Annotated in this window: 44 protein-coding genes, 1 tRNA gene and 1 pseudogene; 16 read left to right on the top strand and 30 right to left on the bottom strand. The window is 73.8% G+C overall.

The window, feature by feature from the left end; translation table 11 throughout:
* The coding region (locus ACI79T_RS18940; RefSeq protein ID WP_456611648.1) for a pectinesterase family protein at nucleotides 1-5,132 on the top strand (5,132 nt) is incomplete at its 5' end.
* The gene (locus tag ACI79T_RS18935; protein ID WP_456611647.1) at nucleotides 5,132-5,980 is read left to right on the top strand and encodes a WecB/TagA/CpsF family glycosyltransferase; all 849 of its coding nucleotides are present in this window, start codon (nucleotides 5,132-5,134) and stop codon (nucleotides 5,978-5,980) included. The genes ACI79T_RS18940 and ACI79T_RS18935, both read left to right, overlap by 1 nt.
* Before the next feature lie 34 nt (nucleotides 5,981-6,014).
* On the opposite strand, the gene nrfD is transcribed toward ACI79T_RS18935, so the two are convergent.
* The 7 genes and pseudogenes from nrfD to ACI79T_RS18900 all read right to left on the bottom strand — a co-directional run bounded on the left by nrfD (nucleotide 6,015) and on the right by ACI79T_RS18900 (nucleotide 13,792).
* Nucleotides 6,015-7,076: an NrfD/PsrC family molybdoenzyme membrane anchor subunit gene (gene nrfD, locus ACI79T_RS18930; protein ID WP_456611646.1), complete on the bottom strand. Its 1,062-nt coding sequence runs from the start codon at nucleotides 7,074-7,076 to the stop codon at nucleotides 6,015-6,017.
* Nucleotides 7,077-7,078: 2 nt separating this feature from the next.
* A complete protein-coding gene (locus ACI79T_RS18925; protein WP_456611645.1) occupies nucleotides 7,079-8,146 on the bottom strand; it encodes a 4Fe-4S dicluster domain-containing protein in 1,068 nt (355 codons plus the stop codon).
* A 127-nt stretch (nucleotides 8,147-8,273) separates the two neighbouring features.
* A pseudogene (gene fdh / locus ACI79T_RS18920) lies at nucleotides 8,274-11,564 on the bottom strand (formate dehydrogenase).
* Between the two features lie 147 nt (nucleotides 11,565-11,711).
* Nucleotides 11,712-12,329, bottom strand: a complete 618-nt coding sequence (locus ACI79T_RS18915) for a hypothetical protein (protein ID WP_456611644.1) — start codon at nucleotides 12,327-12,329, stop codon at nucleotides 11,712-11,714.
* A 130-nt stretch (nucleotides 12,330-12,459) separates the two neighbouring features.
* Complete coding sequence (locus tag ACI79T_RS18910; RefSeq protein ID WP_456611643.1) at nucleotides 12,460-12,699, bottom strand: hypothetical protein; 240 nt, start codon at nucleotides 12,697-12,699, stop codon at nucleotides 12,460-12,462.
* A 40-nt stretch (nucleotides 12,700-12,739) separates the two neighbouring features.
* Nucleotides 12,740-13,471 (bottom strand): hypothetical protein, encoded by a 732-nt coding sequence (locus tag ACI79T_RS18905; RefSeq protein ID WP_456611642.1) that lies wholly within the window; start codon nucleotides 13,469-13,471, stop codon nucleotides 12,740-12,742.
* Nucleotides 13,472-13,513: 42 nt separating this feature from the next.
* Nucleotides 13,514-13,792, bottom strand: coding sequence for a hypothetical protein (locus ACI79T_RS18900; RefSeq protein WP_456611641.1), 279 nt, complete (start codon nucleotides 13,790-13,792; stop codon nucleotides 13,514-13,516).
* Nucleotides 13,793-13,984: 192 nt separating this feature from the next.
* Between ACI79T_RS18900 and ACI79T_RS18895 the strand changes: the two genes are divergently transcribed.
* Together ACI79T_RS18895 and ACI79T_RS18890 are read left to right on the top strand one after the other, a co-directional pair.
* The gene (locus tag ACI79T_RS18895) at nucleotides 13,985-14,950 is read left to right on the top strand and encodes a glucosyl-3-phosphoglycerate synthase (RefSeq protein ID WP_456611640.1); all 966 of its coding nucleotides are present in this window, start codon (nucleotides 13,985-13,987) and stop codon (nucleotides 14,948-14,950) included.
* A gap of 94 nt (nucleotides 14,951-15,044) precedes the next feature.
* Nucleotides 15,045-15,872: a glycerophosphodiester phosphodiesterase gene (locus ACI79T_RS18890; RefSeq protein ID WP_456611639.1), complete on the top strand. Its 828-nt coding sequence runs from the start codon at nucleotides 15,045-15,047 to the stop codon at nucleotides 15,870-15,872.
* 25 nt (nucleotides 15,873-15,897) lie between these two features.
* On the opposite strand, the gene ACI79T_RS18885 is transcribed toward ACI79T_RS18890, so the two are convergent.
* Complete coding sequence (locus ACI79T_RS18885; RefSeq protein ID WP_456611638.1) at nucleotides 15,898-16,566, bottom strand: HAD family hydrolase; 669 nt, start codon at nucleotides 16,564-16,566, stop codon at nucleotides 15,898-15,900.
* 140 nt (nucleotides 16,567-16,706) lie between these two features.
* Complete coding sequence (locus ACI79T_RS18880) at nucleotides 16,707-17,822, bottom strand: NDMA-dependent alcohol dehydrogenase (RefSeq protein WP_456611637.1); 1,116 nt, start codon at nucleotides 17,820-17,822, stop codon at nucleotides 16,707-16,709.
* Nucleotides 17,823-18,007: 185 nt separating this feature from the next.
* Here ACI79T_RS18880 and ACI79T_RS18875 point away from each other — a divergent pair, with 185 nt between their 5' ends.
* The gene (locus tag ACI79T_RS18875; protein WP_456611636.1) at nucleotides 18,008-18,727 is read left to right on the top strand and encodes a TetR/AcrR family transcriptional regulator; all 720 of its coding nucleotides are present in this window, start codon (nucleotides 18,008-18,010) and stop codon (nucleotides 18,725-18,727) included.
* A gap of 60 nt (nucleotides 18,728-18,787) precedes the next feature.
* Here the strand turns inward: ACI79T_RS18875 and ACI79T_RS18870 are convergent, their stop codons facing one another.
* The 4 genes from ACI79T_RS18870 to ACI79T_RS18855 all read right to left on the bottom strand — a co-directional run bounded on the left by ACI79T_RS18870 (nucleotide 18,788) and on the right by ACI79T_RS18855 (nucleotide 21,266).
* The gene (locus tag ACI79T_RS18870; RefSeq protein ID WP_456611635.1) at nucleotides 18,788-19,381 is read right to left on the bottom strand and encodes a TetR-like C-terminal domain-containing protein; all 594 of its coding nucleotides are present in this window, start codon (nucleotides 19,379-19,381) and stop codon (nucleotides 18,788-18,790) included.
* Between the two features lie 126 nt (nucleotides 19,382-19,507).
* Complete coding sequence (locus ACI79T_RS18865) at nucleotides 19,508-19,840, bottom strand: hypothetical protein (protein ID WP_456611634.1); 333 nt, start codon at nucleotides 19,838-19,840, stop codon at nucleotides 19,508-19,510.
* Between the two features lie 31 nt (nucleotides 19,841-19,871).
* Nucleotides 19,872-20,759, bottom strand: a complete 888-nt coding sequence (locus tag ACI79T_RS18860; protein WP_456611633.1) for a 1,4-dihydroxy-2-naphthoyl-CoA synthase — start codon at nucleotides 20,757-20,759, stop codon at nucleotides 19,872-19,874.
* Between the two features lie 9 nt (nucleotides 20,760-20,768).
* The gene (locus ACI79T_RS18855; RefSeq protein ID WP_456611632.1) at nucleotides 20,769-21,266 is read right to left on the bottom strand and encodes an NUDIX domain-containing protein; all 498 of its coding nucleotides are present in this window, start codon (nucleotides 21,264-21,266) and stop codon (nucleotides 20,769-20,771) included.
* A 155-nt stretch (nucleotides 21,267-21,421) separates the two neighbouring features.
* Here ACI79T_RS18855 and ACI79T_RS18850 point away from each other — a divergent pair, with 155 nt between their 5' ends.
* From ACI79T_RS18850 to ACI79T_RS18835, 4 genes are read left to right on the top strand one after another with little or no spacing between them, the layout of a single operon-like run.
* Nucleotides 21,422-21,880, top strand: coding sequence for a MaoC family dehydratase (locus ACI79T_RS18850; protein WP_456611631.1), 459 nt, complete (start codon nucleotides 21,422-21,424; stop codon nucleotides 21,878-21,880).
* Nucleotides 21,881-21,888: 8 nt separating this feature from the next.
* Nucleotides 21,889-22,464, top strand: a complete 576-nt coding sequence (locus tag ACI79T_RS18845; protein WP_456611630.1) for an LOG family protein — start codon at nucleotides 21,889-21,891, stop codon at nucleotides 22,462-22,464.
* A 51-nt stretch (nucleotides 22,465-22,515) separates the two neighbouring features.
* Nucleotides 22,516-23,451: an alpha/beta fold hydrolase gene (locus ACI79T_RS18840; protein WP_456611629.1), complete on the top strand. Its 936-nt coding sequence runs from the start codon at nucleotides 22,516-22,518 to the stop codon at nucleotides 23,449-23,451.
* Nucleotides 23,452-23,496: 45 nt separating this feature from the next.
* Entirely contained in the window at nucleotides 23,497-24,690 is a 1,194-nt protein-coding gene (locus ACI79T_RS18835) for an NAD(P)/FAD-dependent oxidoreductase (RefSeq protein WP_456611628.1), read from the top strand.
* Here the strand turns inward: ACI79T_RS18835 and ACI79T_RS18830 are convergent.
* From ACI79T_RS18830 to ACI79T_RS18810, 5 genes are all read right to left on the bottom strand, one after another.
* A complete protein-coding gene (locus ACI79T_RS18830; protein WP_456611627.1) occupies nucleotides 24,687-25,724 on the bottom strand; it encodes a GGDEF domain-containing protein in 1,038 nt (345 codons plus the stop codon). The genes ACI79T_RS18835 and ACI79T_RS18830 overlap by 4 nt on opposite strands.
* 82 nt (nucleotides 25,725-25,806) lie before the next feature.
* A complete protein-coding gene (locus ACI79T_RS18825) occupies nucleotides 25,807-27,069 on the bottom strand; it encodes an alkaline phosphatase family protein (RefSeq protein ID WP_456611626.1) in 1,263 nt (420 codons plus the stop codon).
* A gap of 17 nt (nucleotides 27,070-27,086) precedes the next feature.
* Entirely contained in the window at nucleotides 27,087-28,748 is a 1,662-nt protein-coding gene (locus ACI79T_RS18820) for an alkaline phosphatase D family protein (RefSeq protein ID WP_456611625.1), read from the bottom strand.
* Nucleotides 28,749-28,881: 133 nt separating this feature from the next.
* A complete protein-coding gene (locus ACI79T_RS18815; RefSeq protein ID WP_456611650.1) occupies nucleotides 28,882-29,727 on the bottom strand; it encodes a hypothetical protein in 846 nt (281 codons plus the stop codon).
* A gap of 368 nt (nucleotides 29,728-30,095) precedes the next feature.
* Entirely contained in the window at nucleotides 30,096-32,360 is a 2,265-nt protein-coding gene (locus tag ACI79T_RS18810; RefSeq protein WP_456611624.1) for an immune inhibitor A domain-containing protein, read from the bottom strand.
* A 417-nt stretch (nucleotides 32,361-32,777) separates the two neighbouring features.
* Between ACI79T_RS18810 and ACI79T_RS18805 the strand changes: the two genes are divergently transcribed.
* Complete coding sequence (locus ACI79T_RS18805) at nucleotides 32,778-32,903, top strand: hypothetical protein (protein WP_456611623.1); 126 nt, start codon at nucleotides 32,778-32,780, stop codon at nucleotides 32,901-32,903.
* A gap of 67 nt (nucleotides 32,904-32,970) precedes the next feature.
* On the opposite strand, the gene ACI79T_RS18800 is transcribed toward ACI79T_RS18805, so the two are convergent.
* Nucleotides 32,971-33,058, bottom strand: a tRNA-Ser gene (locus tag ACI79T_RS18800).
* Between the two features lie 168 nt (nucleotides 33,059-33,226).
* On the opposite strand from ACI79T_RS18800, the gene ACI79T_RS18795 reads away from it, so the two are divergent.
* Nucleotides 33,227-34,306, top strand: a complete 1,080-nt coding sequence (locus ACI79T_RS18795; RefSeq protein ID WP_456611622.1) for an alpha/beta hydrolase fold domain-containing protein — start codon at nucleotides 33,227-33,229, stop codon at nucleotides 34,304-34,306.
* A 90-nt stretch (nucleotides 34,307-34,396) separates the two neighbouring features.
* Here ACI79T_RS18795 and ACI79T_RS18790 read toward each other — a convergent pair whose 3' ends face one another.
* The 4 genes from ACI79T_RS18790 to ACI79T_RS18775 form a co-directional block, all read right to left on the bottom strand.
* On the bottom strand, nucleotides 34,397-35,239 hold the full coding sequence (locus tag ACI79T_RS18790; RefSeq protein WP_456611621.1) for an ABC transporter ATP-binding protein: 843 nt from the start codon (nucleotides 35,237-35,239) through the stop codon (nucleotides 34,397-34,399).
* Nucleotides 35,240-35,267: 28 nt separating this feature from the next.
* The gene (locus ACI79T_RS18785; protein ID WP_456611620.1) at nucleotides 35,268-36,041 is read right to left on the bottom strand and encodes an ABC transporter permease; all 774 of its coding nucleotides are present in this window, start codon (nucleotides 36,039-36,041) and stop codon (nucleotides 35,268-35,270) included.
* Nucleotides 36,038-36,805: an ABC transporter permease gene (locus ACI79T_RS18780; protein ID WP_456611619.1), complete on the bottom strand. Its 768-nt coding sequence runs from the start codon at nucleotides 36,803-36,805 to the stop codon at nucleotides 36,038-36,040. The genes ACI79T_RS18785 and ACI79T_RS18780 overlap by 4 nt, the downstream gene beginning before the upstream one ends.
* A 77-nt stretch (nucleotides 36,806-36,882) precedes the next feature.
* Entirely contained in the window at nucleotides 36,883-37,854 is a 972-nt protein-coding gene (locus tag ACI79T_RS18775; protein ID WP_456611618.1) for an ABC transporter substrate-binding protein, read from the bottom strand.
* 199 nt (nucleotides 37,855-38,053) lie between these two features.
* Between ACI79T_RS18775 and ACI79T_RS18770 the strand changes: the two genes are divergently transcribed.
* Both ACI79T_RS18770 and ACI79T_RS18765 read left to right on the top strand, forming a co-directional pair.
* Nucleotides 38,054-38,857, top strand: a complete 804-nt coding sequence (locus ACI79T_RS18770) for an IclR family transcriptional regulator domain-containing protein (protein ID WP_456611617.1) — start codon at nucleotides 38,054-38,056, stop codon at nucleotides 38,855-38,857.
* On the top strand, nucleotides 38,854-40,056 hold the full coding sequence (locus tag ACI79T_RS18765) for an MFS transporter (protein ID WP_456611616.1): 1,203 nt from the start codon (nucleotides 38,854-38,856) through the stop codon (nucleotides 40,054-40,056). Before ACI79T_RS18770 ends, ACI79T_RS18765 begins: the two co-directional genes overlap by 4 nt.
* Nucleotides 40,057-40,107: 51 nt before the next feature.
* On the opposite strand, the gene ACI79T_RS18760 is transcribed toward ACI79T_RS18765, so the two are convergent.
* The 5 genes from ACI79T_RS18760 to ACI79T_RS18740 are packed head-to-tail and all read right to left on the bottom strand — an operon-like array spanning nucleotide 40,108 to nucleotide 45,712.
* On the bottom strand, nucleotides 40,108-41,145 hold the full coding sequence (locus ACI79T_RS18760) for an ABC transporter ATP-binding protein (protein WP_456611615.1): 1,038 nt from the start codon (nucleotides 41,143-41,145) through the stop codon (nucleotides 40,108-40,110).
* On the bottom strand, nucleotides 41,142-42,209 hold the full coding sequence (locus ACI79T_RS18755) for an ABC transporter ATP-binding protein (RefSeq protein ID WP_456611614.1): 1,068 nt from the start codon (nucleotides 42,207-42,209) through the stop codon (nucleotides 41,142-41,144). The genes ACI79T_RS18760 and ACI79T_RS18755 overlap by 4 nt, the downstream gene beginning before the upstream one ends.
* Nucleotides 42,206-43,195 (bottom strand): ABC transporter permease, encoded by a 990-nt coding sequence (locus ACI79T_RS18750; RefSeq protein ID WP_456611613.1) that lies wholly within the window; start codon nucleotides 43,193-43,195, stop codon nucleotides 42,206-42,208. Before ACI79T_RS18750 ends, ACI79T_RS18755 begins: the two co-directional genes overlap by 4 nt.
* Before the next feature lie 49 nt (nucleotides 43,196-43,244).
* Nucleotides 43,245-44,174 (bottom strand): ABC transporter permease, encoded by a 930-nt coding sequence (locus ACI79T_RS18745; RefSeq protein ID WP_456611649.1) that lies wholly within the window; start codon nucleotides 44,172-44,174, stop codon nucleotides 43,245-43,247.
* Nucleotides 44,175-44,182: 8 nt separating this feature from the next.
* Entirely contained in the window at nucleotides 44,183-45,712 is a 1,530-nt protein-coding gene (locus ACI79T_RS18740; protein ID WP_456611612.1) for an ABC transporter substrate-binding protein, read from the bottom strand.
* Nucleotides 45,713-45,884: 172 nt separating this feature from the next.
* On the opposite strand from ACI79T_RS18740, the gene ACI79T_RS18735 reads away from it, so the two are divergent.
* The 3 genes from ACI79T_RS18735 to ACI79T_RS18725 are packed head-to-tail and all read left to right on the top strand — an operon-like array spanning nucleotide 45,885 to nucleotide 49,175.
* On the top strand, nucleotides 45,885-47,072 hold the full coding sequence (locus tag ACI79T_RS18735; protein WP_456611611.1) for a hydroxymethylglutaryl-CoA reductase: 1,188 nt from the start codon (nucleotides 45,885-45,887) through the stop codon (nucleotides 47,070-47,072).
* A gap of 46 nt (nucleotides 47,073-47,118) precedes the next feature.
* Nucleotides 47,119-48,138 (top strand): dipeptide epimerase, encoded by a 1,020-nt coding sequence (locus ACI79T_RS18730; protein WP_456611610.1) that lies wholly within the window; start codon nucleotides 47,119-47,121, stop codon nucleotides 48,136-48,138.
* Nucleotides 48,135-49,175: a DUF1611 domain-containing protein gene (locus ACI79T_RS18725; protein ID WP_456611609.1), complete on the top strand. Its 1,041-nt coding sequence runs from the start codon at nucleotides 48,135-48,137 to the stop codon at nucleotides 49,173-49,175. Before ACI79T_RS18730 ends, ACI79T_RS18725 begins: the two co-directional genes overlap by 4 nt.
* A gap of 10 nt (nucleotides 49,176-49,185) precedes the next feature.
* Here the strand turns inward: ACI79T_RS18725 and ACI79T_RS18720 are convergent, their stop codons facing one another.
* Nucleotides 49,186-49,341 (bottom strand): hypothetical protein, encoded by a 156-nt coding sequence (locus tag ACI79T_RS18720; protein ID WP_456611608.1) that lies wholly within the window; start codon nucleotides 49,339-49,341, stop codon nucleotides 49,186-49,188.
* 21 nt (nucleotides 49,342-49,362) lie between these two features.
* The gene (locus ACI79T_RS18715; protein ID WP_456611607.1) at nucleotides 49,363-50,442 is read right to left on the bottom strand and encodes a class E sortase; all 1,080 of its coding nucleotides are present in this window, start codon (nucleotides 50,440-50,442) and stop codon (nucleotides 49,363-49,365) included.
* Between the last annotated feature and the right edge of the window lie 221 nt (nucleotides 50,443-50,663).

Here is a 50,663-nt window from a genome sequence, read left to right as displayed (position 1 = left end):
GCGACGGCACGGCCGACATCGCGGTCTTCCGCCCCTCCACCGGCCAGTGGTTCGTCGAAGGCGGCGCCACCACCTACTGGGGCGGCACCGGCGACATCGCCGTCCCGGCCGACTACGACGGCGACGGTGCGGCCGACATCGCGGTCTTCCGCCCCTCCACCGGCCAGTGGTTCGTCGAAGGCGGCGCCACCACCTACTGGGGCGGCGAGGAGGACCTCGCGCTGACCCGCAGCCTGGGCGCCCGGCAGGCGACCAGGTCCGCCCCGGTCGGCGACACCGAGGCCCCGGCCGCGCCGGCCGACGTCAGCACCGTGCTGGGCGACAGCTCGGTCACGGTCACCTGGGCGCCCTCCGCCGAGGGCGACCTCGCCGGCTACGACGTCCAGCGCACCGCCGACGGCGGCGAGCCGGTCGAGCTGACCGACGCGCTGGTCGAGGGCACCTCCTTCACCGACGACACCGCGACGATCGGGACCCGGTACTCCTACACGGTCACCGCGACCGACACCGCGGACAACACCTCGGCCGCCTCGGCCGCCGCCGTCGCCACCCCGGTGGACGCCGACGTCGTCGTGGCCGCCGACGGCTCCGCGGACGCCACGACCGTGCAGGCCGGCGTCGACCTGGTGCCGAACAACGCCGACCACCGCGCCGACCCGAGGCTGGTGCTGGTCCAGCCGGGCACCTACGAGGGCCTGGTGACCTCGGGCAACCGCTACGGCGTCACGATCATGGGTGCGACGACCGACCCCGCCGACACGGTCCTCACCGCCGCCGACGCGGCGAACCCGACCGTCTCGCTGTCCGGCCACGAGTGGTCGCTGCTGAACCTGACGGTGGCCAACACGAACGGCACCGGGGTCACCGGCGCCCAGGCCACCGCGCTGAAGGTGAACTCCGGCGACAAGGACGTGTTCGACAACGTCGCCTTCCTCGGCAACAAGCAGACCCTGCAGCTGCAGACGGCGAACACCACGACCTACAGCCGGCTCTACTTCTCCAACGCCTACGTCGAGGGTGGGCAGGACATCATCCTGGGCCGCGCCGTCGCGGTGTTCGAGGACAGCACCGTCCACGTGCTCGACCAGCCCGGCGCGAGCATCACCGACTCGTCGATCAGCTCGGAGCACCCCTACGGCTTCCTGATCACCGACAGCGAGATCGTCACCGACGGCAGCGGCATCTACCTCGGCCGCCCCTACCCGGCGAGCACCGCCTCCCAGGCGCAGGTGACGATCCGCGGCACCGAGCTCGGTGCGGGGATCAACACCACCCAGCCCTGGAAGGACTGGAACGCGACTACCCCGTGGACCGCCGCCCGGTTCTCCGAGTACCAGAACACCGGGCCCGGCGCGACGATCAACGCCAACCGCCCGCAGCTGACCGACGAGCAGGCGCCGCAGTACACGAAGGCGGCCTACCTCGCGGGCAGCGACGGCTGGAACCCGACCGGGCAGACCCTGCCGGGCGACCCGGTGGACGTCACCCCGCCGGCCACCCCCGCGGGCGTCACCGCCACCGGTACCGACGGCGCGGTCGAGCTGACCTGGACGGAGAACGGCGAGGCCGACCTGGCCGGCTACGACCTGTACCGCTCGACCACCTCGCCGGTCGCGCTGACCGCCGAGAACCTGGTCGGCGAGGGCTTCGTCGGCGCCGGTTACACCGACCGCGGCGTGATCAGCGGTACCGAGTACCACTACGTCCTCGTCGCGGTCGACCAGGCCGGTAACGCCTCGCCCGCCTCTGCCGAGGTCACGGCGACGCCGACCGGTGAGGTCCTGCCGCCGCACGACGTGCTGGTGGCCCAGGACGGCACCGGCGACTACGCCACCGTGCAGGCCGCGATCGACGCCGCCGGCGCGGCCGGCTCGGCCGCCGACCCGGTGGTCATCGCCATCAAGCCCGGCACCTACCGCGAGCTGGTGCGCATCGAGCAGGACTGGATCAGCCTGCTCGGCACCACCGGGACCGCCACCGACGTCGTCCTCACCTACGACAACGCGGCCGGCACCACCAACCCGGCCACCGGCTCCGCCTACGGGACGGGCAACAGCCAGAGCGTGCTGATCAAGGGCGACGACGTCACCGTCAGCGACCTGACCATCGAGAACGCCTTCGACGAGGCGGCCGCGACCTTCACCAACAAGCAGGCGGTCGCGCTGCACACCACCGGTGACCGGCTGGTCTTCACCGACGTGCGGGTGCTGGGCAACCAGGACACCCTGCTGGTCAACTCCCCCGACGCCGGCGACGTCTCCCGGTCCTACTTCGTGGACAGCTACATCGAGGGCGACGTCGACTTCATCTTCGGTCGCGGGACGGCGGTGTTCGACCAGAGCACCATCCACGCCCTGTCGCGGGGCAGCAGCTCCAACAACGGCTACCTCACCGCGGCCAGCACCGCCGACACCAACCCCTACGGCATCCTGATCACCGACAGCACGGTGACCAGCGACGCCCCCGCCGGCACCTTCCACCTGGGCCGTCCGTGGCGCGGGTGGAGCGACGGCTACGTCGACAACGGCCAGGTGCACAACTCGCGCGGCCAGGTGACCATCCGGGACACCGAGCTGCCGGCCGCGATCGACACCGTGCAGCCGTGGGTGGACATGTCCCCCAACGCCTGGACCGACGGCCGCTTCTCCGAGTACGAGAACACCGGCGCCGGCGCCACGGTCAACGCCAACCGGCCGCAGCTGACCGCCGCCGAGGCCGCCGACCGCACCGCGTGGGACTACCTGGCCGGCTCCGACGGCTGGAACCCCATCGGCGAGCCGGAGCCCGACCACGGCGACGTCACCGCCCCGGCCGCTCCGGCCGGGCTGACCGCCACCGCCGGGACCGACGCCACCACGCTGTCCTGGACAGCGAGCGGCGAGGCCGACGTGGCCGGCTACCGGGTCTACCGGGCCACCGGTGACACGGTCGAGGCCACCGCGGCGAACCTGCTCACCACCGAGCTGCTGACCACGCCGGGCTACACCGACGGCGCGGTCGCGCCGGGTGTCGGCTACGCCTACGCGGTCACCGCGGTGGACACCGCCGGCAACGAGTCGGCGCCGTCCGACCCGGTGGCGGTGACCTCCGCCGGTCAGCCGCTGCCCGAGCACGACCTGCTGGTCGCGCAGGACGGCTCCGGTGACTTCACCACGGTCCAGGCCGCCGTCGACGCGGCCGGCACCACCGGCACCGCGGCCGACCCGGTCGTGATCGCCATCCGGCCCGGGACCTACCGCGAGGTGGTCACCATGTCGCGCAGCTACGTGACCCTGGTCGGGACCACCGGGAACGCCACGGACGTCGTGATCACCTACGACAACGCGGCGGGCACGCCCAAGCCCGACGGCTCCGGCACCTACGGCAGCTCGGGCAGTGCCAGCGTGCTGATCAAGGGCAGCGACATCACCGTCCGGGACCTGACGTTCGAGAACTCCTTCGACGAGGCGTCCTCGACGCTGACCAGCCAGCAGGCACTGGCGGTCAAGACCCAGGGCGACCGGCTGGTGTTCGACAACGTCCGGTTCCTCGGCGACCAGGACACCCTGATGGTCGACTCGCCCGGCAAGGGCGTGCAGGCCCGGTCCTACTTCGTGGACAGCTACGTCGAGGGCGACGTGGACTTCATCTTCGGCCGGGGCACCGCGGTGTTCGACCGGAGCACGATCTTCGCCTCCAGCCGCGGGAGCAGCTCGAACAACGGCTACCTGACGGCCAGCAGCATCGACATCTCGCTGCCCTACGGGATCCTGATCACCGACAGCGTGGTCGAGAGCGACGCGCCGGCCGGGACGTTCTACCTGGGGCGGCCCTGGCACCCCAGCGGTGACGTGAACGCCATCGCGCAGGTCGTCATCCGCGACACCGTGCTGCCCGCGGCGATCAAGTCCGCGCCGTGGACGGACATGAGCGGCTTCTCGTGGGAGGACGCCCGGTTCTTCGAGTACCAGAACACCGGCCCGGGCGCCGGGGTCAACGCCAGCCGTCCGCAGCTGACGGCGGCGCAGGCCGAGCAGTACACCAAGTGGGACTACCTGGCCGGCAACGACGGCTGGAACCCCACCGGCGAGGAGGAGCCGCCGCCGTCGGACACCACCGCGCCGGCCGCGCCGACCGCCCTCACCGCCGAGGTGGCGCCGGGTGCGGTGACGCTGGACTGGGCCGACAACGCCGAGGCCGACGTCGCCGGGTACGTCGTGTACCGCGCACTCAGCGAGAGCGGCACCTACGCCCGCCTCACCGGTGACCCGATCACCGCCTCGACCTACCTGGACAACACCGTCCCGGTCGGCTCGACCGGCTACTACCGGGTGACCGCGGTCGACGTCACGGGCAACGAGTCCGCGGCGACGACGGCGAGCGCGACGGTGACCGAGGGCAGCGGGGAGACCCGCCCGCTCAACGTCTTCGTCATCGGTGACTCGACCGCCTCGGTCTACCAGTCCAACGAGGCGCCGCGGACCGGCTGGGGCCAGGCCCTCGGCCTGTTCACCACCGAGAACGCCACGGTGATCGACTACGCCAAGTCCGGGGCCAGCTCGAAGGACTACTACGACAGCGGCCTGTTCGACCGGACGCTGGCGGAGATCCAGCCGGGTGACTACCTGCTCATCTCGTTCGGCCACAACGACGAGAAGGACGACGACCCGACCCGGTACACCGATCCCTACGGCACCTACCAGGAGTACCTGCAGCGGTACATCGACGGTGCCCGGGCGGCCGGGGCCACCCCGGTCCTGGTGACGCCGGTGGAGCGCCGCCGGTTCGACTCCGCGGGGGTCGCCAAGACCACGCACGGGGAGTACCCGGCCGCGATGCGGGCGCTGGCCGCCGAGCAGGGCGTGGCGCTGGTCGACCTGACCGAGATGAGCATCGACCTGTGGAACGAGCTGGGTCCGGAGGGGACGACGGACTACTTCCTCCACGTCGAGCCGGGCGAGTACCCGAACTACCCCGACGGTCGCTACGACGACACCCACTTCCAGGCGAAGGGAGCGATCGAGCTGGCTCGGATCATCGCCACGTCGCTGGCGGAGCAGGGCGTGCTGCCCGCGGGTGGCGACTACTTCCAGCGGCTGGACGACGAGGTCGCCGACAGCGAGATCGTCTGGCCGGCGAAGCGGCCGATCTGATGGGCGACCTGACGACGTCGGCCCAGGTCATCGACCTGGGCCGGGAACGGATCGAGCGGCGCCGGCCGGCCGCGCCCGAAGCGGCGGCCGGACCGCTCGACGCCTCGGTGGAGGTCGCGGCTCACCTGGCGCGCGTGCACGATGCCGGCCACCCGGCCGTCAGCGTCTCCTGGCTGAACCACCACAGCGCCCTCGCCGTGGTGGACCGGTCGCCGCACGTGCTGCAGCAGCTGACCTACCTCGGGGTCGACGGGCTGCTGCTGCGCCGGGTCCTCGGCACCGAGGTGCCCCGGACGAGCGCCGACGCGGTGATCCCGCCGCTGCTCGCGCGGCTGACGGCCCCGCGGGTGGCGATCGTCGGCGGAACGCCCGAGTCCCTCGCCGGCGCCTGCCGCGCCGTCGCGGCGCTGCTGCCGCCGGGAGGCCGGATCGTCGGCGCCCGGGACGGCTTCGCCGGGGTGCCCGAGGGGCGGGAGCTGGACGACTGGCTCGCGGCGGTCCGGCCGACCGTCGTGCTGGCCGGGCTGGGCGCGCCGCACCAGGACGCGTTCGTGCTCGAGGTGGCCCGCCGGATGCCGTCCGGGCTCGCCCTCACCTGCGGCGGGTTCCTCGACCAGGTGCAGCAGGACGGCTACTACCCGGCCTGGGCGTACCCGCTCAAGCTGAACTGGCTGGTGCGGCTGGCCCGGGAGCCGCGGCGCCTGTGGCGGCGCTACACGGTCGAGGCCGTGGCCGCCCTACGCGCACGGGGCCGGCTCCGCCGGCACGTGCTGCCCGTGCCGGCGCTCGGCCGGCTGCAGCACCTCGCGTTCCCGGCCGGCGGCCGGCACCGCGACGCCGTCTCCTGACGCTGAACCCGCCGCCCGTCGACGGGCGGCGGGTTCACCGCGTGACGGAACGGCCCTCGCCCTCGCCGACCTGCTGGCCGGCCTCGCGGGCGGCCATCCGCTCGCGCTGCGGCACCACGGTGTACTTCGGGTCGCGGGCGCTGGCCATGCCGGCGTCGAAGACGCCGAACCGGGTGAGCAGCGACCCGGCCGCCAGCAGCACGCCCGACGCGACCGCGCCCACCCGCGTCCGCCCGGCGACGGCGGTCAGCCCGGCCCCCGCGGCGGTGCACGTCTTCGCCGCCCGCATCAGCGTCCCGGCCCGGCCCTCGTGGTACGGCTCGCTGACGATGCCGTGGTCGTTCTCCACCTTGTGCATCGCGGCCAGCTCGATGGTGGCCCCGGCGATCGCCATCTTCCGCGACGGCCCCGCCTGGTCCACCGGCGTGAACATCATCGTCAGCCCGCCGCCGGCCGCCATCGCCGAGCCGGCGAAGACGAACGGCAGCTGCTTGTGCGGCGCGTGCCACGACGGGACGGCCGTGTTGGCCAGCAGCACCGCCGTGTAGGTGGCCATCGGGCCACCGAACAGCGCGGAGACCACGCCGCCGAAGCGCTTCAGCCGCGGGAACCAGCCGAGCAGCTCCACCGCCGCCGTCGCGCCGGCCGCCGCGCTGAACGGCGACAGGATGTAGGTGCCCACCGACAGCGGTGACGTCGGCTTGAACACCCGCAGCATGTGCAGGAACCGCTCGGGCCGGCCGAGGTCGTGGATCAGGAACCCGACGGAGGCGATCGAGCCGCCACCGGCGACCAGCCGGCCCACCCGGGTCAGGTCCGGCCGGTCGGTCAGGTCGGCCACCGCGGCCAGGATCGCCGAGGAGCCGGCCGCGCCGCCGAGGAACAGGTACAGCGGGACGTCGGGGGTCTTCCACACCGGCGGCTTGATGATCGGCCGCCCGTAGTAGGACGTGAACTCGACGTCGTCGACCATCGCCTGCTCGGCCGAGCGACGCCGCCGGCCACCGCCCTTGCGGTGGCGCTTCGGGGGCTTGCGCTCACCCGGGCCGTCCGCCCGCCGCCAGCCGGCACCGGGCGTGGTGATCCCCTCGGTCATCGCTACCGCTTCCGTGAGCCGAGGACGGCCGAGACCGCCACGCCGATGATCAACGCCGCGCCCTGGGCGGCGGCCTTCCACATCGCCGGCACGTCCCGGGTGGTCACCACCGGGTCCGGCGGCAGGCCGTAGACCTCCGGCTCGTCGAGCAGCAGGAAGAACGCCCCGGCACCGCCGACGCCGTCGTTCTCGTCCCGGCCGTAGAGCCGGGCGGTCTCCACGCCCTGCTCCTTGAGCGTCGCCAGCCGCGCGTCGGCCCGGGCCTGGAGCTCGTCCAGGTCACCGAACTGGATCGACTGCGTCGGGCACGCCGTGGCGCAGGCCGGCTGCAGCCCGTCGGTGAGCCGGTCGTAGCACATCGTGCACTTGAAGACCCGGCCGTCGTCCTTGCGCTGGTCGATCACGCCGTACGGGCAGGCGGGCACGCAGTAGCCGCAGCCGTTGCAGATGTCGCCCTGCACGACGACGGTGCCGAACTCGGTGCGGAACAGCGCCCCGGTCGGGCAGACGTCGAGGCATCCGGCGTGCGTGCAGTGCTTGCAGACGTCGGAGGACATCAGCCAGCGGATCTGCTTGTCCGCGCCGGACTGCCCGGTCTGCGGGTCGAACTCGCTCAGGGCCTCGGCGTTGAGCACGCTGCTCTGCTGCGCGTCGGCCAGGCTGACGCCGTCCCCGGACGTCATCGGCGACGGCCCGCTGCCCTGGCGGTCGTCACCCGGGCGGCCGAACGTCGGCATCGGCAGGTCGACGGTGCGGGTCTGCTCGACGAAGGCCACGTGCCGCCACGAGTTGGCGCCCAGCATGCCGGTGTTGTCGTAGCTCATGCCGGACATGCCCATGGCGTCGCGCACGCCGTGCGAGTCGTCCATCGGGAGCGTGTTCCACTCCTTGCAGGCCACCTCGCACGCCTTGCAGCCGATGCACACCGAGGTGTCGGTGAAGAAGCCGACCCGGGCGGGGTGCTCCTCGACGTAGCCGGCGTCGGCCGACACGTCGGGCAGCGGCCCGAACAGCCGGTTGCTCGGATCCTTGCCGGAGAGCCCTGGGCTCGCCGAGCTGATGGAGGTCATGCCGGCCTCTCGTCGTGCGTGCGGCGGACAGCGTCCTGGCTCACCGTTCCGGGTCCTGGCTCACGACCGGTGCTGAGCCAGGACCCGGAACGATCAGGTGACCTGATCATCGAGAACCACCCGCCGGTCACTGGGTCGACCCCTCGCCCGCCGCGGCCTCGACCGGGTCGCGGCCGTTCACGCCCACCCGGCCCGACGCCACCCCGGCGCGGCGCCGGTAGGACTCCACGAACTCCAGCAGCTCCGTCCCGCGGGGACGGCGCCCGGGGACGATGTCGGCGGTGGAGACCTTGTCCTCCTGGATGTGCGTGTTGGCGTCGAGCGCGATGCCCAGCAGGTCGTTCGCGGAGTCGCCGGTGGAGAGCCCGCTGTAGGACCAGTGGTACGGCATCCCGATCTGGTGCACGACCCGGCCGTCGCGCAGCCTGATCGGCCGCACCCGCTCGGTGACCAGGACCTTCGCCTCGATCGCCGAGCGCGCGCTGACCAGCGTCGCGTACTCGTTGTGGGCGAGCCCCCGCAGCGCCGCCAGCTCCGGGCTCACCTCGACGAAGAACTCGGGCTGCAGCTCGGACAGGTAGGGCAGCGTGCGGCTCATCCCGCCGGCGGTGTGGTGCTCGGTGAGCCGGTAGGTGGTCACCTGGAACGGGAAGACCTCGCTGCGCGAGGGGTTCTCCCGGTTCCACGGCCCGTCGATCCGCTCCACCGTGGGGCTGGCCTGCGTGCCGTAGAAGGCGTTCTCGACGACGGACTCCACCGGCTCGTAGTGCGTCGGCAGCGGACCGTCGACCAGCCCGGCCGGCGCGTACAGCCAGGCCTTGCCGTCGCCCTGCATGACGAACGGGTCGTTGCCGGCCAGCGCGTCCTGCGCCCTGGCGCCCTCCGGCGGCACGTAGTCCGGGCGCTTGTTCTTCTCGAAGTCGGGCACGTCCACGCCGGTCCACTCGCCGGCGGCCTCGTCCCACCAGACGTACTTCTTGCGCTCGCTCCACGGCTTGCCGTCGGGGTCGGCCGAGGCGCGGTTGTAGAGCATCCGGCGGTTGAGCGGCCAGGCCCAGCCCCACTCGGACGCGACGGTGCCCTGCTCCGCGCCGGGCTTGCGGCGCGCGGCCTGGTTGACCCCGTCGGCGTAGACGCCGGTGTAGATCCAGCAGCCGCCCGACGTCGAGCCGTCGTCCTTCATCTGCATGTAGGAGTTCAGCAGCTCGCCGTCGGGACCGAAACCGTTGATCTCGCGCAGCACGGCGCCGGCGTCCGGGTCCTGGGTCTCCCCGTGCAGCGGGTAGTCCCAGGTCATCCGCAGCAGCGCCTGGTCGCGCGGGTCGGTCGAGTCAGCCAGCCGCTCGCGCAGGATGCGGCCCAGGTGGAAGTAGAACCACAGGTCGCTGCGGGCGTCGTTCGGCGGCTCGACCGCCTTGTGCCGCCACTGCAGCAGCCGCTGGGTCTGGGTGAAGGTGCCTTCCTTCTCCACGTGCGTGGCCGCGGGCATGAAGAAGACCTCGGTGCCGATCGTGTCGGGGGCCAGCTCCCCCGTCTCGATCTCCGGGCCCTCCTTCCAGAAGGTCGCCGACTCGATCATCTGCAGGTCGCGGACGACCAGCCAGTCGAGGTTGGCCAGGCCGAACCGGTTCATCCGGCCGTTGGGGTGCCCGACCGAGGGGTTCTCGCCGACGAGGAAGTAGCCCGAGACCTTCCCCTCGATCATGTCGGCGATCGTCCGGTAGGAGCTGTGGTCGCCGTTGATCTTGGGCAGCCAGTCGAACCCGAAGTCGTTCTCCGGCTGCGCGGCGTCGCCGAACCAGGCCTTGAGCAGGCTGACCATGTAGTCACGCTTGTTGCCCCAGAACCCGGCCTTGCCGGCGGCGTCGGCGCAGTACTCGTCCAGCGTCGAGTGCTGCATCGCGTGCGGCATCGGCAGGTAGCCGGGCAGCAGGTTGAACAGCGTCGGGACGTCGGTGGAGCCCTGGATGCTGGCGTGCCCGCGCAGCGCCAGGATGCCGCCGCCGGGACGGCCGATGTTGCCCAGCAGCGTCTGCAGGATCGACGCCGTCCGGATGTACTGCGCGCCGACGCTGTGCTGCGTCCAGCCCACCGAGTACACCCACGCCGTCGTCCGGTCGCGGCCGCTGTTGCTGGTGACCCACTTCGCCACCTGCTCGAACACCGCCGGCTCGATGCCGCAGACCTCGGACACCATCTCCGGCGTGTAGCGGTCGAAGTGCCGCTTGAGCACCTGGAACACCGACCGCGGGTGCTGCAGGGTCTCGTCCCGCTTGGGCTTGGACGGGATCGGCGGGCCGCCGCTGCCGGCCGCCTGCCCCTGGTCGGACTCCCGGACGGCGGGGGCGTCGTCGAGCTGCTCCTGCTGCGCGGCCTCGGCCGGGTCGTCGGCGCTGGCCTCCGGCCGGTTCTCCGGCTCGTACGCCCAGCTGTCCTCGTCGTACATCCGGTTCTCGGCGTCGTACCCGGAGAACAGGCCGTCGAGGTCCTCGGCGTCGACGAACTCCTCACCGACGAGGGCGGCGGCGTTCGTGTACGCGACCACGTAGTCGCGGAAGTAGAGGTCGTTGTCCAGGACGTACTTGATCAGCCCGCCGAGGAACGCGATGTCCGTGCCGATGCGCAGCGGCACGTGCAGGTCGGCCACCGCGCTGGTGCGGGTGAACCGCGGGTCGATGTGGATGACCTTGGCGCCCCGCGCCTTGGCCTCCATCACCCACTGGAAGCCCACCGGATGGCACTCGGCCATGTTCGAGCCCTCGATGACGATGCAGTCGGCGTTCGAGAGGTCTTCCAGGAAGTTCGTGGCACCGCCACGACCGAACGAGGCACCCAGACCGGGCACCGTCGAAGAGTGCTATATGCGGGCCTGGTTCTCGATCTGGATCGCGCCCATGGCGCTGTAGAGCTTCTTCATGAGGTAGTTCTCCTCGTTGTCGAGGGTCGCCCCTCCGAGGCTCGCTATCCCCATCGTGCGGTTGACGCGGTGACCGGCGTCCTCGTCCTGCCAGCCCTTGCGGCGGGCCTCCAGGACGCGGTCGGCGATCATCTCCATCGCCGTGTCGAGCTCCAGGTCCTCCCACTCCGTCCCGAACGGACGGCGGTACCTGACCGTGGTGGTGCGGGACGGGCTGGTGACCAGCTGCTTGCTCGCGCTGCCCTTGGGGCAGAGCCGGCCGCGGTTGATCGGCGAGTCCGGGTCGCCCTCGATCTGGACGATCTGCTCGTCCTTCACGTACACGTTCTGCGCGCAGCCCACGGCGCAGTACGGGCACACGCTCTTGACGACGCGATCGGCGGTCGCGGTGCGGGACACGACGGCCTCGGTCGCCTTGCTGCGGGCGGCCGTGCCGCGCCCCAGCGGGTCCGAGCCGGTCAGCTGCCGGTACACCGGCCAGCTCTCGAGCCAGGTCTTCACCCGCGTCACTCTGCCACCAGCTCCGCGGTGCGGCGCGCTGACAGGCCCGCGATGCGGATCCGGACCGTCCGCGAGGGCGCGCAGACGCCGGACGGGCGGGTACCGGGCCCCCCGTGGGCCCGGTCCCCGCCCGCCGGCGGCGCAGGGTCAGCGCGCGGCGCCGTCCCGCTGGGTCGCGGTGAAGGTGAAGGTCAGCGCGCTGGACTGCCGGCGCAGCTCGTCACCCGCCGTCGCGGGGAAGGAGACGGTGGTCAGCAGGTGGTCGACGCCGCCCGGGGCCAGGCTGGCGGCCCCGGAGAGCGCCTCCTGCATGACGATCGGGCCGGCGTAGAAGTCGGTGACGTCGCCGGCGCAGGTGTAGCCGCTGCCGGCCACCGTCCACGCCTCGGAGCACGACTGGATGCGCATCTGCAGCCCGTTGACCCGGTCGGTGTCCAGCGGGCTGGACCGCCGCGCCACCGAGCCGAACGTGACCGTCGCGAGCGGCACGTCGCCGTCGTTCACCAGGTCGAAAGGCACCTGCTCGACGTCGCCCGGGAGCATCGTCCCGCCGGTGAACGGCACGCTGGCCGTGCCGGCGGCGGCGGTCAGGCCGATCGAGAGCACGCCGGTGCCCACCTCGGTGTCCACGCTGTCGCTCCCGCTGAACCCGCCGAAGGTGCCGAGGCCGGCCACCGCGCCCGCGGCGGCGACGACGGCCAGCGTGCCCACGACCTTCGCGGCGGTGCCCGGGTGGGCGATGGCGGTGCTGGTACGGCTGGTCACGGTGCTGCCTCCCCTGCTGCCCGGGTGGCACGTCCATCCCGCGGCAGCACCGACCCTGCGCGCGCAACCGCAGGGCCGGCTGCAGCGATCCGCAAGAAAGCCGCAGGAAGGTGCCGTGCAGCGATCGGCGTCAGCCGCGGGGCGGGGCCTCGGCGTCCGGGCGCCGGGCGGGCATGGCGGCGAGCGCGACCAGCGCGAGGACGGCGACCGCCCAGCCCGCCAGGACGAGCAGGTCACCGGAGTGCAGCCCGTGGCCCCGGGTCACGGTGACGAGCACCCGCCCCTCGTTGCGGTACTCGCCGGTGACCAGCAGGAGGGCGAAACCGGTGACGACCGCTCCGGCGACGAGAGCGCACAGCCAGCGGACCATCGGCCAACCTTAGTCGCGTGCCGCGGCTCCGGGCCCGGCCTCACGACCCCGTGGCCGCCAGAGGCTCGACGAGCGGCGCGATCCGGTCGGCGAGGAACCGGTGGCCCTCCTCGGTGGGTGCGTCGGTGCCGGCGTCGACCAGCCCGGGTCCGGTCAGCCACAGCTCGGCGAGCGGATCGGTGAAGGGCACGCCGGCGGCCTCCGCGGCGGCCGACACCGCGTCCCGGTCGGTGATCACGTAGCCGGGTGGCGGCGTGGTCGGCCACGCCGGGCCGATGGCCAGCAGCTCCGCCTCCGGGGACGCCGCGCGCGCGGCCGCGAAGGTCGCCTCCGCGGCGGCCTGGACGTCGGCCGCGGCCGCGTTGTCGTCCCGCGAGCCGGCGAAGACGACCACGTCCCAGTCGCCGCCCGCCGCCTCGGCCAGCTGGGCGAAGGTCTGACCGCCGGGCGGCGTGCGCAGGTACCCGCTGCCGTCGGCGGCGGCGACCCGCAGCTCCACCGGGGGCCCGTCGGCGGCGAGCTGCTCGGCCACCAGCTGCGGCCAGCCGACGGCCCCCTCGGGCACCGCGGTGGTCCCGTCTCCCACGACCAGGACGCGCAGCTCCCCGGCGGCCGCCGGGGCGTCGACCGACCCGCCCGACGACGCCGGGGAGGAGAACCCGGGCGGCGGCGGCCGGTTGGCCAGCAGGTAGGCCATCGCGGCGAGCGCGACCACGCCCAGCGCCATCACGACCCACGCCCAGCGCGGCGCCGGCGGCAGTCCCCGCACCATGCCGCGGGACGGTACGCGCGGAACCGGGTGCGGGGCGATCGTTCAGCCGCGGTCGGGGAGGGAGCTGCCCGCCGGCCGGGCCCCGCCGGGCGCCGGCCCGCGATCCGCGGCCGGCGCCCGGTCGCCGGCCGCGAGCCGGGCGGCCTGCGCCCGGCGCTGCGCGGAACGGCGCAGCAGCACCTGCGCCTGGGTGGCGTCGTCGGTGCGCCGGGCCCGCTCCGCCAGGACGTCGGCGGTCTCGAGCAGCAGCGCCACCCGTCGTCGCTCCGCGCCCTGTGCGCTCGGGAGGGGCAACCGGTCGGGCAGCTGACCTGTGGTCATGCCCCGCATCGTGGGGGCTCCCCCGACGCACCGCGACTCGGCGCCGCGCGACCCCTGGACCGACGACGTCGCCCGCCGTCCCCACCGCCCGGCCGCCGGGTCCGCAGGCGGCCGGGAACGGTCCTGTGACGGCCGGGTGAACAGCAGGGTGGCACGCTGGTGCGGGCGTCCCGGCTGGTCGACAGTGGGCCCGTGAGACCTGACGCCCGCGCCTGGTTCGCCGACCGCACCACCACCGCGCGCTCCCTCGCGGAGATCGATACCGACGCGCTGCTGCACGCCAAGCGCCGCGGCGGTCACCGGGTCAGCGTCGTCCTCCCCGCGCGCAACGAGGAAGCCACCGTCGGCCGGCTCGTCGCCGACCTGCACGAGCGCTGGGTGCGCCGGGTGCCGCTGGTCGACGAGCTCCTCGTCGTGGACTCCGACAGCACCGACGCCACCGCCGCCGTCGCCCGGGCCGCCGGCGCCGACGTCGTCGCCACCACCGACGTGCTCCCCGGCCACGGCACCCGCCGCGGCAAGGGCGAGGCGCTCTGGAAGTCGCTGGCCGCCACCACCGGCGACCTCGTCGTCTTCCTCGACGCCGACCTGCTCGGCGACGTCGCCCACTACGTGCCCGGGCTGCTCGGCCCGCTGCTCGCCGATCCGCAGGTCGACTACGTCAAGGGCTGCTACACCCGCCCGCTGGCGGTCGGCGACGCCGTGGTGCCCGCCGGCGGCGGCCGGGTCACCGAGCTGACGGCCCGCCCGCTGCTCAACGCCCTGTGGCCGGAGCTCGCCGGCTTCGTCCAGCCGCTGGGCGGCGAGTACGCCGGGCGGCGCTCGGCCCTCGAGGATGTGCCGTTCGTCTCCGCCTACGGCGTCGAGGTGGGCCTGCTCGTCGACCTGCTGCGACGGGGCGGGTTGTCCTCGCTGGCCCAGGTCGACCTCGGGGAGCGCCGGCACACCTCGCAGACCGTGGAGGCGCTCGGCGCGATGGCCGGGCAGGTGGTCGCGACCGTGCTCGCCCGGGCGGCGTCCGGGCACGAGCCGAGCGGCCTGCTCACCCAGTTCCGGCACGACGGCGCGGGCTTCGTGCCCCGGACCAGCGCCGTCGCCGTCGACGAGCGCCCGCCGATGGCAACCGTGCCGGAGTACCGCGCCCGGCTGGCCGGGTAGCCGCCACCCCCTCGGTCGCGGGCCCCACCGCGGACGGGGAGGATCCCCGCGTGCCGCTCGACCGCCCCGCCGCATCCACCCCGTCCCCGCGCCGGTGAACGCCCCCGAGGTGGTCGCCCACCGCGGGTCCACCGCGGAGGCGCCCGAGCACACGCTGGCGGCGTACCGGCACGCCACCGTCGTCGGTGCCGACGCGGTGGAGGTCGACGTCCGGATGACCCGTGACGGCGTCCTCGTCTGCGTCCACGACCGGCGGGTCCGGCACACCTCGAACGGCCGCGGCGTCGTCTCCGCCCTGCGCCTCGCCGAGCTGGAGCAGTTCCGGTTCGGCGCCCGGCGCGGCCGGCTGGATCGGTGGAAGGACGACACGATCACCGCGATCACCGACGAGCCCGACGTCGAGAACGGCCTGGTGCTGACCCTCGACCGGCTGCTCGAGTTCGCCACGGCCACACCCGGTTCCGTCCGGCTCGCCTTCGAGACCAAGCACCCGACCCGGCACACCAACCGCGTGGAGCAGGAGCTGGTGCGGTTGCTGCGCCGCTACGGGCTCCTGCACGGCGACCGGCCGGCGCAGTGGGCCGGCCGGCCGGCGTTCCGGGTGATGAGCTTCTCCCAGCTCGCCGTGCGGCGGACCCACGCGCTGGCCCCCGGCGTCCCGACCGTGCAGCTCATCGGCAAGCGGCTGCGCCCGCTGCGCACCGAGCTCCTGGGAGGCGGGATGGACGCCGTCGGCCCGGGGCTGGCGCTGCTGCGAGCCGACCCGGGATACGTGGCGCAGGCGCACGCCGCAGGTAAGGAGGTGCACGTGTGGACGGCGAACTCGGCCGCCGACATCGACTTCCTGGTCTCGCTCGGCGTCGACGCGATGATCACCGACCGCCCGGACGAGGCGCTGCGCCGCCTCGGCCGCCTGCCCTGACCCGCTCGTCAGCGGCAGGGCCCGGTCAGGCGGAGAGGTCGAGGCGGTCCAGCGCCGCGGCCAGGTCGCCCGGGGTGTCGAAGACGTCGAGCGCGCCGGCGCCGCGCAGCTCGTCGTCCCCGAAGCCCCCGGACCGCACGACCAGCGCCGGCATCCCGGCCTTCTTCGCCGCCTCGACGTCGAAGACCGAGTCGCCGACCATCACGCTCGGCGCATCCGCGGGCTCACCCAGCTTCTTCAGCGCCACCTCGAGCAGGTCGGGGGCGGGCTTGCTCGACTCGACATCGTCGCTGGTGGTCCAGGCCTCGGCGAGGTCCCGCAACTGGAGCAGGTCGAGCGCGTGGTCGACGTGCTTGGCCTTGCCGGAGCTGGCCAGCACCACCCGGTGACCGCGCTCGCGGAAGGCCTGGACCAGCTCCCGGGCACCGGGCAGCGGCGCCACCTCGTCGATCACCCGGTCGAACTCCTCGGTCCAGCGCTCGCGGGCCTGGTCGCCGATCCGCGCCTCGACGTCGTCCCCACCGAGCGCGGCGGGGAGCCGGTCGCCACCCATGCCGATCAGCCGGTGGATCCGCCAGATCGGGAAGGTCTCCCCCAGCGACCGCAGGGCCCGGTACCAGGCCAGGGCGTGCTGGTAGTTGGTGTCGACGAGGGTGCCGTCGACGTCGAGGACGGCGATGCGCGGGGAGCTCATGCGCCGGGGCTGCCCACTCGGCACGCTCCCCAACCGACCGTCACGCTCCCCGCCCCCTTGAGGCATAGGAACCTTTGCCTACGGTCCCGGAGGCGAATACGTAGGCAAAGCTTCCTATGCCTGGGAGGGGGCGGGGCGGGTCAGTCGGCGTGGACGAGGAGGCCGCGGACGGTCTCGCCGGCCGCCTGGTCGCGGTAGCCCTGGTTCACCTCGTCCAGCGCGTACCGGCGGGTGATCAGCCGGTCGAGCTCGAGCCGGCCCTCCTCGTGCATCCGGAGCAGCCGCGGGATGTCGGTGAACGGGTTGCAGGAGCCGAACATCGAGCCCTGCACACGGTTCTCGAAGACGGTGGTCAGCTGGCCGTTGAGCGTGGCCCGGCCCTCGTCGGGGCGGTCGGCGAGCGCGGTCAGCACCAGGGTGCCGCCCTTGCCCAGGCAGCCGGACGCCGCCTTGTAGACCTCGCCGGACATCTTCCCCACCGTGACGACGACGACGTCGGCGCCGGTGCCGCGGGACAGCTCCCGGGCCAGGGCCGCCGCCTCCCCGGCGTCGGCGACCGTGCGGGTGGCACCCAGCGACTCGGCGAACTCCCGCTTCATGGCCACCGGGTCGACGCCGATCACGTGCAGCGCCCCGGCGTGCACCGCGCCCTGCACGGCGTTGACGCCCACCCCGCCGAGGCCGACGACGACCACGGTGTCACCGGGGCGCACGCCGCCGGAGTAGACCGCCGAGCCCCAGCCGGTCGGCACGCTGCAGGCGACCAGCGCGGCGGTGTCCAGCGGCAGCCAGGGGTCGATCCGCACGCAGGAGAACTCGCTGAGCAGGGTGTGCCGCGCGAAGGCGCCGATCATGCAGAACCCGCCCAGCGGCTCGCCGTCGAGCCGGTAGGGGAAGGTGCCGGTGGGGAGCTGCCCGGTGGCGATCGTCGCGCCCTTGTCGCACAGGTTGGACCGGCCCGAGGCGCAGTACCGGCAGTGCCCGCAGGCGGGCAGGAAGCTGGTGACGACGTGGTCGCCCGGGGCCACGCCGGTCACGCCGGCACCGACGGCCTGGACGACGCCGGAGCCCTCGTGCCCGCCGACGATGGGGTACCGCCCGCCGGGGTTCGCGTGCCGCAGGTGCTCGTCGGAGTGGCACAGCCCCGCGTAGGCCATCTCGACCAGCACCTCGCCCGGCCCGGGGTCGAGGACCTCCAGCTCGACGATCTCGTACTCGGTCTCCGGCTCGCGCAGTACCGCAGCTCTCGTCCGCACCGGGCGGCTCCTCCTCGCAGTCGTGGTGGGCGCGCCGACGGCATCCGGAGCCGGGCGCACCGCGGGCCATCGTGCCTGGTCACCCCGGACCCCCCGCGCAGGCCCCCGGCCTGGTGGCGCGCGGGACATACCGGTCGGTCGGTTATGCACGGCAATCGCCGCGTCCGGTGCCTAAGCTCTGCACCGTGGGGGAGCCGACCGACCGCCGGGCGCGGAAGAAGGCGCAGACGCGGGAGCACGTGCGCGCCGTGGCGCGGCAGCTCTTCGACGACCGCGGGTTCGACGCGGTCACGATCGCCGACATCGCCCGGCAGGCCGATGTCGCGGTGCAGACCGTGTTCAACCACTTCCCGACCAAGGAAGAGCTGTTCTTCGACGGCCGGACCCCGTGGGTGTCCGGCCCGGCCGACGCGGTCCGCGGCCGGAGGTCCACCGACTGCCCGCTGTCGGCCCTGACCGACTACCTGACCGGCTTCGTGCGGGACCGGATCAGCGCCCTGCAGGAGGCCGATCTGCAGGCCTACGTGCGCACGCTCGAGGCCTCGGGCTCGTTGCGGGTGCACGAGCGCGAGCTGGTCTTCGAGAGCGAGCGGCGGCTGACCGACGCGCTGCGCGAGGCGTGGACCACCGACGACCGTGCCGATCCCGGCCCCACCCCGCACGACCCGGCCACCGCGGCAGCGGTCACCGCCGCCATGTGGCTCTCGGCCGTCCGGGCGCTGATGGTCCGGCACCGGCCGCTGGTGACCGCGGGGGCGGACGCCGCGCGGGCCGCCGCCGAGCTCGGGCACCTCGCCGAGGGGTTGCTGCGCGGGCTCGCCGGCTCCGCCGAGCACCTGCTGGAGCGCCCGGCCACGGCGGTCGTGCCCGATGTGGAGCGGCTGGCCTCCCGGCGCGCCGGCTGAGCGCCCGGGCCGGCCCGCGGAGATCCGCTCGCGACCGGCCCTCCCCCGGGCCTCGGCAGCTCAGGCGGCGACGGTCTGCCCGACCGGCCGCAGCAGCGGGACGAGCACCTCGTCGACGACGAACCCCACCTGGTCGGGGGTCAGCGGCTCGGGCATCCGGTAGCGCTGCCACCAGAAGGCCTCGAGGACCGAGGTCAGCAGCCGCAGCCGATCCAGCCGGACGTCCTCACCCCGGCGCGCGGCGCGCTCGCCGAGCTCCTGGACGGCCGCCGCCAGCGGGCGGACCAGCGCCTCGTCGAGCCCGGCCCGCAGCTCCTCGTCGTGCCGCGCCGCACCCACCAGACTCGCCACCGCCCGTTCCTCGCGGTTGAGCGGCTGCGACCAGCGCTCGGTGAGCAGCCCCATCAGGTCCGCCCGCAGGGAGCCGGCGTCCTCGGGGAGCACCACCAGCTGGAAGCGGCTCACGGCCGCGCGGGCGAGCGCAGCCATCGTGGGCCACCGGCGGTAGATACCGGCCTTGCCCGCCCGGGCGCGGGCGGCGATCCGGTCGCTGTTCAGCCGTCCCCATCCCTCGTCGGCCAGGATGTCGACAGCCACGGTGAGCAGCTGCTCCGACAGCTCCGCACTGAGCGGGCGTCCCGGCGTGCCGCTCATGACGCCGTTCCGTTCCGGCTTCTCGTATGCACGAGATCATCCTGGCTGGTCGGTGGGGCGACCACAACGATCTGATGGCATCAAGTCACAGTTAACTTTTCGGCCGTCCGGCCGTAGCCGCCCTGCTCAGGCGCCTGCGGCGCTCTCGACGTGCACCTGGAGGGAGGCTCCGTCCTCGGACAACCAGCCCTTGCTCCGGGCGCCGGCGACCATCGCGTCCCACCGCGTCAGCCAGTCCCCGTCGCCCGCCCGCGGCTCCGCGGCGGCGCGCAGCGCGGCCACGTCCAGGAACGCGGTCTCGGCGTCCCGCAGGCGGCCCAGCCCGGAGCGCTCGAGCGCCTCGGCGGCCTCATCGTCGGTGACCGCACCCAGGGCCAGGTGCAGCCGCCCCAGGTCGTCGATGTCGACCACCCGCGCCTCCGGACGCTCGTCGGCGCCCGTCACCACCTCGACGATCACTTGGGTCCTCCTCGTGTCAGACGTGCTCGTGTCAGACGTGCCAGGGGAAGCGGGTGAAATCGGGGTCGCGCTTCTCGAGGAAGGCGTCCCGGCCCTCGACGGCCTCCTCGGCCATGTAGGCCAGCCGGGTGGTCTCGCCGGCGAACAGCTGCTGGCCGACCAGGCCGTCGTCGATCAGGTTGAACGAGTACTTGAGCATCCGCTGGGCGGTGGGGCTCTTGGCGACGATCTTCTTCCCCCACTCCAGCGCGGTGGCCTCGAGCTCCGCATGGGGGACGACGCGGTTGACCATGCCCATCGCGTGCGCGTCCTGCGCGGTGTACTCCTCGCCCAGGAAGAAGATCTCGCGGGCGAACTTCTGGCCGACCTGCCGGGCCAGGTACGCCGAGCCGAACCCGCCGTCGAAGCTGCCGACGTCGGCGTCGGTCTGCTTGAACCGGGCGTGCTCGGCGCTGGCCAGCGTGAGGTCGGAGACGACGTGCAGGCTGTGCCCGCCACCGGCGGCCCACCCGGGGACGACGCAGAGGACCACCTTCGGCATGAAGCGGATCAGCCGCTGCGCCTCGAGGATGTGCAGCCGCCCGCTGCTGCCCTGGCTGTGCTCGTACCCGTACTTCCCACGGACCCGTTGGTCCCCGCCCGAGCAGAACGCCCAGCCGCCGTCCTTCGGGCTCGGCCCGTTGCCGGTGAGGATCACGCAGCCGACGTCGGTGGACAGCCGGGCGTGCTCCAGCGCGGTGATCAGCTCGTCGACGCTCTGCGGCCGGAAGGCGTTGCGCACCTCGGGCCGGTCGAAGGCGATGCGGACGACGCCGGCGTCGACCGCGCGGTGGTAGGTGATGTCGGAGAAGTCGAACCCGTCGACCGGCTGCCACGCGGAGCTGTCGAAGATCTCGGAGACGTCGTCGCGCGCGGTCATGGACCGAACCTAACGCCCGTCCCCGCCGGGCACCGCGTCGTCGCCCGCGAGCAGCGGTCGCAACCGGTCGAGGGAGGCGGCCAGACCCGGGTGCAGCGACACGGCGGCGAGCCCGGCGAGGGGGACCCACGCCACGCCGTCGCTCTCGCCGTCCAGCCGGAGGTCGGCCGCCTCGAACGGCCGCGCCGGGCGGGCGAGGACCGTCGTGTACGCCCAGCCGCCGTGGTCGTCGACCGACGCCGCGCCCAGGACGACGTCGCCGGGCGTCAGGCCCAGCTCCTCCTCGACCTCGCGCAGCGCACCGACGGCCGGCGACTCACCGGTGTGCAGCGCGCCGCCCGGCGTTCCCCAGGTGCCGCCGTGGTGGGACCACCAGGCCCGGTGCTGCAGCAGCAGCTCGACACCGCCGGGGCCGTCGCGGTGGATCAGCAGACCCGCCGCACCGGCCCGTCCCCAGTGGCGGTGCCCCTGGCCGCAGGAGGTCCAGCCGTCGGTGGAGGCGAGCACGCCCTCCAGTCAACCCGGTCCCGCGCCGGGCGCGCGAGGCCAGGTGGTGTTCCGCGGAACGTCCGTCTCTGCCCACCGGGGCTGGGCAGAGACGGACGTCCCGTGGGACTAGGTTGCGAGGAGGCACCCGCACGTCCGACGAAGGAGTCGCGCGCATGACCACCACCACGACCATGGCCGAGGTCCCCGGGCTCGTCGGCACCGAGCTCGGCAGCAGCGAGTGGCACGAGGTCACCCAGGAGCACGTGAACCTGTTCGCCGACGCCACCGGCGACCACCAGTGGATCCACGTCGACGTCGAGCGCGCCAAGGCGGAGAGCCCCTTCGGCGGCCCGATCGCCCACGGCTACCTGACCCTGTCGCTGCTGGCCTCGCTCTCGGGGCAGGTCCTCGCCGTCACCGACACGGTGATGGGCGTGAACTACGGCCTGAACAAGGTCCGCTTCCCCTCCCCCGTGCCGGTCGGCGCCAAGGTGCGGCTCACCGCGAGCCTGAAGTCGGTCGAGGAGGTGACCGGCGGCCTGCAGCTGACGCTCTCCGCCGTCATCGAGCGCGAGGGCGGCGACAAGCCGGTCTGCATCGCCGAGCCGGTCTTCCGCTACTACCGCGGCTGATCCGAAAGGTGCGGATCGCCGTCTTCACCGGCTCCCACGCGGGCCCGCCGGCGCACGCCGAGGCCGCGGCCGCCTTCGCCACCGGGCTGGCGAAGGCGGGTGTCGGCATCGTCTACGGCGGTGGCCACGTCGGGATGATGGGCGTGGTCGCCGACGCCGCGCTGGCCGCCGGCGGCGAGGTGGTGGGGGTCATCCCGCAGCACCTGGTCGACGACGAACTGGCCCATCCCGGCCTGCCGCGGCTGGAGGTCGTGCCGACCATGCACGAGCGCAAGGCGCGCATGGCGGAGCTCTCCGACGCCTTCGTCGCGCTGCCCGGCGCGGCCGGCACCCTCGAGGAGCTGTTCGAGGCCTGGACCTGGGGCATGCTCGGGCTGCACGCCAAGCCCACGGCGCTGCTGGACGTCGACGGGTTCTGGCAGCCGCTGCTGGCCCAGCTGCGCCGCATGGTCGACGACGGCTACCTCGACGGCCGGCGGCTCGACGCGCTGGGCGTGGTGGCGGACGCAGGCGAGCTGCTCGCGTTCACCGAGGGTTACCGGCACCCACCGCGGAAGTGGACCGCCCCGCCGTCGTCCGCCTGATCGACAGCCCGGGGTAACCCGCCGGCAACGGTGCGGTGGTGAACTGGAGGGATGGCATCGCCCCAGGTCCAGGACGCACGCGTCGTTCACGGCCACAAGCGCGCGTTCATCCGTGCCGGGGACGGCCCGCCGCTGCTCCTGCTGCACGGCATCGGGAACAACTGCCACACCTGGGCGGGGGTCATCGACCGGCTGGCCCGGTCGCACACGGTGATCGCCCCCGACCTGCTCGGGCACGGCGACTCCGACAAGCCGCGCGGCGACTACTCGATCGCCGCCTACGCCAACGGCATGCGCGACCTGCTCACCGTCCTCGACATCGAGCGAGCCACGGTGGTCGGGCACTCGCTGGGCGGCGGCATCGCGCTGCAGTTCGCCTACCAGTTCCCCGAGCGCTGCCAGCGCCTGGTGCTGGTCGGCAGCGGCGGCCTGGGCCCGGAGCTGTCGGCCGGGCTCCGGGCCGCGACCCTGCCCGGCGCGGAGCTGGTGCTCACCGCGCTGGCCGGTGCCTCCGGCCCGCTGCGCGCCGGGATGCGCGCCGTCGACCGGCTCGGCGACCTGGCCGGCTGGCGGCGGGTGCGCGACCTCGCCGAGGCCGGGGACGCCCTGCTGGCGCTCAAGGACGTCGAGGCGCGCCGGGCCTTCCTCCGGACCCTGCGCGGGGTCGTGGACTCGCGCGGCCAGGCCGTGACCGCGCTCGACCGGCTCTACCTGGCCGACGCGATCCCGATGCTGGTCATCTGGGGCGACCGGGACCCGATCGTGCCCTCGGTGCACGCCGACACGGTGCGCGCGCTCGTGCCCAACGCGAGGGTGGAGATGTTCCCCGGAGCGGGCCACTGGGCGCACCTGGACCAGCCGGAGCGGTTCTGCGACGTGCTGCTGGACTTCGTGGCCACCACCGAACCCGCGGCGCACGACCTGGACAGCTGGCGCGCGCTGCTGTCCCGCCCCCAGGAGGACACCCCCTCACCCGCCGCCGGCTGACGGCCCGGCGCGCGCCCGGCCGCCGCGCTGCCTAGCGTCGGACCCGTGGAGCACTGGGACGTCGTCGTCGTCGGCGGAGGACCGGCCGGGGCCGCCGCCGCGCTGGCCGCCCGGCGGGCCCGCCCCTCGGCCCGCGTGCTGGTGCTCGACCGGGCCGACTTCCCCCGCGACAAGGTGTGCGGCGACGGCATCGCCGCGGAGGCGCTCGACGTCCTCGCCGGGCTGGGCCTGGCCCCCGCGACTGTCACCGACGGCTTCCCCGCCGTCCCCCGGCTCCGGCTGAGCTCCCCCGGCGGCGCGACGGTCGAGCGGGCGACCGCCCGGCCCTCGTACGTCCTCCCCCGGGCGGTGCTCGACGCGCGGCTGATCGGCGCCGCCCAGGAGGCCGGGGCGGTGCTGCGCCGCCGGCTCGTCCGGTCCGTCACCGTGCGCCCCGACGCCGTCGAGGTGGACGGGTCCGTCACGGCCGCCGTGCTGATCGCCGCCGACGGCGCGGAGTCGGTGGTCCGCCGCGCCGTGGGTGCCGGCCGGAACCGCCCCGACCAGCTCGCCGTCGCCATCCGGGGCTACGCGCCCGAGCCCCCCGGGCAGCGCGGCGTGCAGGTCATCACCACGACCGAGCAGCACTGGCCGGCCTACGCCTGGTCCTTCCCGCTCGGGGACGGCCGGGCCAACGTCGGCTACGGCGAGCTGGTGTCCGGCGGGGCCACGCGGGCCGCGCTGCTCGACGGCCTCCAGCGGCTGCTGCCGGGGGTGGCGGCCGACGAGCTGCGGGCGCACCGGTTGCCGCTGAGCACCGGCCGGCCGCGCCAGCCCGACGGCCGGGTGCTGCTGGCCGGTGACGCCGCGGCGCTGATCAACCCGCTCACCGGCGAGGGCATCTTCTACGCCGTCCTCTCCGGGGCCCTGGCCGGCGAGGCGGCCGCCGCGGAGGCGGACGCCGGCGCGGTCTACCGGCGGGCGCTGGCCGGCCGGCTCGGCCGGCACCTGCGGCACTCGTCGACGGCGTCGGCGCTCAGCCGCTGGCCGCTGCTGATGGACGCCGTCTTCCGGGCGGCAGCGGGTTCCCAGCGGGTGTTCGACGACGTCGTCGCCCTGGGGCTGGCCGACGGACGGCTCACCCTGCCCGCGCTCGCGGGCGCCGCCCGCTCCCTGCGCCGGCCGGCGCCGACCGGTCAGGCGGGCGGTCAGGCGGGCGGTCAGGCGGGCGGTCAGGCGGGCGGTCAGGCGGCCGATTAGGCGGCCGCCACCTCCACCCGGCCGCGGCCGGCGCGCTTGGCGCTGTACAGGGCCGCGTCCGCGGAGGAGTAGAGCGCCCGCAGGTCCGGGCCGGCGCCGGCAACGTGCGAGACGCCCAGGCTCACCGACATGCCGTAGAGGGTGCCGTCGGGGAGCACCAGCGGCTCGCCGCGCACGGCGTCCAGCAGCTGCTCGGCCCGGTGCACCGCAGTGCGCCGGGAGCAGTCGCGCAGCAGCACCGCGACCTCGTCCCCGCCAAGCCGGCTGACCAGCGCGTCGGAGGAGCGGACCTGCCGCGTGATGACGGCGGACAGGTGCACCAGGGCGTCGTCGCCGGCCAGGTGGCCGTGCACGTCATTGATCATCTTGAACCGGTCGATGTCCAGGAGCAGCAGCGCGGTGCCCTCGCCGGCCGGTCCGCTGCCGGGCGCCTCCAGCGCGTCGTCGAGGACCCGCCGCGTGACCAGCCCGGTCAGCGTGTCGACGTCGGCCTGCTCCCGGAGCGCCGCCACCAGCCGCTCCTGCTTGCCGGAGGAGTGGATGAGCAGCCCGCCGATGACGCCGAGCATGGCGCCGAAGAAGACGAAGTCGGTCAGCGCGGCCTTCAGCGGAGCGGCGTGGACCAGCATGATCCCGCCGGCGGCCACGGCGACCACCGTGGCGAGCACCGCGCCGGCCGCCCGGAGGTGGAACCCGGCGTAGAGGACGACGAAGGCCAGGAACGCCTGGGCGCGGGTCGACGTCCCGCCGCCGAGGAGCGCCAGCAGGCACAGCACCGTCACGCCGCCGACGGCCAGGCCGACGAAGGCCCCGGCCCGGTCCAGCCGCTCGGCCGGCACCCACCGGTACACCGCCGCGACCACGGCCAGCCCGGCCACGCACGCCCAGACGAGCGCGCTGCTCGCATCCCCGGTCCTGGCGGGCCCGACGATGCCGACCGGCACCATCATCACGGCGCAGATGGCCAGCACGACGACCGCCGTCCGCGCGGCGGCACCGGGCTCGCGGGCCCGGAGCGACTGGGGGACGGTCACACCCGGTCCATCGGCACGGACCCGGCGGCTCGGGAGGGGCGCATCCCCCGTTAGCGGGGGCAACCCGGGGGTGCCTCCCGCGTCAGCTCCGTCCCGGACGCGAGGTGAACGCCTCGGTGCGCGCCGTCCCGTCGTAGCCGCCCTGCGGCGCCCCGAGCCCGAAGAGGGCCCCCACGGTCGGAGCGACGTCGACCGTGCGCGCCGGCGCCCCGCTCACCACCCCGGGCCGCACCAGCGGCGAGCCGCCCGACACCAGGAACGGGATCGGCTCGGTGGCCGGGTGCCCGTGGTTGCCGGGGATCGGGTTGGACAGCGGCGTGGGATCCGTGAAGCGCCAACCGGCCCGGCAGTAGGCGACCAGGTCACCGGCCTCGGGTCCCAGCCGCAGCTCGGCAGGCCGGTGCACCGACAGGACACCGGGATGGGCGGCCACCAGCCGCCGGACCTCCGCCAGGCCGACGGACCGGTCCCGCGCCGCCCCGGTCCAGTAGAGCAGGTCCGCGCCGCCGTTCTGGGCGACCTGCACCGAGTCCCGGAGGTCGGGGCGGGCGCGCAGGATCGCGTCGACCGACACCAGGTTCGTGGGGACCGACCAGTCCATCGAGTGATCGGCGAGCACGACGACGACGCTGCTGGACCACCGGCCGGTGCGCTGCAGGTGCCGCACGAACCGGCCCACCTGCAGATCCGTGCTCGCCAGCGCGAGGGTCCGGGCGACGCGCAGCGTGCTGCCGGTCAGATCGCTGTGCCCGACCCGGTCGATGTCGCCGAGGTTGACGAACACCAGGTCCGGATCGGCCTCGTCGACCATCGCGATCAGCGCATCGGTGGTCGCGGCGTCGGGCGCGTGCCCGGTGACGGGGATGACCGGGAACGGCTCCCAGCGGTAGGTGGCCCGCTCCCCGAAGATGCCGTACAGGTACTCCTTGGACAGCACGGTGCCGGTGGTGCGCCCGGTCGCGTTCACCCGCTCGAGCAGCGTCGGGAAGCGCAGGTCGGACGGCCGGTCCAGGTCGCGGACGGCGCCCTCGCTGCGGTCGAACACCGCGTTGGCGGGCACGCCGGACCGGTCCGGGCGGACGCCGGTCATCATCATCACGTGGTTCGGGATGGTCTCCATCACCGGCAGCGACCGCGCCGACGGGAACCAGGTGCCCTGCCCCTTGAGCCGGTGCAGGTTCGGGGTCAGCAGCGGGGAGATCTCGTCGGGGCGGGTGCCGTCGACGACGACCACGTACACCCGCAGCCGGTCCGCGGCGCTGGCCCGCGGTGCGCCGAACGCCGTCGACAGGACGACGGCCGCGCCGCCGGCGGCGGTGACCCGGAGGAACTGCCGGCGGTCCATGCCCGGCGTCCCCCCGCTCACGCCAGCCGCCGCGGCGCGCGCTCGACGCGACCGGTGCCGGCCGCGGTCCGCCAGGACGTCGACCAGGCCGCCGCGGACGACGGATCGGTGCGATCGGTGAGCACGAACCAGTCCATCTGCACCGCCGCGGGGGTCACCTCCAGCACCGAGAAGCCGTGCGAGTCGAAGTCCAGGTGCTTGACGTGCGGATTGGCCAGCCGGATCGCGGTCTCCACCGCCAGGGACGTCGTCCGGGGACGGGTGCCGAGGATGTCGTCGAGGTTGTCGCTGGTCACCGAGGTGCACACGAGTTCCACTCCGAGGCTGTCGCGGGTGAGGGGGTAGGTGGTGTCGTCGGCCGGCAGCTCGGCCGCCCAGCCGGAGTGGATGTCGCCGGTGAGGAAGACGGCGTCGCGCAGTGCCCGGTCGCGCAGGTGGGCCCGCACGCGGTCGCGCTCGGCGGGGTAGCCGTCCCACTGGTCCACGTTGTAGGGCAGCCCGGAGACCGCCGGGGCGGGTGCGCCGACCAGCGTCGTCACCCCCTGCACCGCCCGGAGGTCCAGCCCGTTCGGCAACCGCACCGGCGCGATCATCACCGGGTTGCCCACGAGCTTCCACTGCACCTGGTCCTCGGCCAGCCCGTCGAGCAGGAAGCCCAGCTGCTCGGGGCCGGTGAGCGAGCGGTCGGTGTCCCCGAGCGCGACGTCGAGCGGCGAGGCCGCCTGCTGGTCGCGGTAGGTGCGCAGGTCGAGCATCGAGAGGCTGGCCAGCCGGCCGAACCGCAGCCGCCGGTACAGCCGGCCGCCCGCGGTGTAGCGCACCGGCATCCACTCGGCGTAGGCCTGCTGGGCCGCCCCGCGGCGGGTGGCCCACGCTCCCTCGGCGCCCTCGGTGTGGTTCTCCGCGCCGCCGGACCAGGCGTCGTTGGCGCTCTCGTGGTCGTCCCAGGTGACCACCCACGGCGCCGCGGCGTGCAGGGCCTGCAGGTCGGGGTCGGTCTTGTACTGGGCGTGCCGGCGGCGGTAGTCGGCGAGCGTGCGGATCTCGTGCGGCGGGTCGTGCGGCCGGACGACGACGTCGCGCGCCTGGTACTCCCCCGGGCCGTACTCGTACAGGTAGTCGCCCAGGTGGACGACCAGGTCCAGGTCGCCCCGCGCGGCCAGGTGCCGGTAGGCGGTGAACCAGCCGGCCTGCAGGTTGGCGCAGGAGACCACCGCCATGCGCAGCCGCGGCACGGCGGCGTCGTCGGCGGGGGCCGTCCGGGTCCGGCCCACCGGGGAGTGCACCCCCCGGCAGCCGAACCGGTACCAGTAGCCGGTGGCCGGCCGCAGCCCGGCGACGTCCACCTTCACCGTGTGGTCGGTGGCCGGACCGGTGCGCACGCGGCCCCGGCGCACCACCCGGCGGAACGCGGCGTCGGTGGCCACCTCCCAGGTCACCTCGACGACGGGGCCCGTGCCCGAGCCCGGCGCCGACCGGGCATCGGGCGTGACCCGCGTCCACAGCACGACCGCCCCGGGCAGCGGATCGCCGGAGGCGACGCCGTGGGCGAAGGTCGGCCGGGTGGCGGGCGCGGCGCCGGCGGGGCCGGCGACGGCGATCCCCGCCACCCCGGCACCGGTGGCGGCGGCCAGCTGCAGGGCGGTGCGGCGGGAGATCGGGGGCGTCCGGGTGTTCACGGCCGGAACATCGATCTCCGGCGGCGGTGGTTACGCCCCGTACGCGACGTTCACCGGACGTTCGCCCGTCCGTCCCGCGCCGGTCCGGTCCTCGCCCGTCCGCCCGCCACCGGTCCCGCGCTGCCCGCGCCGGTCAGCGCAGCGCCGTCACCAGCGTGACGCCGGTGGACCCGGAGGTCTGCACGACGAACCCGAGCTCGGCGAGGGTGTCGGCGACCGCGGTGTTCATCAGCTCCTGCACCGCGGTGTGCGCCGAGTCGCCGCGGGACCCCTGCACGCTCATCCGGTCGTGCGTCCGCCAGCTGACCAGCACCCCGCCGGACCCGGTCTCGGGCACCAGGCAGACGCCACCGGCCGCGGCGCCCTCAGCGGCGTCGTACAGCGGCAGCCCGGCCTCGGCCAGCGCCGCGGCGACCTCCACGACCAGGGTGGTCAGCGGGTCGGTGTCGGTGAGCAGCGCGTCCCAGTCCTCGGGCAGCCGGTCGAGCTGGTCGCCGAGCTCGGACAGCCACGCGCGGTCCGCCGGGGTCGGCCGGGGGGCGAGGGTCCCGTCGGGACGCGGCACGCCGAAGACGCTCACGGCGAGCAGGTCACCGGCGAGGGCAGCCCAGTCGGCGTCCAGCTGGTCGTCGAACGGACCGGCCAGGACCCGCGCCGCGTCGTCGACCAGCCACCAGGCGTGCGGAGCACCGGCCGGGGCGGCGGCGGGGGCGGGCGCCGGGGCGGGCTTGACGGCGACGGCGCCGGCCCGGCGGCGGCCCTGCGGCTGCGCGGCACCGCCGGCGGAGCCCACGGCCCGGCGGCCGGCGGGGTGGGTGCCGGTGGCGCGGGCGGCCGAGCGCTGCGCGCTCTGCTGCGCCGCGGCGCGGGCGTACTCGTACCGGGCGGTGGAGCTGGTGCCGAGGACCACCACCACGGCGGTGCAGAGGAAGAAGCCCAGGAGGACGGCAGCGGTCGGCCACAGCAGCGTCGTGCCCATGATCACGTGGGTGCTCCTCGGAAGGGTTCGCGCGGCCGGGGAAGTGCCGCGGTCAGGAGCGAAGTTACGGCGCCGAGGGGCCGTGGACGGCCGGTTCCGAGCCACTCCGGAACCGGCCGTCACCCGATCGTTGCGACCGGCTCCCGGAGGGCACGGTGACCCCTCCCCCACGACGGCGCCATGTCGACATGTGCGGCTCTGACCAGCGCGAATGCGCCCGGAGGGGGGTGCGGTCATCCCCGTCGCCGGGGCCCGCCCGGCATGTCGGGGCGGCCGGCGCACCCCGGAACGCGGAACGGCCCGCCGGCGGGTGCCGACGGGCCGTTCGCGTGCTGCGCTCCCGGGTCGGTCGACCCGGAGCTACCGGATCAGTTGACCCGGACCTGCATGAGTGCACCCTGCGCGCTCATCCCCGTGACGGTGATGACCGTGCCGGTCTTGGGCACGTCGACGCCGGTCCAGCCGTTGGCGTCGGGCTGCTCGCCCGGCGCCACCCACCAGTCCAGGGTGTCGTCGAAGGTCGGGACGGCCGGCAGGCCACCGATCTTCTGACCCACGCCGGTGTCCGGGTCGTGCAGCGTGATCTTGTCCGTCGGCTGCCGCCCGAAGGTGGAGTCGTAGGACTGGACGCGCGGCCGCCAGCTCTCGCCGTTGGTGCGGTCGTCGCCCTCGTCGTCGGTCGGCTCGTAGAGCAGGCCCGGGTGGGCGTCGACCGGGAGGACGAGGCCGGCGCCCGGGTGGGCCCCGACGTTGTTGTCGCTGTACTGGGTGTTCCAGTAGCTGATCAGCAGACCGTCCTGGTACGGGAAGTGCTCCACCCAGTCCGGCCGGCGGGGGTCACCGAAGTTGTACGGCCCCGTCTTCAGCCCCGTGTCGTAGCCGGTGTAGGCCCGGTTCTCGAGGATGTAGGCGTTGAAGTACGAGTTGGTGGTCGTGCCGGTCGTCTGCTCGAACCCGTCCAGCGTCCACTCGGTCACCGGGGCGCCGTCGATGGCCACGGCGTCGACCTGCAGGCCCGGCTCGGTGGCCGCGCCGTCGGTCCAGTAGCGGAAACCGACCAGCGCGCCGTCGGGCACGCCCGCCAGGCTCGCCGAGAGGTCGACCCACTCGCCGCCGGTGCTGCCGGTGATGCCCTGGCCGAAGTTCTGGCCGTTGGGGTCGGTCGTCGTCGACAGGTTCGTCGGGATCGACGTGAAGGTGTTCCCGCCGTCGGTGGAGTACACCGCGTAGGCGTAGTCCCAGTCCTCCTCGATCTGGTAGTTGACCTTGGCGGTCAGCTCCTGCGCACCGGCGGGCTTGGCCGCCAGCATGCTGTTGTCGAGGTCGTCACCCGAGCCGGAGTACCAGAAGTCCTCACCCTCGAACGGGGTGCCGATCGTCGTGGTGACCTCCTTGTCCGGGAGGACGACGACAGCGGCCTGGTTCTCCTTGGAGTTGTACGCCGCCGGGCCGAGACGGAGGTTCGCGCTCTCACCCGGCTGCACGACCTCGTAGTTCAGCCAGCCCAGCTGCAGCTTCTCCCAGGCGCCCATGTGGATCGGCTGGGTGCCGATGCCGTCCTCGGGGCGACCCGAGTTGCCGTAGGAGCCGGAGCTCATCAGCGTCCAGAAGGCGGTGCTGTTCTCCGCGCCACCGCTGTTGCCCGAGGTGTCGTAGAGGTCCGGCAGGCCGAGGTCGTGGCCGAACTCGTGGGCGAAGACGCCGACGCCGCCGTTCTCCGGCTCGACGGTGTAGTCACCGATCCAGTACTTGGACCCGCCGACCGGTGCGCCGCCGAGCGGGTTGACCGCGCCGTTGACCGTCGGGCCGGCGGTGCCGATCCGGTTGGTCTGGTTGTACCAGCGGTGGCTCCAGATGGCGTCGTCGCCGAGGACGCCGCCGCCGACCTCCTCGCCCTCGCCGGAGTGCACGGCCTGGAAGTGGTCGATGTAGCCGTCGGCCTCGTCGAAGTTGCCGTCGCCGTCGGAGTCGTAGCGGTCCCAGACGTCGAACTGCGAGAGGTACTCGTCGATCTCCGCGGGGGTCTTGCCCGCGGCGATCTGCTGGTCGTACCAGGCGTTGACCGAGTCGTTGACGAACAGCCAGGTGGTGGCGTCACCGAGGTCGTTGTCGCCGTAGGAGGCGCCGGTGCCGGGCACCTGCACCCAGTCCTCGACCTCGCCGGTGACGGTGTAGCGGCCGGAGGAGAGCTGCTCGTAGAAGTTCGCCACGGAGTTGACGCCCGGGGCGGTGCTGTAGAGCAGGGTGTCGAAGTACCCCTGCGAGAAGTCCTGCGTCCAGATGGTGCTGTTGTCCACCGAACGGTTGGGCGCGGGGATCGAGTTGTGCGGCAGGTCGCTGAACTCGCCGAGGACGGTCCAGATCGCGTCGCTGTCCTCCTGGGCCAGCTCGACGTAGCGACCCTTCGCGACCTCGACGACCTTGTTGTTGCCCCGCGGGGTGGCCTGACCGCTGAGCACCTGCTGGAGGGCCTCGGCGCGCAGCGCGCGCTGCGTGTCGGCCAGCGGGCTGGGCAGGTCGTGGGCGCGGGCGGGGGTGGTCGGGGTGTCCTGCACGCGTGGCGCGGCGGATGCCGTCACGGGAACCGCCATGACCAGGGCGGCACCGGCGACGACGGCCAGAGCTCTCTTCAAGGATGGTTCTCCTGCGTTCGGAGGGAGACCGTCCAGCCGACCGGTGGGGGGCCACCGACGGCCCTCACGGGCGGTCGGATCGGGACGTTAGGTGAGCCCTGCACCCATGTCCACAGAGCGATACCGACCAGTCACAGAACGGTTCCGTCCGTAGGTGCCGAACTGCCCGGATGACCTGGGTCTTTACCGCTGCGAAACAGCGGATGACGACGTGATGGCCGTCTCACTTACTGGGACGGGGGCGTCGTTCGCGGGACGCCACCGCCGTGGATCGGCGACGGCGACGGTTCCCGGAGCGGCCCCCGGGAACGCATACTCGGCGGCGTCGGGGGCCGACCGCACGGACGGCCCGCACAGCGGCGGGCGGAGGACGTCACGGACACCCTGCGCGGGCTCCTGGCCGGCCTCGTCGCCTTCGTGGTCGTCGTCCTCGGCATGGGTGCGCTGGGCGGGGTCGGCTCCCGGGAACTGGGCCTGGCCGCGCTGGTCGCCGTGCTCGTCGGGGTGCCCGCCGGCCGTCGCCCCTGGGCGCCGCACGGCTGACGGACCCTCCGGAGCCCCGGGCGGCGTCCCGTGCGCGGGGACGCCCGCGACGGGCGACCGGGGTCGGCGGAGGGCGTGGGATTCGAACCCACGAAGAGGGATTACCTCTTAGCGGTTTTCAAGACCGCCGCCATCGGCCACTAGGCGAGCCCTCCTGGCGCCGTCGAGGCTAGTGCCTCGTCCCGCGGCCCCGCGTACGACGTCACCCCCCGGCCTTCCGGACGGTGGAAGCTCCGCTTTCCCCCCGTCCATGGTGTGTCTAGCGTCACAGCCACCACCTCCTTACCGGCCGCGACGCCGCCAGCGAACGGAGCTCGAACGCCATGCAGCCCACCGCACGACGCGCACGGAAGGGCCTGGGGACGGTCGTCTGCGGACTCGCATCCGCGTCCGCCCTCGCTCTCACCCTGGCCACGCCGGCTTCCGCGGCGCCGCAGCCGTCCGAGCCGACCGTGGTCAGCGACCTCGCCTACGGCACCGCGACGCCGGGGAACCTCCTCGACCTGCACCTACCGGACGCTCGCGGGGGCAGAGCCGGGCTGCCCCTGGTCATCTGGCACTCCGGATCCGCCTGGTTCAGCAACGACGTCAAGACCGGTGAGCAGGCGCTCGACGTCGTCGAGGAGTTCACCGGCCGCGGGTACGCCGTCGCGACCATCAACGTGCGCTCCAGCTTCGACGCCCGGTTCCCCGAGCAGGGCTACGACGTCCGTGCCGCCATCCGCTTCCTCCGGGAGAACGCCACCCGGTACGGCCTCGACCCGGACCGGTTCGCGTTCATGGGCAACTCGTCGGGCGGCTGGTCCGCGGCCTTCGCCGCGACCACGAGCGACATCGCGGAGCTGCCCGGGGAGACGGGCGTGGACGGGACGTCCAGCGCCGTGCAGGTGGCGGTGCCGTTCTTCCCGCCGACGGACTTCCTGTCCATGGACACCTTCGCGGCCGAGAACGACCTCCCGATGCAGCCCGGCATCTACCCGCACGACGCGCCGGACTCCCCGGAGAGCCGGCTCGTCGAGTGCCCCGGCGAGGTCTTCCCGGCCCAGCTCGTGAGCATCCAGGCCTGCCCGGAGCAGACCGAGGCGGCCGACCCGAGTAGCTACATCGAGGGCGAGGAGATCCCGATCTGGGTGCTCCACGGCCTGGCCGACCCGCTGCTGCCCTACAACCAGAGCGAGCTCGTCTACGACACGACGACGGCCGCGGGGAACGAGGCTCGGTTCACCCTCGTGCCCGGCGCCGGTCATTCGGTCGACGACATCATCGGCGCCCGGGAGTCGACGACGTGGCTCACGAACGCCTTCGGCCGCGAGCGGGTCGTCCACCGCGCCGCCCCGACCTGGCACGACATCGACCGGTTCCTCCGCAGCGGCTTCGCCCAGGCGGAGCGCGCCAACCGCTGAGCCGGGCCGCCGGTGCCCGACCTCGCGGAAGTCGGGCACCGGACCATCACCCAGGGGCCGACTTCCCGGAAGTCGGCCCCTGGGCCTGGGTCAGAACCCCGAGTGGTCGGGCGCCGCAGGCGCGGGGCCGGACACCGGGCCGGCGGCCACCGGCTGCGCGGCATCCTGCTCGTCCTTGGCCCGGTGGATCTGCTCGTAGACCCGCGCCCGCAGCTCGGCGAACCGCGGCGAGGACCGGGTGGTGAGCTGGTCGCGCTCGTCGGGCAGGTCGATCTGGAGGTCGTCGCGGATCACCGTCGGCGAGTTGGACAGGATGAGCACCCGCTGGCCGAGGTAGACCGCCTCGTCGATGTCGTGGGTGACGAACAGCGTGGTGACCTGGAACCTGTGCCACAGGTCGCGGATGAGGTCCTCCAGGTCGGCGCGGGTCTGCGCGTCGACCGCGGCGAACGGCTCGTCCATGAGCAGCACGTGCGGCTCGTAGGCCACCGCGCGGGCGATCGCGACCCGCTGCTGCATGCCACCGGAGAGCTGCCACGGGTAGGCCGCGTGCGCCTCCGCCAGCCCGACGGCGGCCAGCGACTCCTCCACCAGCTCCGTGCGCCGGGCGGCGGGCAGCTTCTTCTGCTTGAGCGGCAGCTCGACGTTCTCCCGCACGGTCATCCAGGGGAACAGACTGCGCCCGTACTCCTGGAAGACCACGGCCATGCCCGGCGGCGGGCCCTGGACGCGGGTGCCCTCGAGCAGCACCTCGCCCTCGGTCGGGTCGAGCAGCCCCGACATGATCTTCAGCAGCGTCGTCTTGCCGCACCCCGAGGGACCGACCAGGCAGGCGAGCTCGCCGGCCTGCAGGGTGAACGTCAGGTCGCGGACGGCCTCGACCGTGCGGTCCTTGCTCTCGTAGACCTTCTTGATGCCGCGGACGTCGAGCATGGGAACCCTTCGCAGGATGTGAGGGAGGTCAGGAGGAGCGCTGCGCGCGGCGCAGGCCGTGGTACCACGCGAGCTGCCGGCTCTCGACGATCCGGAACAGCAGGGCCAGGAGGAAGCCGAGCAGGCCGAGCATGAGCATGCCCGCCCAGGTCTCCGGGATGGCGAAGCTGCGCTGCGCCTGGACGACGGCGTAGCCCAGCCCGTTGGTGGCGGCGAACAGCTCGCTGATGACCATCAGGATGATCGCGACCGACAGCCCCTGGCGAAGCCCGGCGAAGATCTGCGGACTGGCGCTGGGCAGGACCAGGTTCCGCAGTCGCGACCAGCCGCGCAGGCCGTAGACGCGGCCGGTGTCGCTGAGCACCTCGTCGACGGCGCGCACGCCCTCCACGGTGTTCAGCAGGATCGGCCACATGCAGCCGAAGGCGATGACGACGATCTTCATCCCGTCACCGAGGCCGAACAGCAGGATGAAGATCGGCACCAGCACCGGCGGCGGGATGGCCCGGAAGAATTCGAAGACCGGCTCCGTCAGGGCCCGGACCGTGCGCGACGTGCCGATCAGCACGCCCAGGGCGAGGGACACGACGACGGCCAGCGCGTAGCCGGCCGCCAGCCGGTAGAGGCTCGGCCAGACGTCGGCGGCCAGGCGGGGGCCGAACCACTCCTCGACCAGGCTGTCGAGGATCTCCGACAGCGGGGGGAAGAAGAAGCTGGTGCTGCCGGCGCTGGCGAACCACCAGGCGGTGAGCAGGATGACCGGCAGGCCCAGGGTCATCGCGACCCGACGGAGCACGCTCATGCCGCCACCTCCGCTCGCTGGGACGGGTGCCACGACAGCGCCCGCCGCTCGATGGTCCGGAAGACCAGGTTGACGATCACGCCGAGGATGCCCGTGACGACCACGATGGCGTAGGTGGCGGTGACCGCACCGCTGCTCTGCGCGTTGTTGAGCAGCTGACCCAGCCCCGGGGTACCGATGACCAGCTCGGCGGTGACCGCGAGGATCAGCGCCACGGCGGCCCCGAGCCGCAGCCCGGTCATCACGTACGGCAGCGCGGTGGGCCAGGTGACGTGGCGGACCCGCGCCCAGGGACCCAGCCCGTAGGCGCGTGCGGTGTCCTGCGCGACCGGGTCGACGTCCTGCACCCCGTAGAGGACCTGGATGAGGATCTGCCAGAAGGCGGCGTAGACCACCAGGAGCAGCTCGCTCTCCAGGTCGTTGCCGTACAGCAGGACGGCGATCGGGATGAGCGCCACCGACGGGATCGGGCGCAGGAACTCGATGGTGGAGGCGGTGAACTCCCGGGCGAACCGGAAGGTGCCGAGGAAGAGCCCCAGCAGCACGCCGGCCACCGCGGCGATGGCCAGGCCGATCGCCCAGCCCTTCAGGGTCTCGAGGACGGCGGTCCAGAACTCGGGACGGCCGAACTGCGCGACCAGCTCCGCGCCGATCTCCGACGACGGCGGGAACCAGCGCCGCGGGACCAGCCCGATCCGCGGCGCCACCTCGACGAGCACGACGAGCACGAGCAGGCCGAACAGCCCCAGGGCCCAGGTCGGCACCGGCCGCCGCCGGCCCGCTCGCGGGGAACGGGCCGGCGGTGCAGCACCCGCCGCCGCCCGGGTAGCGGTCGACCCGGTCACGGCAGCAGGGCGTCCAGGTCCGGAGCCTCGTCGAGCAGCCCGTCCTCCACCGCGAGGTCGGAGAGGGTCTGCACCGAGTCGCGGTTGATCTCGGCCGGCCAGGCCGGCAGCGTCATCTCCTCGGCGATGGCCGGGTCGATCTGGGTGTACTCACCGAGGATCTCGCGGACGGCGTCCGGGTTCTCCTGCGCGTACTCCAGCGACTGCTCCATCGCGTCGCTGAAGCACTGGACGGCCTCGGGGTTCTCCTGCGCGTACTGCGCGCTGGTGAAGTACCCGGCCACGGTGAGGTCGTCGGCGGTGTCGACGAAGTTCGACGTCACGACCTGCGCACCCTCGTCGGTCGACACGGCCAGGAACGGCTCCACCACCCAGGCGGCGTCGACGTTGCCCTGCTGGAGCGCGGCAGGCATCTCCGGGAACGGCAGCTCCACGAAGTCGATGCTGTCCGGGTCGCCACCTGCGGCGCGCACCGACTCGCGAACCGTCGTCGTCCCGATGTTGTTCAGCGTGTTGACCGCCACGGTCCGCCCGGCGAGGTCGGCGGCGCCGGTGATGCCGCTGTCCGGGCTGGTGACGACGGCGCCGAAGTCCGCGCCCTGCTCACCGGTCGAGGCGACACCGTTCGCGACGATCTGCAGCGGCAGTCCCTCGCTGGCGGCCAGCAGCAGCGAGGTGATGTTGCTGAAGCCGAACTGCGACTGGCCGCTGACGACCGCGGGCACGATCGCGGCGCCGCCCTGGCCGGTCTCCAGCGTCAGGTCCAGGCCGCAGTCCTCGAAGAACCCCTGCTGGTCACCGAGGTAGATCGGCGCGACGTCGACGATGGGGATGACGCCGACCGACACCTGCTCCACCTCGCCGCCTTCTCCGCCACCGGCGGCGGCGCCCGACTCCTCGTCAGAGCCGCCGCAAGCGGCGACCAGCATGAGCGGCGCGGTGACGAGCGCGGCCACGGTGCGGCGCATGGGATCTCCTTCGATCGACGACCAGGATCGACACTTGTTCGCTGGGCGAACGCGTGTGTGCGATGTGAACGCTGGCACGTGAGGACGATCACGTCAATCGGGCGTGACCTGACCGTCATGCGTGCGCATGCCGAACCCGCGTTCTCAAAGCGCACAGTATGGTGATGCCGCTCACGACCAGTCGGACAGAAGGAGTGCCGTGACCTCCGTGCCCGACGAGCGGCCGGTGCCCGTCCGGGACGGCACGTACGTGCAGTCCCTCGACCGGGGGCTCGCCGTCATCCGCGCCTTCGACGCCGAGCACCCGCGGCTCCAGCTCAGCGAGGTGGCCCGCGCCACCGGGCTCACCCGCGCGGCCGCACGCCGCTTCCTGCTCACCCTCGTCCAGCTGGGCTACGTGCGCGCCGACGGCCGCGAGTTCTCCCTGCGACCGCGGGTGCTCGAGCTCGGCTACTCGTACCTGTCGGGGCTCACCCTGCCCGACGTCGCCCAGCCGCACCTGGAAGCGCTCGTGAGCCGGGTACAGGAGTCCTCCTCGCTGTCGGTGCTCGACGGCGACGACGTCGTCTACGTGGCGCGGGTGCACACCAAGCGGATCATGACCGTGATGATCACCGTCGGCACCCGCTTCCCGGCCTACGCCACCTCCATGGGCCGGGTCCTGCTCGCCGGGCTGCCCGCCGGGGAGCTCGACGCGTACCTCGGGCGCGCCGAGCTGGCGCCGCTCACCGCCCGCACCGTCACCACTGCCACCGAGTTGCGGCGCACGCTCGACGCCGTGCGCGAGCAGGGCTTCGCGATGGTCGACCAGGAGCTCGAGGAGGGGCTGCGCTCGGCCGCCGCACCGGTCCGCGACCGCGGCGGCGCCGTCGTCGCCGCGGTCAACCTGTCGGTCAGCGCCAGCCGCACCTCGCTGGAGCAGCTGGAGCACGAGTTCGTCCCGCCGCTCCTGGAGACCGCCACCCAGATCGAGCGCGATCTGGGCCGCAGCTCGCGATCGTGAACGCACCCGTCCGACCTCGGCACGGCGCCTGGCGCCTGGCCCTGCCTGCCGCCGTCCTCGTGCTGGTGGCGCTCTGCCTGCGCGCGCCGTTCGCCGCCGTGGGCCCGCTGCTGGGCGAGCTCGGCGACGAGCTGTCCCTGTCCACGGGCGCGCTCGCCGTCGTCACCGCCCTGCCGCTGGTCTGCTTCGGGCTGGTCTCCCCCTTCGCCCCGGCGCTGGCCGCGCGGTTCGGCGTGCACCGGGCCGTGCTGATGGGGGTCACCGCCCTCGCCGGGGGCATCCTCCTGCGACTGGCCGGGGTGCCCGGGCTCTACGTGGGCACCGTGCTACTGACCGGCGGCATCGCGATCGGGAACGTCTTGCTGCCCGCGGTGGCGCGGGCGGAGTACGGCGCGCGCAGCGCGGTCGTCGTCGGCATGATCGTCGCCGCCATGGCGGCGTCGGCCAGCATCGGTGCCGGGCTGGCCCAGCCGCTGGCCGGCGCCGCGGGCAGCGCCCTGGGCGGGCTGCTGCTGTGGGGGGTCCCGGTGCTGGCCGCGCTGGTGGCCATGGCCGCCCTGACCCGCGCGCGGCGGGACACCCCCCGGCCGGCGCCTGCCCCGGTCGGTGCCCGCGCCGCCGTGCTGCGCGACCGCGTGGCGCTCGCGGTCACCCTCTTCTTCGGGCTCCAGTCGCTGTCCTTCTACGCGATGCTCACCTGGCTGGCCGACGTGCTGGAGGCGGAGTCCGGGGTATCCCCCGTCGCCGCCGGCGGGCTGCTGGCGCTGGCGGCCGGGCTCGGCATCCCCGCGTCCCTGGTCGTTCCTCCGCTGGCGGCCCGCCGCCCCGGCCAGCAGGGATGGGTGCTGGTGGGCACCCTGCCGGTCCTCGCCGGGATCACCGGCCTGCTCGTGGCGCCCGCCGCGGCACCGGTGCTGTGGGCGCTGCTGTACGGCCTCGGCACCGGCGTCTCCTTCCCGCTGGCGATGACCCTGATCCTGCAGCGCACCCGCGATGTGGCCCAGACCGGCCGGTTGTCCGCCTCGGCGCAGAGCATCGGGTACCTGCTCGCCGCCACCGGCCCGCTCGGCGTCGGCCTGCTGCACGAGACCACCGGCGGCTGGGCCCCCGGGCTGGTGCTGCTCCTGGTGGTCGTGGCCGCGCAGCTCGTCGTCGGCCTGGCCGCCGCCCGCCCCGGCCACGTCGCCGCGACCGTCTGACCCTCCGGCGGCGCCGCGGCTCTGAGTTTCTGCGGAGAAGCGGGTCAGGGGTCAGGGGTCGGCGGTGACGCCCTCCGGCGTCCGCTCGACCGGCGTGCCGACGACGCCGTGCAGGTGGCACGCGGCCAGCTGACCGGGCGCGCCCGCCGGCTGCAGCGCGGGGTCGACGTCGTCGCACGGCTCGAACACGTACGGGCAGCGGGTGCGGAACCGGCAGCCGCTGGGGACGGCGGACGGCGAGGGGACGTCACCGGTCAGCACGATCCGCTGCCGGGCCCGCTCCTGCGCCGGGTGCGGCACCGGGACCGCGGACAGCAGCGCCTGCGTGTACGGCATCTCCGGGGCGCTGCCCACCGCCGCCGCCGGCCCGATCTCCACGATCCGCCCCAGGTACATGACGGCGATCCGGTCGGAGATGTGCCGGACGGCGGAGAGGTCGTGGGAGATGAACAGCAGCGTGAGCCCCAGCTGCCGCTGCAGCCGGCGCAGCAGGTTGAGCACCTGGGCCTGCACGCTCACGTCGAGGGAGGCGATCGCCTCGTCGCAGACCAGGAAGTCCGGCTCCCCTGCCAGCGCCCGGGCGATGCCGACCCGCTGCCGCTGACCGCCGGAGAACTCGTGCGGGTAGCGGCCGGCCACCACCGGGTCCAGGCCGACCAGCTCCAGCAGCTCGCCCACCCGCGCCGCGCGCTCCCGCTTGCCCGTCCGTAGGCCGTGCACCTCCAGCGGCTCGCTGACCGTCTGCGCCACGGTGCGCCGGGGGTCGAGGGAGGCGAACGGGTCCTGGAACACCATCCCGGCCCGGCGGCGCATCTCCTTGAGGCCGCGGCGGTCCAGCGAGGTGACGTCGGTGCCGTCGAAGGTGACCGTGCCCCCGGTCGGCGGGACCAGGCGCAGCAGCGCGTTGCCCAGCGTCGACTTCCCGCAGCCGGACTCGCCCACCAGGCCGAGCGTCTCGCCGCGCAGGATGTCCAGGTCGACGCCGTCCACGGCGCGCAGCACCCCGCCCGGCGTCCGGCGGAGACCGCCGCCCCCGACGGGGAAGTGCACCTCCAACCCGCGGGCGGAGACCAGCACGTCCTCGCTCATCCGCGGCTCCCCCCGTCCGCGTCCTCGGTGCACCACGTCGCCGCGCGGTGCGGCAGCCCCGCGCCGTCGCCGGGGTGGGCCCCGGACGCCGTCGCGCCCGCCGTGGCGCGGGAGACGATCGACAGCGGCGGCTGCTCGGTCTCGCAGCGCGGGTCGGCGCGCACCGGGCACCGCGGCCAGAAGACGCAGCCCGGCGGCAGGTCGGTGGGCGGGGGCGGCAGCCCCGGGACGACGGTCAGCTCGGGCACCTCGCCGTCGGGGCCCGCCGGCGCCGCCAGGTCGGGCAGCGAGCCCAGCAGGCCGCGGGTGTACGGGTGCGCCGGCCGCTCGAGGACGTCGTCGACCGTGCCGTCCTCCACGCACCGCCCGCCGTACATGACCAGCACCCGGTCGGCGATCCCGGCGACGACGCCGAGGTCGTGGGTGATCCAGATGACGCCCGTGCCGTGCTCGGCCTGCAGCCCCTCGATCAGGTCGATGATCTGCGCCTGCACGGTGACGTCCAGCGCCGTCGTCGCCTCGTCGGCGATCAGCAGCGACGGCGAGTTCGACAGCGCGATCGCGATGACGACCCGCTGGCGCATCCCGCCGGAGAGCTCGTGCGGGTAGCGGCCCAGCGCCCCCTCCGGGTCGGGCAGCCCCACCTCGCGCAGCAGCTCCGCGGCGCGGGCCCGGGCGTCGGACTTGGAGACGTCGCCGTGCGCCCGGATGCCCTCGACCAGCTGCCGGCCGATGGTCAGCACCGGGTTCAGCGACGTCATCGGGTCCTGGAAGACCATGCCGGCGCCCGGGCCGCGCACCTGGCGCAGCCGGTCGGGGGCCATGGTCAGCAGGTCCTCGCCCTGCAGCAGCGCCCGGCCGGTCACCGTCGCCACCCCCGTGGGCAGCAGGCCCAGCAGGGCCAGCACCGAGACGCTCTTGCCGCTCCCGGACTCCCCGACGACGGCCACCGTCTCCCCCGGGCCGACGGTGTAGCTCAGCCCGTTGACCACGTCGGCCGGCCCGCGCGGCGTGCGCAGCCGCACCCGCAGGTCCTCCACCTCCAGCACCGGCTCGCCGCTCACTGCTCCCCTCCCCCGCCGCCGGCGGCGGCCGCGCCCTTGCCGCTGCCGGCCATCAGGGTGCGCTGGCGCGGGTCGAGCGCGTCGCGCAGCCCGTCTCCGAGCAGGTTGAAGCAGAGCACGGTCAGGAAGATCGCCATCCCCGGGAAGAACGCCAGCCACCAGGCCAGCTGGATGTAGCCGCGGCCCTCGGCCAGCATCAGCCCCCACGAGGGGTCGGGCGGCTGGGTGCCCAGGCCGAGGAACGACAGCGCCGCCTCGGCCAGCACTGCGAAGGCCAGGCTGATCGAGGTCTGCACGATGATCGGGGGCGCGGCGTTGGGCAGGATGTGGCGGGTCAGGATCCGCCAGTCCGAGGCGCCGACCGACCGGGACGCCCGCACGTACACCTCCTCGCGCACGCCCAGGACGCTGGCACGGGTCACGCGGGCGAAGATCGGCGTGTAGACGATGCCGATCGCCAGCGCGGTGTTGCCCGACCCCGGCCCCCGGACGGCGAGGACGGCGATCGCCAGCAGCACCGCGGGGAACGCGAACAGCATGTCCATGAACCGCATGAGGACGTCGTCGACCCACTTGCCGTAGTAGCCGGCGAGCAGGCCGATCATCGTGCCGACCACCAGCGCGAAGCCGACGGCCAGGAAGCCGACCTTCAGCGACACCGAGGCGCCGAGGATGACCCGGCTGAGGATGTCCCGGCCGAGGTCGTCGGTGCCGAACGGGTGCTCCCAGCTGGGTGACTGCAGCCGGTCGGCCACCTCGATGTCGTTGGCGCCGTCGGGGGCGATCGCGTCGTCGAAGATCGCCACGACCACGATCAGCAGCAGGAGCACCGAGGCGATGGCCGCCGTGGGGTTGTGCGCCAGCAGGCTGAGCGTCTCGCGCCAGCGCGGGCGGGCCGGCCGCAGCGTGGCGACCGGCGACGTGCCCGGCGACCCCGCCGGGGTGTCCGGGGAGTTGCCGGGCTCGGGGACGGGCGCGCCGGTCATGTCAGCAGGCCTCGGCTGGATGTCATCGGCAGCAGGCCTCGGCTGGATGTCATCGCCGGATTCGGGGGTCGATGGCGGTGTAGAGCAGGTCGACGACCAGGTTGATGACCAGGAAGACGACGGCGAACAGCAGGATCGCGCCCTGCAGCACCGGGTAGTCGCGGGCCTGGACCGCCTGCAGCGCGAGCTGCCCCAGGCCCGGCCAGGAGAAGACGATCTCCACGACGACGACGCCGGAGAGCAGGTAGGCCAGCTGCACGCCGGTCACCGTGACCAGCGGCAGCAGGGCGTTGCGCAGCACGTGCCAGGTGAACACCTGCCCGGTCGGCAGCCCCTTGGCCTGCGCCGTCCGGACGTGGTCCGAGCCCAGCGCCTCGAGCATGCTGGACCGCACGAACCGGGTGATCACCGAGCCGGACACCACCCCGGTGACCAGCGCCGGCATGAGCAGGCGCTGGAACCAGGCCCCCGGATCCTCGCTGATCGGCACGTACCCGCCCGAGGGCAGCCAGCCCAGCGTCCCGGCGAAGACCAGGATGAGCACGATGCCCATCCAGAAGTCGGGCACCGAGATGCCGAACTGGCTGATCACCGTGGCGACGCGGTCGACGATCGACCGGGGCCGCAGCGCCGAGACGGTGCCCAGCGGGATGGCGATGACCAGCGCGACCACGATCGAGGCGAACGCCAGCGTCAGCGTGGCCGGCAGCCGCTCGGCGATCTGCGAGGTCACCGTCTCGCCGCTGCGGAAGCTCACCCCCAGGTCGCCGCTGAGCGCCCGGCCGAACCAGGTGAAGAACTGCTCGACAAGTGGCTGGTCCAGCCCCGACCGCTCGCGCAGGGCGTCGTAGCTCTCCTGGGAGAACCGCGTGCCGAGCGCGAGCCGCACCGGATCGCCCGGTACCAGGTGCACCAGGGCGAACACGATGACGCTCACCCCGGCGAGGACGACCGCGGACTGGCCGACCCGCCGGACCAGGTATCGGGTCAGGGCAGCTCCACACCCTCGAAGTTGATGGCCTTGTCCGCCCGGATCTCGTACCCGGACAGCCCCGGGGCCCAGGCCTGCACGACGTCGGGGTTGTACAGGTACAGGTAGGAGACGTCGTCGACGATGAGCTGCGCCGCCTGGTCGTAGAGCTCCTTGCGGGTGTCCTCGTCGGTCTCCGTGGACGCCTGGGTCAGCAGCTCGTCGACCTGCGGGTTGCTGTAGCCCTGGTAGTTGCTGGAGCCGTCGGTGATGTGCTGCGCGTGGTAGAAGTCGAACGGGTCGATGTTGCCGAGCCAGCCGAGCATGAAGGCGTCGAAGTCGCCCTGGCTCTGCCGGTCCAGCCAGGTCGCGAAGTCCACGGTCTGGACGTCGACCTCGATCCCGATCGGCTCCAGCTGGCTGGCGATGACCTGCGCGGCGGTGACGGTCTCGGGGAACTCGTCGGTGACCATCAGGCCCATCGTGATCGGCGTCTGGACGCCGGCCTGCTGGATCAGCGCCTCCGCCTCCTCGACGCTCGCGTCGAACGGCGTGTAGTCGTAGTAGTAGAAGCTGTCCTCGGGGATGGCGGTCTGGTTGGGCTGCGCCGCCCCGAACCGGGCCGCCTCGGTGACCGCGCCGCGGTCGACCGCGGTGGCGATCGCCTGCCGCACGAGCGGGTTGCCGAAGGGCTCCCGGTCGTAGTTCATGGACATGTACCAGTAGTCGACGCTGGGCGTGGTGGCCAGCTCGACGGCGTCGTCACCCTCCAGCGACTCGATCTGCTGCGGCGGGATGTTGTCGGTCCACTGGACCTCGCCGTTCTGCAGCGCGGTCAGCGCCGCGGCCGGCTCGGTGATGTAGCGGAACTCGACGCCGCCGATGCTCGGCGCGCCGCCCCAGTAGTCCTCGTAGGCGGCGAGCTCGGTGCTGCTGGCGTCGGAGCTCTCCAGCGTGAACGGCCCGGTGCCCACCGCCTCGGTGGTGAGGTCGTACTCCTCGGCCGCGCCCTCGGGCAGGATCGCCATGCCCTTGAAGGCGCCGATCAGCGCCGGCAGGTTGGGCGTGGGCTGGCTGACCGTGATCTCGACGGTCTGCGGGTCGACGGCCTCGACGTTCTCGACGGTGGCGAACCGGTAGGAGTTGTTCAGCTCCTCGTCGATGATCCGGTTGTACGAGTAGACGACGTCCGAGGCGTCGAACTCGCTGCCGTCGTGGAACGTGACGCCCTCGCGCAGGGTGAACGTCCAGGTGAGCCCGTCCTCGCTGACCTCCCAGTCGGTCGCCAGGCTCGGCTCCATCGTCAGGTCCTGGGGGTTCGGGACGACGAGGGTGTCGTAGACGTTCTCCAGCACCTGGAAGCTCGGGTAGGCGCTCGTGACGTGCGGGTCGAACTGGTCGGGCTGCGCGCTCACCGCGGCCACCAGGACGTCGTCGCCGCCCCCGCCGCCACCGCCACCGGTGTCGACGCTCTCCCCTCCACCGCTGCACGCGCTGAGGGTCAGCGCGCCGACGGCGCCGAGGGACAGGAGTCGGGTGGTGCGCACGGGAACCTCCGGGGTCGGGGCAGGTCGTCCCTCGACCTTGCTCCCGTCCTCGCAGGTTGGCGACCCGGACCCGGGCGATCGTTGCCGCTTCGATATCCGCCGGTGGACCTGCGGAACGGGGTGATCCAGCTCACAATCGAGCTGTCACACCGTCGCCCCGGAGAGGTGCTCCATGACCGACGTCCACTCCACGCACCGCGCCCGCATCCCCCGCGACCGGGAGCACGACTACACCGACGAGATGGCGCACAAGCGCCAGGCCTTCGTCGCCGAGCAGACCGGCGCGGGGCTGGACCACGTCGGCCGCTACTCCATCGACCCGTCGGTCCTGCCGGGCAACGTCGAGAACTTCACCGGCGTCGCCCAGGTGCCCATCGGCCTGGCCGGGCCCCTGACCATGCGGGGCGAGCACGCCCAGGGCGACTTCTTCGTCCCGCTGGCCACGACCGAGGGCACCCTGGTGGCCAGCTACAACCGCGGGATGCGGCTGATCGGCGAGTGCGGCGGCGTGCGGACCACCGTCGTCGACGACCACATGCAGCGCGCGCCCGCCTTCGTGCTGGACGACGCGCTGGCGGCCAGGGAGTTCGGCCGCTGGGTCGACGAGAACCTCGACGGCATCCGGGCGGCGGCCGAGTCGACCACCCGCTCGGGGCGGCTCACCTACATCGGCCAGCACCAGATCGGGCCGCTGCGCTACCTGCGGGTCAACTACACGACCGGGGACGCCGCCGGCCAGAACATGACCGGCAAGGCGACGCTGGCCGCCTGCGAGTGGATCCGCGAGAACCACCCCGACCACCCGCGCTACGTGCTCTCCGGCGCCATCGACACCGACAAGAAGCACTCGCAGATCAACATGCTCATGACCCGGGGGAAGCGCGTCGTCGCCGAGGTGACGATCCCGGACGAGGTGCTGCGGCGGGTGACCGGCGTCGGCACGCGGCAGTTGTTCGAGTACCGGCAGATCGGCATGGCCGGCGCCTTCATGTCCGGCGCGGCCTACAACGGCGCGCACGCCGCCAACGGCCTGACCGCGATGTTCATCGCCACCGGGCAGGACGCCGCGAACGTGGCGGAGTCGCACTCCGGGGTCACGTACACCCAGCTGCTGGAGAACGGCGACTACTACTGGTCGACGACGCTCACCTCGCTCATCGTCGCCACCTACGGCGGCGGCACCGGGCTGCCCACGCAGCGGGAGTGCCTGGAGGTGCTGGGCTGCTACGGCGCCGACAAGGTGCAGAAGTTCGCCGAGATCTGCGCCGGTGTCGTGCTGGCCGGTGACATCTCGCTGACCTCGGCGATCCTGGCCGGCGACTGGGTGACCAGCCACGACAGCCTGGGCCGCAACCGGTAGGGCCCCGTCCGGGCCAACGCGGTCCCGCACCCGCGAGACTGCCCGGGTGGACCTCACCTGCCGCCCCATGACGCTGCACCTGCGCGACACCTTCACGATCGCCCGGTCGTCGGTGGACACCGAGGAGGTCCTCGTCGTCACCGTCGACGACGGCGGCGTCCGCGGGTCCGGCGAGGGGGCGCCGGTGGCGTACTGGGGCGAGTCGGTGGCGACCATGGCCGAGGCCGTCGCCGCCGACGGCGCCGCCCTGCTCGGCGACGACCTGCGCGACCTCGAGGGCATCGCCCGCCGGCTGCGCGCCTGGGACGGACCCCAGGGCGCGAAGATGGCCCTCGACGGCGCCGCGCACGACTGGGTGGGCCGCCGGTACGGCCTGCCGGTGTGGCGGCTCCTCGGCCTGGACGGCGTCGCGCCGCCGACGAGCTTCACGATCGGCATCTCGTCGGTGGCGGACACCGTCGCCCGCGTGCGGCGGGCCCCGGGCTTCGCCGTCTACAAGGTCAAGGTCGGCGGCCCCGGCGACCTGGAGCGGCTGGCGGCGATCCGGTCGGTGTCCGGAGCGCGGCTGCGGATCGACGGCAACGAGGGCTGGACGTTCGAGCAGGCCCGGGAGCTCACGCCACGCCTGCGCGAGCTCGGCGTGGAGATGGTCGAGCAGCCCTTCCCCGCGGCCGACGTCGACTCCTTCGCCCGGTACCGCGAGCTCCCCGACCGGCTGCCGGTCTTCGTCGACGAGGGCTGCCGGGACCTCGCCTCCGTGCCGGCGGTGGCCGGCTACGCCGACGGCATCGTGGTGAAGCTGGCCAAGTGCGGCGGCATCCGGGAGGCGCAGCGCATGCTGGCCGCCGCCGCCGCGCTGGACCTGCGGGTCATGCTGGGCTGCATGATCGAGTCGCAGCTCGGCATCGCCCAGGCCGCCCAGCTGGGGGCGCTGGCCGACCTCGTGGACCTGGACGGCCACCTGCTGATCAGCGACGAGCCGTTCACCGGGCTGGGGCTCACCGACGGGCGGCTGGTGCTGCCGGACGCACCGGGTCTCGGGCTCGTCGCGGAGGAGGCGGCGTGAGCGGGGAACGCCTGGCGGTCCTCACCGGCGGGCAGCTCGCCGAGTCCTACGCCAAGACCGCGCACGGCGTGCTGCGCTACGGCACCCGCGAGGTGGTGTGCGTCATCGACGCCGCGCACGCCGGGCGGCGCGCGGTCGACGTCGTCCCCTTCTGCGCCTCCCCCGCCCCGGTGGTCGCCGACGTCGCGGCCGCCCGGGAGCTGGGCGCGACGACGGTGCTGCTGGGCGTCGCGCCGCTCGGTGGCCGGCTCACGGCCACCTGGCGGGAGGTGCTGCTGGCCGCGCTACGCCTAGGGATGCACGTCGAGGCGGGGCTGCACACCGATCTGGGCGCCGACCCGGAGCTCGCGGCGGCGGCCCGGGCGGCCGGGGTCGCGATCCGGGACCTGCGCGCGGTCCCCGGCGACCTCGGGGTCCCGCTCGCCGAGCCGATCGCGGCCCGCGTCGTGCACACGGTGGGCTCCGACTGCGCGATCGGGAAGATGAGCGTCGTCCTCGAGCTGGACCGGGCCGCGCGCGACCGCGGGCTCGGCTCGGTGTTCGTGGCCACCGGGCAGACCGGCGTCGCGATCTCCGGCTGGGGCATGGCCGTGGACCACGTCATCTCCGACTTCGTCGCCGGGGCGGCCGACCGGCTGGTGCGCGAGGGCGCGACCCGGGGCGACCTGCTCTGGCTCGAGGGCCAGGGCTCGATCTACCACCCGGCCTACTCGGGGGTGACGCTCGGCCTGCTGCACGGTTCGTCGGCCGACGCCCTCGTGCTGTGCCACCGGGCCGGGCGGACCGCCGTCGCCGACTACCCGGGCACCGCCCTGCCCCCGCTGGCCGAGATCGTGCGCGGCTACGAGCAGGCCGCCGGCTGGGTACGCCCCGCGCGGGTCGCCGCCGTCGCGCTGAACACCGGGGGCCTGGACGACGCCGAGGCGCGGGCGGCGGTGGATGCGGCCGCCGCCGAGACCGGGCTCGTCGCCGACGACGTGGTCCGCTTCGGGGCCGGGCGGGTGCTGGACGCCGTCCTCACCGCCCTCCCGCGCTGAGGAAGGCGCCTCAGTCCACCGTCACGTCGTTGAAGGGCAGGTGCGGCTCGACCCACGGGAAGACGACGAACAGCAGCAGCGCGCAGACGGCGACCACGAGCACCAGCGACTCCAGCGCCTTGAGGCCCCTGCCACCGGGCAGGTGCCGCCAGATCCAGCCGTACATGGGTCCTCCGGGGAGCTCGGGTCAGCCTTCGCGCAGCGCCGGCGGGCCGTCGGGCATCTCGGCCTTCGGGATGGCGGCGCCGTCGAGCCGGGCGTGGATGATCAGCCGCTGGCGCGCGGAGAAGCGCGGGTGACAGGTGGTGAGGGTCAGGTAGGAGCCGGTCGGCGCGACGCCGGCGGCCTGGTTCGGCGTGGGCGCGATGACCGAGACGTCGGCCGGGCGCACGATCTGGCGTCCTGGGATGCCGCTGGGGTCGGCGAAGAGGTCGCCGGTCGCGGGGTCGCCGAGCACCCGGTACACGAACCAGCTGTCGGCCGTCTCCACGACGATCGGGTCACCGGGCTGCATCAGGTCCAGCTCCAGGAACGGCGAGCCCTTGCCGACGCGGTGGCCGGCCAGCGCCACGTTGCCCGGCTCGCCCGGCATCGCCGTGCCCTCGTAATGGCCGGGGCCCTGCGACAGCTCCCCCTCGGTGGTGCCCTCGAGGATCACGCGGGCGTAGTCCTCGCCCAGCCGCGGGATGCGCAGGACGCCGAAGGCGTCCCCGATCTCCACCTGGACCAGCCCGGCGTCCGCGGGCGCGTCCGCCCACCGGTCCTGCAGCTCGGCGCTGAGCTCGTCCTGGCGGCGGTCGGTGAGGAAGTCGGTGACGTAGACCTCGTAGACGACGAAGAGCAGCAGGACCAGCCCGCAGGTGACCAGCAGCTCGCCGACCCCGCGGACGACGCCGCGCACGCGGTCCCCGGCGGAGGCGCCGCGGCGCCGGTCGGCCGCTTCCCCGCTCCCGTCGTCCCAGAGCTCGTCGTCGTCCGGCCGGTCGTCCCAGAGCTCGTCGTCCGGCTGCTCGTCCCAGGCCTGGTCGTCCCAGACCTGGTCGTCCGGCCGGTCGTCCCAGGGCCGCAAGGCCGGGGAGCCGGCGGTGCCGATCCCGCTGCCGACGCCCGCGGGGAGCGGGACGTGGCGGTGCCGGGCCGCACGGTCGGGCACCGGCGGCACCGGCGGCCGGCCCAGCAACGGCAGCACGTCCGGCTCGGCCACGCCGCCCCACTGCGCCGTCGGGTGGGTGTCCCCGTCGCGCCGACCCCGGTCCGGGTCCGCCATACCGTTCCCCCGGGTGTCGGCCTGCGGTGCGCGCGTGCGACGCGCCCCCCGAATGCTAGGTGACGGAACGGACACGCATCGTGATCCGACGCGCCGGGAAACGCGACAGGCCCGGGGGGGGGGGGGGGGGGGGGGGGGGGGGGGGGGGGGGGGGGGGGGGGGGGGGGGGGGGGGGGGGGGGGGGGGGGGGGGGGGGGCGGGGGGGGGGCGGGGGGCCGCCG

The sequence above is a fragment of the Blastococcus sp. SYSU DS0619 genome, from assembly GCF_054051035.1.
This window is presented reverse-complemented; position numbering and strand designations above follow the sequence as displayed.

Bases quoted from the DNA above. Each gene is read 5' to 3' on its own strand.
- ACI79T_RS18790 (WP_456611621.1), bottom strand. From the start codon at position 35,239: ATGCTCGACGTCCGCGGCATCAAGAAGGTCTACGAGAGCAAGGACCGC.
- ACI79T_RS18735 (WP_456611611.1), top strand. From the start codon at position 45,885: ATGACCGACGTCCACTCCACGCACCGCGCCCGCATCCCCCGCGACCGG.
- ACI79T_RS18795 (WP_456611622.1), top strand. From the start codon at position 33,227: ATGCAGCCCACCGCACGACGCGCACGGAAGGGCCTGGGGACGGTCGTC.
- ACI79T_RS18840 (WP_456611629.1), top strand. From the start codon at position 22,516: ATGGCATCGCCCCAGGTCCAGGACGCACGCGTCGTTCACGGCCACAAG.
- ACI79T_RS18825 (WP_456611626.1), bottom strand. From the start codon at position 27,069: ATGGACCGCCGGCAGTTCCTCCGGGTCACCGCCGCCGGCGGCGCGGCC.
- ACI79T_RS18905 (WP_456611642.1), bottom strand. From the start codon at position 13,471: ATGGTGCGGGGACTGCCGCCGGCGCCGCGCTGGGCGTGGGTCGTGATG.
- ACI79T_RS18715 (WP_456611607.1), bottom strand. From the start codon at position 50,442: ATGGCGGACCCGGACCGGGGTCGGCGCGACGGGGACACCCACCCGACG.
- ACI79T_RS18815 (WP_456611650.1), bottom strand. From the start codon at position 29,727: ATGGGCACGACGCTGCTGTGGCCGACCGCTGCCGTCCTCCTGGGCTTC.
- ACI79T_RS18850 (WP_456611631.1), top strand. From the start codon at position 21,422: ATGACCACCACCACGACCATGGCCGAGGTCCCCGGGCTCGTCGGCACC.
- ACI79T_RS18860 (WP_456611633.1), bottom strand. From the start codon at position 20,759: ATGACCGCGCGCGACGACGTCTCCGAGATCTTCGACAGCTCCGCGTGG.
- ACI79T_RS18910 (WP_456611643.1), bottom strand. From the start codon at position 12,699: ATGGTCCGCTGGCTGTGCGCTCTCGTCGCCGGAGCGGTCGTCACCGGT.
- ACI79T_RS18775 (WP_456611618.1), bottom strand. From the start codon at position 37,854: ATGCGCCGCACCGTGGCCGCGCTCGTCACCGCGCCGCTCATGCTGGTC.
- ACI79T_RS18885 (WP_456611638.1), bottom strand. From the start codon at position 16,566: ATGAGCTCCCCGCGCATCGCCGTCCTCGACGTCGACGGCACCCTCGTC.
- ACI79T_RS18935 (WP_456611647.1), top strand. From the start codon at position 5,132: ATGGGCGACCTGACGACGTCGGCCCAGGTCATCGACCTGGGCCGGGAA.
- nrfD (WP_456611646.1), bottom strand. From the start codon at position 7,076: ATGACCGAGGGGATCACCACGCCCGGTGCCGGCTGGCGGCGGGCGGAC.
- ACI79T_RS18750 (WP_456611613.1), bottom strand. From the start codon at position 43,195: ATGACCGGCGCGCCCGTCCCCGAGCCCGGCAACTCCCCGGACACCCCG.
- ACI79T_RS18720 (WP_456611608.1), bottom strand. From the start codon at position 49,341: ATGTACGGCTGGATCTGGCGGCACCTGCCCGGTGGCAGGGGCCTCAAG.
- ACI79T_RS18900 (WP_456611641.1), bottom strand. From the start codon at position 13,792: ATGACCACAGGTCAGCTGCCCGACCGGTTGCCCCTCCCGAGCGCACAG.
- ACI79T_RS18785 (WP_456611620.1), bottom strand. From the start codon at position 36,041: ATGAGCGTGCTCCGTCGGGTCGCGATGACCCTGGGCCTGCCGGTCATC.
- ACI79T_RS18870 (WP_456611635.1), bottom strand. From the start codon at position 19,381: ATGAGCGGCACGCCGGGACGCCCGCTCAGTGCGGAGCTGTCGGAGCAG.
- ACI79T_RS18760 (WP_456611615.1), bottom strand. From the start codon at position 41,145: ATGAGCGAGGACGTGCTGGTCTCCGCCCGCGGGTTGGAGGTGCACTTC.
- ACI79T_RS18925 (WP_456611645.1), bottom strand. From the start codon at position 8,146: ATGACCTCCATCAGCTCGGCGAGCCCAGGGCTCTCCGGCAAGGATCCG.